The following is a 49,912-nucleotide window of genomic DNA, read 5'->3' on the forward strand; positions in this document are numbered from 1 at the left end:
AGTTGCCCAATTTACAAGCTTTAAATGAGGGTAGTCAGCAAGGTCGTCTTTTGAAAATGAAATTTTGAGATAGTTATATCTTCTTCCTTGAGGGAAAGCGATTGTGAGCTTTCTCCCGGGGTTTTCGTAAAGTGATTTCAATGTTTGATATTGACTTTTGATTTTTTCAGCAATTGTTCTTTCATCTCCCTCAAGGACGAGGTCGGGTTTGGGTTCTCTTTCACTTGTGGATGAGATTGTGTTTGCGCATGAATTTAAAATTGAAGAAAGGAATGGGGAAAGGGGTAAAAGGGCAGCGATTTTGATGAATTTTCTTCTGTTGATTTGACCCATTTTAAAAAATAAATTTTGTTTTCCCTCACCAAGGGAAAAAACTTGAATAGTATGGAAAAAGTTCCAGAGGTGATGAATTGGATTTCCCCATAAAATCAACTTTAAAGCAATTTTATATCTTGAACGACTGTCACAACTTTTTCAAAAAAACGGGAAAGTTAAGATGTGGATGGTTTAATTGATTTTTAAGCGCTTTTGGTTTAAATTTACAAAAAATTCAAAACCAAATTTGAGGTGAAAGACGCACCATGCCTATAATGGCTAAAATGAGAGACAATCTACCGGCAATTTTGTTATCTCTTGTCATACTTTTTCTTTTGACGATTGTCCTTGACTGGGGAATGGACATAACGGGAAGACACCACCGCGAAAGTTTCAGGGAACCAATAGGGATTGTCAATGGCGAGGAGATAACCTATCAAGAGTTTAACCAAGCCCTTGAAATGGAAATTGAAAACTTTAAACAAAGAACGGGAAATGACCCGGACGAATTCATGATTGAACAAATAAGAAATCAGGTCTGGGAACAACTCATAAACAGAAAACTCATTGAACAAGAAATAAAGAAACTTGGTATAACTGTCACAGATGATGAAATAACGGATTGGGTTCTCAATTCCCCAGAGACACTGCCTGAACCTGTGAAAAGAAACTTTGTTGATTCAACAGGAAACATTGATAGAGTGCTTCTTGAAAGGGCTCTTAAAGCGACATCGCCTCAGGCGAGGCAATTTTGGATAGAGGTTGAAAAATTCCTCAAAGCGCAAAGGTTAACTGAAAAACTTCAAAGCCGTCTCCTCGCAAGTGTTCGTGTAAGTGAGGGGGAAATAAAGGAGAGATTTGAAAAGCAAAATATACGATACGAAATAAAATACATCTCCCTTGACCCAAATAGGTTCGCAAAGGAAATAACTGAACCAACGGAAGAGGAAATAAGGGAATACTACAGGAATTACCAAAGCGATTTTAGAATACAGGAAACAAGACGATTAAAATATGTGCTCTTCTCGGACGCGCCTTCCTCTGAGGACTCCGCTTCAGTTATCAGAGAGCTTGAAAATTTTAAACAACAAGCACTTCAAGGGGCTGATTTCATTGAACTGGTCAAAAATTACTCCGAACTTCCATATACCGATGCATTTTTCAAACACGGTGAACTGCCAGCGGAAATTGAAAACGAGATATGGGATAAAAAGGTCGGTGAAATAGTTGGACCTTTAAAACTTAGCGATGGATTCCATCTTGTAAAGATAATTGACGAGCGGAAGGGAAGCGATGTTTTTGTCCGTGCAAGCCATATACTTGTCCCAATAGGTCGCGATTCCGCACAGGCATATAAACTCGCCAGGGAAATACTCGACCTTGCTAAAAAAGGCGAGGACTTCGCTAAACTTGCGGGAACATTTTCAACCGACCAGGCATCAGCTAGAAGAGGAGGAGACCTTGGATGGTTTGGGAAAGGCAAGATGGTTAAAGAATTTGAAGACGCTTGCTTTAAATCAAAGCCCGGGGAAATCGTCGGACCAGTTAGAACACAATATGGTCTTCACATAATCAAAGTCATCGCAAAAGATAACAGAGAGTTAAAAGTTGCCAATCTAAAATTAAGCGTAAGGGCGAGTTCAGAAACGATAGAATCCCAGAGAAAACGAGCCCAGGATTTCAGTCACACCGTAAGCGGTAAAAATTTCGTCCAGGAAGCAACATCTCTGGGTCTTGATGTAAAAACAACACCTCCATTTACAAAGGATTCACCGATCCCGGGAATCGGGATGAATAAATCAATTTCTGACTGGGCTTTCTCAAACAAAGTTGGAAGCGTAAGCCCCGTTTTCAAAATTAGAGGTGGATTTGCTGTGTTCACCGTCGCAGAGATAAAAGAAGGTGGAATCAGACCTCTTGAAGAGGTAAAAGAGGCGATAAAAGTGAGAATACGAAGGGAAAAACTTCAAAATAAATCATATGATTACCTCGCAAATCTCAGAAAGAAACTAAATGAAGCTGAAGGTCTTGATGGAATAACACGCCTTGATTCAACGCTTGAGGTCAAGACCGCCTCCGGCTTTACACTCTCGGGCGGTATCCCTGGCATAGGAACCGATGAAAATGTCTTCGGTAAGTTAATTGACTTAAAGATAAATCAAATTTCAGAGCCGATAAAAGGGAATTCAAATGTTTATATAATTCAACTCGTAAACAAAACTCCTTTTGATACAACGCTTTACAAGTCGCAATATGAATCATTGAAAGAGCAAATTTACAACGAGAAGAGGAATTTGCTATTTTTCACTTGGCTTGACAACCTAAAAAAGAATGCGAAAATCGTTGATAACAGGGCACTTTACTTTGAGCAGTGAACAAAACCATTTTTGAATATGACTTATAAAAATTTAATTTTTGCCCTTTTTCTCTCTTTAAACGCCCTGTTCGCTCAGTCGGAGAGAGAAATTGGCGCAAGTTTCAATTATATCCTATCAGCCAATGTCTTCCCGAACATAATATCAAGTGATGCTGGTGTTCGTAATTTATCTAACGAGATTAACAGTTGGTTTGGAATTTCAGCAGATTTAAGACATCGGATAAAAAATGGTTACTTTCTCGGTGCCTCTTTTGAAATCGTGAACAAAAAGGTTGACGGCTTCCTTACACAGACGATTTCAAATCGCCTCGTTAAAATCCCAGTTGAAGACAGATATAAAATTTACATCGCTGAGTTAAGCGCATTTTTCGTGGCACCTTTCAGCTCAGAGAAATGGGAAGTTTATATCGGTGGTGGTGTTGGAGCATACAAAGGGAATTTCACAAAAAGAATTCACGACATTGAAAGTGAAATGTTCAAATCACCCATCAGCATTGGCATTCAAGTGATGTCAGGCATAAAAAGGAACTTTTCAAAAAATCTCGGCTTAAGAGCTGAAATCAAATTCCGTGACCCAATCGTTGATGTAGAAAGTCAATTTAAAAGCAACATTATAAATTACAACGGCTACATCATCTCCGTTGATCCAACGCCTTTCAAAACAAGAGTGAACTTTGATACTATAACTTTCGTCTTGGGTATCGTCTACTCTTTTTAAAATACAAAAAATTAACGCTATGACGACCTACGCCGAACAGAAAAAAATGATTGAAGAATTACAAAGAATTTCATACCGACTCAAAGGGAAAGACAAATATGATTTTGAAATGTTTCTGAAAAGACATAAAGATGATGAAGACCTTGACTCTCTTTCAATGAAGCGACTTCGTGAAATTTACGAGAAGTATGTAATTAAAAAAGAAGGGTAAAATATGGTCGGTCTGATCGGTATCGCGGTCATCGTTTTGATAGTTATCTTTTCAATTTTCTACGGATATGGCTTGTTCTTGAAAAGAGAAAACATAGGAAACCTCTCGGGATCAAGGGCGAAATGTACGATTTGCGGAAAAACATTTGAAAAGGAAGAAATGGTTGAAAGGGCAATTGGCATTGAAAAGCTTTATTACTTTTGTGGGGAATGTATCAATGCCTTACACATAGATTACCTAAATAAGAAAACAAACAAAGGTTAATCTATGCTTTTGTGTGAATTCAGCATGACCCCGATAGGTCAAGGTGAAAGCGTGAGCAAATATGTGGCAAGATGCGTTGATATCGTTGACAAAAGCGGACTTGAATACAAATTGACACCGATGGGGACTATAATTGAGGGGGAATGGGACGATGTCTTCAACACGATAAAAAAATGTTTTGAAGCCTTAAAAGAGGACTGCAACAGGGTCTCAATAACAATCAAAGTTGACTACAGAAAGGGAAGAGTCGGAGCTCTTGAAAGCAAAATTAAAAGCGTTGAAGAAAAACTCGGAAGAAGCGTCAAAAAGGGTTAATTTTCCCCATTCTTAAACTTTTTCAAAATGGCATATGGTATGATTATAACATAAGCGATGAAAAGAAGTATTGGAGCAAGGGTGACCGCTATGAAACTATCAACTTCACCAACAGCCATTAAATAAAAGCCGATAAAAATTGTGATTACGCCAATGATAAGGACAATGAAATTTTTCTTTGAAAATGGGATTTCATGTTTTTGAAAAGTAGCTCTTCTTTTCTCTTTTTCCTTTGGTTTAGCCATCTGTTCTCCTATAATTTTGTTAGCCGGTTTACAGCAAAGATAAAAAAACAAAACAAGTTTTGCAAAAATGAAGCGATTTGCGCTGATAATTTTAATTTTGCTCTTTCAAAGTTGCGATCACGGATTAAAGCCAACCGAGGTTGAATTACCCCCAACGGCAGAAAAACCGGGTTTTGGCGGAACTGTTTTTTTCAAAGGGACATGGCCTGATACAATTTACGATTTAAGGGTTGTATCTTTCAGAAATTACCCACCACAAGGTATTTTAAATGAAGTTCTGCAAGGAAAAGCAAAATATAGCGAGTCATTGCCGCGAAAGGTTGATTCAACAAAATATGAAGTTCAAGCTGACACTGGAAGATGGGAATATATCGTCGTAGCTCTTCAATACGGGACGAACATACTTTCGGATTGGAAAGCCATCGGCGTTTATGACACGACAAAGCAGGATACAATACCAACGCCAATTTACATCCCGCCAGGGAAATTCATAAGGGGTATAGACATAACTTGCGACTTTGACAATCCACCACCCCAACCATTCAAGCTGAGCGAGATAATAGGTTTTTTGATTGCAAAACAAAAATAAATTTTCCCTATGAAAATTTTTATACTTTCGCTTTTAATTTTCGTTCAATCATTTTCTCAGCAGGTGAGGAAGGAAACCGGGACATTAACTGGTTTAGTTGTTGATGCTGAGACAGGTCAACCTATTTTCGGTGTAAATGTAATAATTATGAATACTTTTCTTGGTTCCGCTACCAATCATGAGGGCAAATTCACGATTAAAAATATTCCACCTGGAAAATATAAGCTCCGTTTCTCAGCTATCGGATATGAGACAAAACTAATTGATTTGACGATGAACCCGGGCGAGGAGATTGATTTAAAAATTTCCATTAAGCCGACAGCTTATGCTGTTGAGCCAGTTTTGGTAACGGCGACGAGAAGAGAACAAAGGTTAAGCGAGGTCCCGGTCAGTTCAACCGTCGTTGAATCCGATATAATCTCAACAAGGAACAACTTGCAAATTGACGATGTGTTAAGGTATGTTTCAGGTGTCAATATGATTCAATATCAAGTTAACATCCGCGGTTCAAGTGGCTATAGTCGTGGGACGGGGACAAGAGTTTTACTGCTCTTTGATGGTGCGCCATTTTTGACAGGTGATGCTGGAGAAATAATTTGGGAGGCGATACCAGTTTGGCAAATTGAAAGAATTGAGGTTATAAAAGGCGCTGGCTCGGCTTTATATGGCTCAAACGCCATCGGTGGAGTGATAAATGTGATAACAAAAGAAACAAGTCAAGAGAAATCCATCAGATTTAGAACATATCTCGGCGTCTATGATAAACCTTACTATCAACAATGGAGATGGAGCCCAAGATATAGGTTTTATTACGGCGGTTTCACATCTTTTAATGGGACAATTGGAAAAATTGGAACCTTAATCCACCTTCAAAGAAGCATTGATGAGGGATATAAACAAAATCAAAACTATCACCGCTGGAATCTTTTCTCAAAGTTCAAGTATAACATTTCCCCATATTCAAACGTAAACTTGATTTTCAACTACATCAGACAAAAAAACGAGACATTCTTCTATTGGAAAAATTTGAGCAACGCTTTAATCCCGCGAGATGAAGACATAGGAGCAATGGTAAGCTCCGAGAGGTTTAACATCTCCGCTCAATATAAGGAAATTTTAACTTCAAAATTCTTTTACATTGTAAGGGCAAGTTTTTTCAGGAACAAATGGTCGGATAACGGCACACCGCAAAACAAAAGCACCGCTGGCTTGACAAACTTTGAAACACAATTTAATTATCAACCTAATGAAAGACATCTTCTAATTTTTGGAGCCGATGGTTCAATAAACATTGTAAAATCAACGCTTTTCCGCAGTAGAAACTCCCATTCAATCGCGCTTTACATCCAAGATGAATTCAAATCATCGGAAAAGTTAAATCTCACATTTGGTTTAAGAGGTGACCTATATAAACTTGACACACTAAAATACACGGGTCAAATCAATCCGAAATTTAGCGCCGTTTATAAGTTGACCCAAACTTCAAACTTAAGATTATCGTTTGGAACTGGCTTTAGAGCGCCCGCGATAAGTGAAGCATTTACAAGCACAACAGCAGCAGGTGTGACCGTTAAACCAAATCCATCGCTCAAACCAGAAAGAGCAATCTCATTTGAAACCGGCTTAAGGTTTATTCATCTTTTTGCTATGATTGACCTTGCCGTCTTCTGGAATCATTACTGGAATTTGATTGAGCCCGTCTTTGATGTTGATGGGAAAATTTTCTTCAAAAATGTAACAGAGGCGAGAATACAAGGGCTTGAAATCAGCGCAAATTTATTCCCTCTAAGCCCCGTTAATTTGTCGCTCGGTTATACTTACCTCTTCCCCTGGGATTTAAGCGAAAAAGCTATACTTAGATACAGACCAAAACATATTTTCTACGCAAACGCAAATGCCGGATATAAACTTTTCACCATCGGTGCAGATTTCAGATTTATAAGCAAGTACGAAAGGATTGATGAACTTTTGAAAATAATTGTGCCAGATGCGGAAGAAAGAGTTCCAATTTATGTCGTTGATGCAAGGGTCGGCTTCAATTTCAGCAAGTTAAAAATCTTGTTCAATATCAACAATCTGCTTCAATACAACTATGTTGAAATAGTTGGGAATCTTGCGCCGATTAGAAATCTCAATTTATCAATTGAGTATGAACTTTGACTTAAATGCTTTATAAATTGAAACCGCTGCGAAAAGTTTGACTGCGTCCCAAAATGTGAAGATCAAGAAGCCAGATTTTATCGCTTCTTTAAAGTTATGTATCAAGACGAAATTTAAATGTAAAGTTCCGATCGCAAAAATTACCAACAATCCAACTGTCATTGAAAAAGCAACCCACAGGGATGAATCTCTAAACTTCAAAAGATGCCCAACAACAAATGCTGATATCGGGAAGGCAAGAAGATAACCTCCTGTTGGTCCAATAAGTTTAGAAATTCCAGCCACTGGTCCAGCAAAAACAGGTAAACCAGCTGAACCAAGCGCAAGATATAAAATCTGACTCAAAGCCCCAAGATAAGGTCCAAGAAAAGCACCGCTTAACAAAACGAACAATGTTTGCAGAGTATATGGAACTGGTTGAGTTGGTATTTCAATTTTAGCCCCAATGAAAGTTAATCCCACAAATGCAACCACCCAAAGTGTCCTCGTTAAAGAGTTAATCTTTGACTGATCAAGTGAAATCGCTCTTATCTGCCTCATCTCAAAATAATTTTTTTGTTTTCAATCAAAATTTTTCAAAATACCCTTAAAAAATTCAACTGACTCTTTAATAGCCATTTCAAGTTGAACGCTCGTGTTAGTGAATGGATGCTTAGTATTGAAAAAGTGATTTGCCTTTGGGATCAAGACAAACTTTGAAAACTTTGGATTCGCATCTCTAAGTCGCTGGGCTTCAATTAAAGGGACGATTACATCAGCCGTCCCGTGTATAATTAAAGCTGGGATTTTCAACTTTGAAAAAGCATCCACTATCTCATATCTTTCCTTATTTTTTTCAAAGTCATCAAAGATGATCTTATCTATTCTAACTTTAATCGGGGAGTCAGGAACTTTGACAAAAATATAGCCATTTTTCTCCATTTCTTCAACTTGATGTTTGCTGTATCTTCTAAAAGTTGATATTGAAGCCCAAAGACAAAGAGCACCGACTCTATCGTCTTCAACTGATTTAATAATTGAAATACCACCACCCCCAGAATGACCCATCAAAAATAAATGACCATTGCTTAAAACTTTGAAACCTTCCCCACTGGCATAGTCAATCACAGCGGTTAAGTCCTCAAGTTGTTTTGATACCGTATTTTTGGCAAGTTTTTCAAAGTCAGTTATCTTCTTCGGATTTTCACTTATCCCGTTATGAGAAAAATTAAACCTTACGAAAACGAAACCGGCTTCGGCGAATTTGTCCGCCACATATGGGATAAAACCCCAGTCCTTGAAACCAAGGAAACCATGTGAATAAATGACAACAGGTGCCGGGAGAAATTCCTTAACAAAATGAACATCAGCAGTTATCCTGTCTCCCGATGAGTTGTAAATTGTCAAACTTTGCATTTCCACTTTCATTTTCTATACTTACATTTTTCTTGAAATTATGCTCTCAATGAGAAAAGTTAAAAGAGATAGCGCAAGGAAAAATTTCCATAATTCAACCCCATACCTTGCCCTTAAAATTTCGTTTGCAATTTCTCTCTCATCCCCGGGCGTTAAAAATCTATATTGCCCAACGCCTAATCTTTTCATAAGCTTCTCAATTTCTGCTTCTGTGATTTTCTCATAAACAGATTCATCCTTCGGTGGATTAAAAGCAATCTTGATCAATTTACCATTTATCTTGCTTGGAACATTTTCGGAGACCGAATAAACGCCGGGTATTGTCGCATAAGATAAACTCAATCGCGCATCGCTCAACTTAAAAGCAAAATCACTCCCGTCGGGACGATTAAGTTTAAGTTCCCGTGGATTTCCCCCGAAAAATTTAACTACTTGATATTGCGGTACTTCAACTGTGTCACCAATTGAATATTCCGGCTTCAAATTTATTGAATTTGATAGATACAAAACGGATTGTAAAACGAGGGGAATGAAAATACTTTTATAGGGCAGATTTGAAAATTTATCATTCGGCTCGGTTGTGTAAATTAAAATTCTCCCATTGCCCTCGGCTCTTTCAGCAAGGAATGGAGTTCCATCACCAAGCTCTATTATACTCGTCAATCCATAGGTCGTCTTAAACTTAACATATTCAATTATCTCTGGAGAATCAATTTCCCTCGGTTTTTCCACGAAGACGCCCTCAAAAATTGGATTGTTATACTCAACCCTTGAGAAAAACATCTTCTGTTTTACAATTCCCTCAATTTCAGGTAAACCGAAAATTGAATTGAAATTTTGATTCATCAATTTAACATCAAGTTTTGATCCGAGAAATATAACCAATCCCCCACCGTTTAAGACGAAACTTTTCAATTTCACCGCACTTTGACGATCAATATAATTTGGGTTCACAACGAAAACGACATCAAAATTTGAAAAGTTGACCCCGGATTGAAGCGTTGCCTCGGTGATTTTGAAAAATGCACCTTTAAACATCTCTTTAATCGTTGAAAAAGCAATCCGAAGAAACTTCAAGTCATCGGAACTTCCAACAAGTAAAATCCTTATTCCATTTGGGATATAAAGAGTGAAATACCTTCTATTGTCAAAGTTAAAATTGTCATCTTCAATTTCAACAAATCCATCAACAAAGCCATTTATCTCTTCTGTTATGATGTTGAAATCAACTGTCTTTGATGATTTCCCCTTCAAATTTACGCTCTTTTGAGCGACCCTTCTTCCATTTAAAAAAACGCTGACAACACAATTTTCAACATCGGAATCACCGTGATTCGTGACATTTGCTTCAAGAGTGAGCGTTCGCCCCGTGAAAATTATCCTATTTTTAATTTCAACTTTATCAATAGAGAGATTTCCTTTGGTGAAATTACCGACATTGACAAGAAAAACCTTTACATCTGGCGATAACTTGAACTCCTTTTTTATTTCCGAGGCGAATTCACTTTTTTGAAAGTCCGAAATAATGTAAATCTCACGGTTCAAATTCCTTGAATTTTCAATTACGCTACCAGCGAGGGCGATTGCATCGGTAATTTTTTTGTGAGAATAAACAAAGCTCGTTTCCTCAATCAATTTCTTCAAGTAACCAACATCGTGAATGAAACCATCACTTGAAACATCCGGCATATCAGAAAGTCGTATTAAAGCAAACTCATCGGATTCATTTAACAAACTCGCAATTCCATTTGCTATTGACTTTGCTTGATTGATGAACTTGCCGTTTTCATCAACCGAAGCCATGCTCAAGGTGTTATCAAGAATTATAACGACGCTACTTCTTGCCTGTCCCGAAGGTATCGGCTTGAAGAGATAACCCTTGATCACAGGTCTTGCAAAAGCAAGGACAAGGAAAACAATCCCCAACATACGAAGCATCAGGAGGATCAACTGCTTTATCTTTAACGATCTTATCCTTGAAAGTTGAAGCTCTTTTAAAAACTTAACTGAGCTGAACTCCACTGTCTTTAATCTTCTCAGGTTCAACAGGTGAATTAAAATTGGTATCGCAGAAAATAAAAGTGCGAACAAGAAAGTCGGATTTAAAAAGGTCATTACTTCCCTATGTCAATTTGATATAGAAACCTTCTTTGTATTTCCCTTGCGGTTTTGGTGTTAGCGAGACCTCCTTGTGCGGTTTCTTTAAGCTTTGGTGACATAAGTTCTGCGACCTCATTCATAGCAAGTATGACTTCATCAAGCGGTATAACTGATTCAACACCAGACAGAGCGATTTGAGCGGATGTGAAAGCATTCGCTACGCCGACTGCGTTTCGGAAAATACAAGGTATCTCAACAAGCCCCGCTATTGGGTCACATACAAGACCCATCGCACTTTGAATTGCGAAACAAGCTGCGCTTTCAATCTGTTTGTTGTTCCCACCAAGAAGATAAACTATGGCTGAAGCTCCCATCGCAGCTGCGCTTCCAGTTTCACCCATACATCCAGCTTCTGAACCAGCAACAGAAGCATTTTTAACTATCAAAAGCCCTATAGCGGATGCGACCAGTAAACCTTCAATTGCTTTATCTTCATTTATACCGTGTTCTTCCATCATTGTGCTTATAACGGCAGGCATAATCCCAGATGAACCAGCCGTTGGAGCAGCTGCGATTCTTCCCATACAAGCGTTCACTTCACTGACAGCCATAGCCTTAGCTATCGCTTTTTTAAAGTTAACGGTTAAAACATCTATTCCAGCATTGAAAACCTTTTTAGCATAGTTATTCAGCATCCCGCTCGGTGATTTAACATCGCGCGTTAAACCATTCTCCACTGATTCAAGCATGACATGTAAAATTTTCCTCACCCCATCAATAATCTGTTCCCTCGTTTTACCCGTCTTTCTAATCTCATACTCAATCATAACCCCTGGAATTGTTGTGTTCAACTGACGACAGTACCTTAAAATATCTTCAAATGTATTTATCTCCATGACAAACCCAAAGTTTTGTTTTAAACTATCGGCTCAACGAGCCGTACATAATGAACCCAGCTAAAAGAAGAAATTTTTTGAAGGACTTCATTTGGGACTTCCTGATCAACTTCAATGACCATGTTTGCGAGTTTTTCTTCCCTTGAAACGAACATGTTCGCGATGTTTATATTTTTCTCGGCAATGGCTCCGCTTATATGTGCAATGCTACCGGGAATGTCATCAGCAATTATCACGATTGTGTGGGTCATAACTGAAAAACTAACTTTGAATCCTTCAATTTCAACCACCTCAATTCTTCCGCCCCCGAGTGAAGAACCGACCATTTCAATTTTATTTCCATCTTTATCAAAAAGTTTTATCCTTGCTGAGTTTGGATGTAATTTTGGTGCCTTCATTATGAGTTTAAACTCATATTTTAACCCTTTTTCCTTTGCCATCTCAAGCGAATTTCTCAATCTTTCATCGTCGGGTCTCATCCCAAGGATTCCACCAACTATAGCTCTATCTGTCCCGTGCCCTTTGTATGTCCTCGCGAATGAATTGTAAAGCGTTATCTCCGCCTTGACAGGTTCCGTCCCAAGCAATTGCCTTGCTATAAGACCAAGCTTTGCTGCCCCTGCAGTGTGCGAACTTGACGGTCCTATCATCACAGGTCCAAGTATGTCAAAAATGCTCGGCATATTAAAATAAGGGTCTAAATCTAAATTTCACTCCAATTTCCTCCTCAACAAATTTCCTATGCCTTTCAACATCAATGCCATCAACTCCAACAATTGTCATCGTTGTTTCAATTCCATATTTTTTGCACTCTTTCGCAAAATCAATCATCGCCTTGTAATATCTTTCACCGTCTATATTCATCAAGCGACCATATTCAACTGGGTCCATTGAGTTTAAACTTATTGATACCGAATCAATCAAACCAACAAGTTCGGGGACGATATTTCTCTTGTTGATTACATTGCCGTGACCATCTGTATCAAGGCGTGTCCTTCCACCGCGTTCTTTCACATATTTTGCTACTTCCTTTATAACATCAAGTCGTATTGTGGGCTCACCATAACCGACAAAAACAACCTCATCATATTTGCTCGGATCACCTATCTCCTTAATCAATTCCTCTGCGCTCGGTTCACGATCTATTTTAAGCGAATAACCCTTAACTATCGCCTCCCCCTTCCTGTCACAGAAGATACAGTCAGCGTTACATCTCAAAGTCAAATTAAGATAAAGTGAGTTCTTGATTTTATATACTATCTTCGGCTCGGGTTTCTCCCCGATTCTGAAAAGACGATACACATTGAAACTTGTCGTTCTTTCAATATCTTCAAGCGTAAAACCTTGAATCTGCGCTATCTTCTCGGCTACAAACTTAACATACATTGGCTCATTTCTCTTACCGCGAAATGGTTGAGGAGCCAAAAAAGGAGAATCGGTCTCAACAAGTAAATGTTCAGGTTGAATCTCCTTGACGACTTTAACGACATCCCCAGCATTTTTAAAAGTTACAACACCAGATATTGAAATGTAAAATCCAAGATTTATAGCCCTCCACGCATCCCGCACACTACCACTGTAAGTATGGAAGACGCCCCGAGGCGGTGGAAGCTTCCCATCAGCCAACTTTCCAAAACCCGTCCATTTATCATCAATCTCGGATTCAAGAACTTCAAAAATCTCTTTATGCGATTCCCTATTATGAATTATCACTGGCAAATTTCGCCTTTTTGCTATCTTTATTTGCTTCCTGAAAATATCAATTTGAACTTCCTTTGGTGAAAAATTATAATGAAAATCAAGCCCTATCTCTCCAATTGCTACAACCTTTGGGTGATAGCTTAACTCCTCTATCTTTTCAAGCGACTTCTCATCCGCTTTTGATGCATCGTGAGGATGAAAACCAACACCAGCGTAAACGAAGTCATATTTTTCGGCAAGCTCAATCGCCTTAACACTTGTTTCAAGATCTGTGCCAGGGCAAATTATATATTTAACCCCTGCATCAAGCGCTCTTTTCAAAACCTCATCGCGGTCAGAATCGTAACTGTCCCAATAAATATGTGCGTGTGTGTCAATCAGCATTTAAAGCTCCCAAATTTATTTTTCAAGCCACTCAAGGAAAACTTTATCAAAAAGTTCGGGATTTAATTTAACCTTATCGTAATGTCCCGAAATTAATCTCTGTCTCAATGCCTCATATAAAGTCACAGCACAGGCAACTGAAACATTTAAACTTTGAACCATTCCAAACATTGGAATCATGAAAATTCCATCCGCTTTCTGGCTTGCTTCATCAGAGACGCCACGATGTTCATTCCCAAAAACAAAAGCGACTTTTTGAGTGAGGTCAAGTTCATAAAGCGATTTTGAACCTTCAACGAGCTTCGTCGCATAAATTTTAAATCCTTCATCTCTCAAAGTATTATAACAATCATCAATGCTTTTAAAATTTCTTCTGTAAACCCATTTCATCGTTCCAGCACTTGACTTTTTACCTATGTCGGGAAATTGTTCAATCGTATAAACGAGATTTATCATAAAGACGCCGACAGCATCACATGTCCTTATAATTGCGCTTACATTGTGAGGGTCGTGAATGTTCTCAACCACAACCGTCAAATCATCTTGCCTATGCGATAGGACATATTTTATCCTTTCAATTCTTCGCTCAGTTCTCAAGTTTCATCCCTTTTAATTTGTAACAAAGCAACTGCTGAAATGACAAAAATCGCGCCGATCAATTGAATCAAGGATAATTTTTCCTCAACTATGACCCAAGCGGAAATTATCGCTACAACAGGTTCAAGCGTACTTGTGATTATGGCGGATGAGGGTTGAACGAACTTTAATCCTGTGAAATAGAAAAAATACGGGATTAAAACGGAAATCATAGCGAAAATAAAGAAAACAAGCCAATCCGAAAGTGAAAAATCCGAATTTAAAATTTTCCAGGGCGGATTAAACATAAGCCAGAAAATCCCAGCGAACATCAAAGAAAATGTCAAACTCCCCCAGACATTATGTCCTTGCCCGACTTTTTTACCATACACATTGAAAAACGCCCAACATAGAGCCGATCCAACACCACTTATCAAACCGATTTTGCTCAAGTTCAAAAATTGGACATCAAAGATGCGGACGACAAATGCACATCCCAAAAGCGATAAAAACATCGCCAACAACTTTATCGGAGTAATTCCTTCGCTCTTGCTCAAAACGCCATACAGCACAACAAGCACAGGCGCTGTGTATTGCATGATTATCGCAGTTGCGACATTTATCTCGTTCAATGTGAAATAATAAGTGAAATTTGAACCGGCAATTCCAATAACCCCAAGCAATGCAAACCGTAAAATATCTCTTTTCGGGACTTTGAGATTTTCCCTTTTAAAAATGGAAAGGAAAATAAACAAAACGACGAATGAAAGCGTTGATCTCATCTGAACAAGGGTCAAAAGATCAACATTGTGCTTAAACAAAAACTTTGCAAATGTCGCTGAAAATCCCCAAAATAAAGTAGCCATAATTATGCTCATATAACCAAGTAGATTCCCAGACCTCAACTTTCTCTGGACTTTTGTTCATAATATCTCGCCATTTCCTCATTCCCGATGGCTCTATGAAGCAAACACAAGCGTTGAAAAATCGGTTTAGGAACCCTTACATATTTCAATCCCTCAGTTAAAAATTCAATCAATGTCTCGGCGGGTGGAATATTAAGATCCGGGTCATAGCAATCAGCAGCATCAAGATAGGGGTCTAATTCATCTGGTTTTACTTGTGATGCCCTTTTGTAATACCGCAGAGCTCCTTCGTAATTATCAAACTTTGAATGAACGACTTCAAACACGCTTGCAAGCCACATATAAACATCATATGCAATTGAAGGGAATTCATTTGCTATTTTTTCCCCGAACATCGCAATTGCCTCAGCTGATAAAGAATTGTTCCAGAAAAGCAACCTGTAAAGTTCAATATCTTCAATCCTTTGCCTTATCGCCTCCTCAACCGCATCAAAAATCTCATTGAAATCCTCAGAGTTGATAAAGCGATTTCGTATTTCTTCGTAAGATAAATTTTTTTCCATCAAAAGGGTCTATTTTATCAAGACCATTTTTTTCGCCTGGACAAAATTTCCATCTCGGCTGAAAAATTCAAGCCGATAGAAATAAACTCCAGAACTTAAATTAACGCTATCAAATTTTAATTTCAACTGATATCTGCCTTTTCTTTGAAAATCATTAGCAGCGATTAAAACCTCTCGCCCAAGAAGGTCAAATACCCTTAACCTTACAAAACCATCAGAGGGAATTGCATAACTTATATTTGTTTCCATATTGAAAGGGTTGGGATAATTCTGAGATAGCTCAAAATCTAAATCCTGCTCGTCTCTCAATAAGGCGAAGGTTATCAAACTTGACCCCCCGTTTTGTTTATACCTTGCAACAAACTCCTGAAGGTAAAGATTTACAACAAGTGTATCCCAAATTATTATGATGTTTTCATCATTTGAACTTTCAGCGCTATTGCTCCAGTTATATGAGCCAGTTATCAAAATCGGTTCAGAATAAATATGCGTCGGATCAATAAGACAATACTTGTGATGAAATTGAGCTGACCTATCGGTATCAATTAAAACTTCTGAAAAAGAGCTCAAAAAACTATATTGACTCCCCTGATCTGTGTTATTATCCAGTATCCCTTTAACTATAACGCCGTTATCGGATCTACTCTTCAAAGTTGAGGCAAGGTCATTTCTGGTAAATGTAAGAAGCGCATAAAAAATTGATTTATCTGCCGTTAAAAGCACTCTATTAATTTTTGAGGCGATTTTATCGCTTGGGCTGAAATAAACCTCAACCCTCTTACCTTTTATATTGAAGACATGTGGTGTATTATCGGTTTTATTTATCCCAAATTTTGCATTCGCTACATTTGGAGTGTCACCGTAGCCACCCCACATCTCTTCAAATTCCCTTGTAAAGGCGCCAGCAAGCGCTCTGTCTTGAATTTCAATCACATTTTGAAAATCATTATAAGTCCCTTGAACTGTTGCGTTCCACGAACCAGTCCAAACCCAATCATCAGCCCAACTTGAACTGTCCCGATAATCAAAAACTGCAAATTTATTATGCATTATTCCACCGCTATAACGGCTTGCAAGAACTGGGATGCCAGCATTTATGAGGTCTCTAACAGGAGCGTTATTAATTTTTGAGCTGTCAATTATAAATCTTATCTTCACCCCCCTTGATTTCGCACTTATCAACGCATTTGCAATTTCCCTGCCAACCCTGCCCTGTGTGTCTGTGCTTAAATTGTAAAAACAGATGTCAATTGAATACCTCGCCTGGTTTATCCGTTGAATTAACTTGTCTTTTAAATTAACATCACCTTGCGCCTTCATCCAAATGCCAACCGTCGTATCAACGCTTTTATTGAAATAAACATTGATTTGTCCCGTTGATCTTGAGTCAGAAGAGGTTGAAGATATAAAAGCCACGGAGTCGCTAATGACGCCATAAGAAGCTAACTGAACATAATAAATCGTTGCTGGCTCAAGCCCAGTTATTCTAACCTCGTGAAATTTTGTTTTCACCGTGTCAACAAATTCTCCGATCTCATACATCGGCGTTTTCCCTATTTTAACCCTTGAATCGGAAAGGGAAAATGTCTGCCAGGCGAAAACAATTTGAACTGAATCAACATATTTCTCATAAGGTGGGTCTTTTAATATCTGTGCCTGAAGATTATAAACCAGAAGGGTTAGAAAAATTAATCTACACATTCACGCTCAAATTTTATTTTGCTCAATAAGTCCCCTTTATCCATCCACCATCAACTGGGATTGTCGCTCCGGTTATATAACTTGCTTTCTCAGAGGCGAGGAAAACAACAAGGTTTGCAAGTTCCTCCGGATCAGCTAATCTACCAAGCGGGATATCCTTCGCAAGCTCATTTTTTACTTCCTCAAAACTTCTGCCTGTGCTTTTAGCGTTTTGTTCAATCACAAACTTAACTCTGTCCGTCAATGTATATCCGGGGGCAACATTGTTAATCAAAATGTTATACTTTGCAAGTTGAAGAGCGAGCGTCTTAGCAAGACCAACGACTGACATACGAATTGAATTTGACAAAATCAATTCATCTATCGGCTGTTTAACTGTAACCGATGTTATATTTATTATCCTTCCCCATTTCTGATTTTTCATAAAAGGTAAAACTTCCCTTATCAATCTAACCGTGCTCATGAAGTTCAATTTGAACGCGTTTTCCCAGTCGTCATCTGTGAAGTTCTCAAAATACCCAGCCGGGGGTCCTCCAGCGTTCGTCACAAGTATATGAACTGTGCCGAAATTTTTGATCGTCTCCTCAACAAGATTTTTTATATCATTTGGATTGGTCACATCTGCCTTAACAGCAAGGACATCGTTATTTGAATTATTTTTAATCTCATCTTTTGCTTTTTCAAGTTCAACTTCGTTTCTTGCACAAATCACGACTTTGGCACCTTCACGAGAAAGACCAAGGGCACATGCCTTCCCAAGCCCTTTACTTGAAGCGGTTACTATGGCGACTTTTCCCTCAAGCCCAAGTTCCATTTGCCAGTTTAAAATTTTATTTTTATTGACTTGAAAAATTGTATCTTCTCCTTGTCTGTCATCCTTTTCAATTTATCCGAGCTTTTTGCTACTTCATTATTCCAAGTGCTTATTATCTTACGCAGAACTTTTTTGTACTCATTTTCCGAATCAAATTTGTCTTTGCCTTTTTGCTTGAGATACTCATCAATTTTAATATCGCTGAAACGTATAAAATCAAAAATGGGGATTGGGCTTTTAACTTTCTTTACTTTCCCAGAATCAATTTTTTTGAGATAGTATTTCGCCCTTCTGTTTTTGGGATAAATTTTAAGCGCTTTTTTCCACGACTTTATCGCATCCTCATACATGCCAAGCTTATAAAAGGTCTCGCCAAGTGCTGTATAAGCATCGGATGTCCAATTTTTCTCCTTCGGGAGATAGTTTTCTATCGCCTTGTAAAATTCCTCAATCGCCTTGATATAATCTCCCCTTTCATAATGAAGCAAACCAATATGGTAATGCGTATCGGGATAGTCAGGGTCTAACTTTAAAGATTTCTTCAAAACGGACATCGCTTTGTCAAAATCCCCTTTAAGACGATAAGCAATTGCTAAAAGATTATAAGCCTCTATATCGTTAGGGTTGTCTTGAATTAATGACTCTATAAATCTTATCGCCCCGGGGATATCCCCACTGTCAAGTTTTTTCTCTATAACGCTGAGGATATAATCTCTGTTAAGCATTGAGATTTCTTCCTGAAAAGTTTATTTTAATTGTTGCTTAAAATTTCAACCAAGCCAACTCTTATCATCATAACTGCGATCGCAGCTAAAAAAAGCGACGCAACTTTTGCAAAAGCTCTTGAACCTGCATTTCCAAGAATTTTTATGACATAACCAGAATTTGCAAACACAATCAAAACCAGTATTAAATTAATAAAAATTGAAAACATAGTCAAAAATATCCCGTATGTATCAACTAGAAGAAGTATTGTCGTCAAAGCAGCAGGACCGATTATCAAGGGAGTGCCAATTGGAACAACACCGATAGATGTCTCTTTTCTCTTTCTTTCCTCAGTTGAAAACAGAAGGTCTGAAACAGCAAGGACAAGAAGTATAATTCCACCACCTATTCTAAAATCAGTTATAGTTATACCGAGAAATGTAAAGATGGGTCTGCCAGCTAAGGCGAAAATAACCGCAACAACGAGAGCGGTAAGCGTTGACTCAACCGCCAATTTTTTCCTTTGCCTGTCGCTCATCCCTTCGGTCAAAGATATGAAAATTGGGAGAATACCGAGGACATCAATAGCAACAAAAAGTGGCACAAAGGAAAGCAAAAATTTTGTCCATAGGGGGGTGACTGCGAACATCAAAATTGAGATTTTGTTTTTAAGATTACCCCTTAAAAATACAATGCGATGACCTAAATTTGCAAATTGATTTTTTTTAAATTAAATTCGGAAAAACAAAAGTAACTGGGAAGGATGGCTGGAGTTTTAGAAACAACGGTTGAACTTGAGGAGGAAATTTTGAGGTTAAAAAAGGAACTAAACGCCGTTATCCTTGCCCACTATTACCAAGAATCTGAAATACAAGACCTCGCCGATTACGTTGGGGATAGCCTTGAACTTTCAAGACGAGCTAAGGAAACAAATGCCGATGTGATTGTCTTCGCTGGGGTATATTTCATGGCTGAAACGGCTAAAATTTTAAATCCCGATAGAAAAGTCCTCATCCCAGATGTTGAAGCCGGGTGTTCCCTGGCGGACAATTGTCCAGCCGATCTTTTCAAAGCCTGGAGAGAAGCACACCCGGACCATATAGCGGTCACTTATATAAATTCCTCCGCCGAGGTCAAAGCCCTAAGCGATATAATTGTCACATCAAGCAACGCAGAAAAAATCATAAGGCAAATCCCAGAAGACAAGCCGATACTATTTGCCCCAGACAGAAACCTCGGTAAATACTTAATGAAGAAAACAGGCAGAAAAATGGTCCTTTGGCAGGGAACTTGTATAGTTCACGAGACATTCAGCGAAAGAAAAATTCTTGAACTTAAACTTCAATATCCTGAGGCAAAGGTAATAGCACATCCTGAATGTGAAGACCCAGTCCTTGAAAAAGCTGACTTCATTGGTTCAACAAGCGCACTTTTAAGATATGTCCAATCAAGTCAAGATAAGGTCTTTATAGTTGCAACCGAGCCGGGGATAATCCATCAAATGAAAAAATCTTGTCCAGATAAAATTTTTATCTCAGCCCCCTCCGATTCTGGATGCGCTTGTAATGAATGCCCGTATATGAAGAAAAATACGCTTGAAAAACTCTACCTTTGCATGAAAAATCAACAACCCGAGGTAACTCTCCCACAAGAGATAATTGAAAAAGCACTTATCCCACTAGAAAGAATGTTTGAAATGAGCAAATAAATTTTTTAAGCAGAAGGGGGAAATGAAACCATATCCTCAAAGAACATTGCGAAATCTCGTAAATCTCTTGAAATATCATCTAAATGTAAATTTTGAAGTCCCAATCCCAAAAATAATCCTCGCAAAATCAGCCCTTGAATACGCAAGTTTATATCAATTCGGTCACCCCGATAAAAAACATTGGCTCAAAACAGCGACATATGTAAAAGAGATTAACTCAGAGGCAAGCTCATTTTACAACAATGCGGATAAATCAATCGTCATAAGAGATTACACTTTGATTGACGGAGAGGAACATCTGATACCTGAATACGTCCCAATCCCAATTGACATAATTTTGCACGAACTGATACATCACATCCAATATCTTACAGGTGGAACTGGAAGCTGGGCAATTTTTTATGAGGGATGGACAGAGATAATGATAAACCTATTAACAGGGGATTACCTTGACAGATCGTATAGGAAAGAGACGGCAATTTCATTTTCACTTGCGGTTGCATTTTCTGGAAGCGAGATAAACGCAATAAACACGATAAGACGCTACCACACGCACACAAAGAAAAATTTTTATGTTCTCAGTCTAATAAGAAAAAGTAAAATTTTATCTGGCTTAGGACTTAAACCGAAAAAATTCCTTGACATGCTTGATGAAACGCTTGACATAAATCAATTTGACTTCCTCGCCGAAAAAATTAAGATTTACAGCTTTTCCGCCTATAGAAATGCAATTGAGAAATTAAGAAAAACATTGCTCGTAAATCATATTGAGGTCTTCCCAAAAAGAAACGAGATTTACAATTTTTGAAACCTCATTACTACAATCTCTGTTTTTAAAATTGACATCTTTCAAAAATAAAATTTGGAGAAACGCTATGAAGATAATGACTTTCTTTCTCACCATACTTTTCGCCCTATCAATTTCGGCATCTGCTCAGGAAGGGGTTAAAACAGCAAAAATCACTGTCAAGGGAATATCATGTGATAATTGCTTAGACGAAGTGAAGGAGGCGCTTGTCAATGTTAAAGGCGTCAGCTCTGTTGAATTTGAGAAAACGGATTTCAAGAATCATCTTGGTATTGTCAAGGTAAGCTATAACCCCAAGCAAGTAAACCAAGACAAACTTGCCGAAGCAATAAATGAAGCAGGATTTGAAACAAATTTACAGACCGAGAAGAAAACAGAAAAAGTTGAGGGAACTGTAACGAAGATAAACGTAAAAGGAATTGAATGCGGTGGATGTGCTAAAAGCGTTGAGAACTCCTTGAAAAAGGTTGACGGTGTGAAAAGCGTTGAATTTGAGAAGAAAGATTATAAGAAAAAGGTTGGCGTTGTTAAAGTAGTTTATGATCCAGAAAGAGTAAAAGTTAAAGACCTTGAAGATGCTATCCTAAAGGTTGGATTTGAGGCAAATAACAGGAAGCCAGAGAAAAAACATGAGATGAAACATTAAAAAAACAGGGGCACCGAAAGGTGCCCCTTTTAATTTTAATTTGGCGCTATCTGCAAGCGCCAATTATCATCCCTTATCTCGTTGCGCTTGGTTGAATGAACAAGGATATAATCAGAAAATCCCGACTTATCAACGAAGACAAATTCAACCCCACCCTCAATGTTGTGGTAATACCATATCTCATACGGCTTACTGTCAATTTCATTTGGATGCCTTTCGTATTCATCAGGCGGACCATACATTATATAAACCCTGCCCCTATCAGTTCTCCATCCCTCTTTATTCCCGACGCTGAAATGCCGATTGGCATACTCAACCCGCTTAAAGTATTCAACTTTTAGCTCGTTTATAGGTGTTGTCTTATCTGGGTCACGCTTTCCCCAAAATTCAGCCAAAAACTTTCGCTTTGCCTCTTCACCTTTAAGCTGTTTATATCTGTTAACCTCCTCCTGTGTTGCTATATATCTTGCTATAGCAAATTCCTTGTCCAGCTCCTGTTCAGACATCCCAGCATACTCAGAGGCGATGTCATAGCCACCATAAATTTGAAATGAGTCAGCAACAACGACATTCGGGTTGTAAATGTAAAACCTTTTTGAAGAACTTACACCTTTATTTTCAACCGTGTCAATGGCGATAAGGACAAAGCGATATGTCCCGGTTGGTAAATTCGCTAAGTTAACAGTTCCAACTTCAACCACAGCATTTGCTTGTGTCTTTACACGAATTTTTCTCCCACTTTTAACTATGCTTCCAAGCGAATTATAAATCCTCCACTCAACAACATATTTGTCATGAGCTATAACATTGACATTGTAAATTTCAGAATAATAATAAAGCACAGGCAAACCGAGACCATAGATCAAACTCGGGTTGGGTATAACTTCAAATGTGTTTTTGTAAAATATGCTCTCACGATTATCGGATGGATAAATACTTGAACAAAATTGAACATCGCTTAACCATAGTTTATCCGAAGGGATTTCATTTATTACCGCTCGGACCACAACACTATCAGATCTTGAAAGATTGTTCAAATCCCGAGCTATAACTATAAATTGATATTTCCCCGGCTCCACAAGAAAGGCAGTAGCACCGATTAAATTTTTGTTCGGGTCAATCTTTGCGGTGTCTTCAATCTCAATTGGTATCTTCCACGCCTTTCCTTGAATTATCGTGTCCCTTTGAACATCCTTAACGAGAACTTGGATAACTATACCACCTTTGAAACCACTCTCATACTTGACAAACTCAAGTTGTTTATGCTGAAAGGAATAATAAACCTCAACATAGCTGTGACTTTGGTCATACTTAAAAGATGCATAATCCACATTTAACCTTAGATGGTCTTGCCCCAAAAGTTGTGAGGCAAAAAATAGGAAAAATAAAATTCTCCACATGGCTTTGAAATGATATTTTTTCTTTCCGATTTATTTTAATCAAAAAATGCGAAAATATCAAACCCACTCAAAAACAAAAAAGCCCCGCATTCGCGGGGCAATCGGATTCTCAATTCTCAGCATACTTAACAGAACATCCATACGGTTTTGAAACCTGAACGCTCACAGGTTTTCCATTTAAAATTTCATTCAAAGCATTCCTGACATAATTTACTTTCTCTTTCTTCTCACCTCTGGGGTCATCGTCAATCGCTCCATTATAAATGAGCTTTCCATCTTTACTAATTATAAACATATGTGGCGTCGTCTTGGCATCAAACAATTTCCCAACTTTTCCGTCCGGGTCAAGCAAATATGCAGTATAAACTGCTCCCCATTCTTTGTAAATTTTCTCAAGCTCCTTCGCATCGCGATAATCCCTGTGCTTCGGATTAGTTGAATTGATTATAATCCAAACAACGCCTTTCTCTGTGAATTCCTTTTGAACGCTTTGCATAATCTTCTCTCTATAAACACGCTGAACAAACGGACAATTTGGATTAGTCCATTCAAGTACAACAATTTTGCCTTTGAAATCAGAAAGTTTAACGACCTTGCCATTTAAATCATTCAAGCTGAAATCTGGGACAACACTCCCAATTTCAACTTTATCTCCGAAAGAGACCGTAAGAAAAGGAAAAATTAACGAAAATCCAAATATTTTTAGTATCGTCATTTTATCCTCTCAATTTGTTTTTGTTAAATCAAGTTTTACTTCATAACCTTTACCATTTAAGACGAGCACCCCACTTAAAAAGTTCACTCTATCACCTTGACTTGTAGGCGTAACCGAAACCTCAAGAATCCCATCTTTAACTTTGATGCTTTTAAAATCAATCAAAAACTTGTCCATCTGCTCAGGATAAAAATCAACGATTTTTGTCGCAAGGGAACCGCCAAACTTGACCCTGACAATATCACTTTTTCCTTTTCGCTCAACCTTCAAGCTTTCAATTTTCAAGCCAGATTTTTCAAATGGTTGTGGGAGCATTTTAGCATACTTTTCAATTTTAGAACGCCACTGATTATTTGCTTTTATAACTTTCAATTGAACACTTGCTCTCCCGGGTACGCAACTTTCACTGCACACAACCCAACTTACCTTCGCTTTGACAAGGTTTTCAATTTTAAATTTATCTCTTGATGTAACCTCAACAGGTATTATCAAAACAACTTCATTAAAATAGCCATATGATATAACATTTTCATGGTCAATCTTCTGGGGCAACGGGAACAAAATATTTCCAGCTTTAAGCGACGATGGCAAATTTAACTCAACACTTGGTGCTAACCCTGCGTCCCCGGGATTTTTCCAGTATATATACCAACCTGGCTTTATAGAAAAACGAACACCAAGATTAAACCTATCTGAAACGCCATCATAATCAGATATAAGCTCAACATTGACGATTTTTTCGCCCAATGATTGTGCCAAAGTGAAAAAAGGAAAAGCGAAAAGGTTAGAGAACAAAATGATGAGAATTTTAAACTCCAAGCTCTTCATACATCTGCTCAATTAAGTTTTTATATTTCTGTTCAACAACCTTTCTTTTAACCTTCAATGTAGGCGTCAACTCACCATCTTCAATCGTGAAAGGTTTATCAAGCAATCGGAAATTTCTTATATGTTCGTGTTGGGCAAGCTCTTTATTTATTCGCTTAATCTCCCTCTCAAATAACCTGTAAATCTCATCCCGATGCAGAAGTTCTTTATCATCTTGAAATGAGATTCCATTTTGCTTGGCATAATCCTTAATTGCTTCAAAATCCGGGACTATCAATGCGGTTAAAAATGGTTTCCCTTCACCTATCACGACAACCTGATCAATGTAATTTGATTGAGCAAGCAAACTTTCAATTGGTTGCGGAGCGATATTCTTCCCGCCAGAGCTCACAAAGATATGCTTCTTTCTATCCGTTATCACAAGAAATCCATCCTCATCAAAATAACCGATATCACCAGTGTGAAACCATCCATCTTTATCTATAACTTCAGCGGTTGCTTTTGGATTGTTATAATAACCGAGCATGACATTTGGACCGCGAGCGAGGATTTCGCCATCTTCAGCAATTTTTATCTCAACCCCAGGTATTGGTTTCCCAACAGTTCCAAATTTATAATCATCAAGGCGATTTACAGTTAAAACTGGTGATGTCTCGGTTAAACCATATCCTTCAATTATCTTTATCCCAAGCGCTTCAAAAAATTCGCCAAGTTCTTTAGCAAGAGCTGCTCCACCGGAGACAAAAAATTTAATCCTTCCACCCGTTCTCGCTTTCAGTTTTGAAAAGACAAGTTTATCCGCAAGCGCATATTGAGATTTTAACCACGCGGGAACCTTTCCCCTTTTTGATGCTTGAACATATTTTTTTCCAACATCAAGAGCCCAATAAAAAATTTTCTTTCTCAAGGCAGGACCCGACTCAACTCCTTTTATTATCCTGTTGTAAAGTCGCTCAAATAATCTCGGAACTGATGTCATAACTGTTGGCTTTACTTCAAGCAAGTTTTGAGCGATTGTATCAATGCTTTCAGCCAGAGCAACCACTCCACCACAAGCAAAAGCTGCATAAAAACCAGCCATTCTCTCAAATGAATGCGAAAAAGGCAAATATGAAAGAAAAGTATCCTCTGGAGTCATCGGAACAACTTGCGTCGCGCTCAATATATTTGAAACAAGATTTTTATGTGTCAAGACAACCCCCTTCGGCTCACCTGTAGTCCCAGATGTATAAATTATCGTTAAAATGTCCTCCGGTCTTACCTCCCTTATCATATTTATCCAATAATCGGGATTTTTCGCCTTGAAATCCCTGCCAAGCTCCATCAACTCCCTTAAACTTAAAAGATACCCCGGAGCTGAAATCCCTTTTTCAGTGAAAATTATAACCTTGTCAAGTGTTTCAACATTGTCATAAATTTTTTCAATTTTTGACAATTGCACCTGATTTGAGACAAAAGTCGCCTTAACCCCAGCATCGTTAAATATATATTCAATTTGCTTATATGTCAAAGTCGGATAAACTGGAACATCAATTATTCCAGTTGTTGTCATCGCGAAATCAACAATTATCCATTCAATTCTATTTTCTGAGACAATTCCAACTTTATCTCCTTTTTTCAATCCAAGTGCAGCAAGTCCGCATGCGGTCAACTCAACCATCTCTCTCAACTCTTTATAAGATAACGGTTTATAAACCCCAGCAACTTTGTAAAGATAAGCCGGTTTTTCAGAATCAATGAAATGTCTTGTTATGACATCAAACATTTCTGCAATTGTTGAAAATGGCTTGACAACAGGCATAGCTTCCTCCTTGTTAGTTTTTTGATTAAATTCTTTCAATAGCTGCTATAGCGACAGCATAATTATGGGAATGAGATATTGAAATATGAACCAAACAGGAGCTTAACTCATTTTTGAGCTTGTTGTGGAAAAGAGCTATAGGTTTTCCTGTTTTATCGCTCAAGACCTCAACATCTCGCCACCTAAAAATTCCACCCCAACCTGTAGATATTGCCTTGCTTATTGCTTCTTTCACAGCAAATCTGCCCGCAAGGTGCTGGTAGGAATTTTTCTTTGAAAGGCAGTAATCTATCTCTCGGTCGGTAAATATTTTCCTAAGAAAATGCTCCCCCCATCTGTCCATCACCCTTTTAAACCTATCAATCTCAACTATGTCAATACCTACACCAATTATCATTCCCATCCATTTTCCTTTTTGATTATATCAATGAGTTCAATTATGTCATTTAGTTCATAATCTGCCTCTGGATTTTGCGTGTTAAATGTATCTCCGTATCTTGCGAATGCGGTTTTCATACCGACTTTTTTTGCCCCAACGACATCTCTTTCTGCCCAATCACCAACCATAATTGCCTCCTGCGGTTCAACCCCTAAAAGTTCAAGCGCCCTTAAAAAAGGAGCAGGACTTGGCTTTCTTTCACCAGTGTCATCAAAAGTTATCACATGGTCAAAAATATGATGAAAATTCAAATAACACAACCTTAACCAGGCCTCCCTTGCTGGAGCATCTGAAATAACAGCAAGTTTCAAGCCCATCTTCAAAAGCGTCGTCAAAGTCATATAAACGTGCGGATACGGAACAAGAGCTGCCTCACGAGCTCTCCTATACGCAACAACACCAGCAGAAAGAATTTTATAATCAACCCTACCGTAAATCTCCATTAAAAAATCATCAAATACCTGCTGATACTCTATCCCCTTTTGTGCGTAAATCCTGTCAATCCTTTCCTTTGCCTCTTCAGGGGAAATTTTTAAACCAGCATCAATCATCGCACTTATAGCTGCATCAATCGCCTGCCTTTTCATAGTCATAAAATCAACAAGCGTATTATCAAGGTCAAAAATCACTGCCTTTATCATCTCGTTCGGGTTCTTTTAATTTCACAATTGACTCTACACCCAAAATATAACTCAAATGCCCAAAACCTGCAATATGACCCTTACAAACAGGAGCTATAACGCTATGTCTTCTAAACTCTTCCCTTGCGTATATGTTAGAAAGGTGAACTTCTACAACAGGAATTTTAAGCGCTAAAACAGCGTCTCTTATCGCATACGAGTAATGTGTGAAGGCACCCGGATTTATCACAACACCATTAAAGTCAGAGTCAACGATTGAATTCAACTTGTCAACTATTTCCCCTTCGTGATTTGACTGAAAGAACTCAAACTCAACATTTGGAAATTCCTTAATCAAAGTTTGATTTATTTGCTCAAGCGTCATATTTCCATAAATTTCTGGCTCCCTTTTCCCAAGTAGATTTAAATTTGCCCCGTGAATTACAAGTATTTTCATTACTGAGTAATTTTTAATTTTGCGATTTCATCCTCTATTATGCTTTTAATGTTCTCATCCATCAATTTCTCATCAACGCCGATCTCCAAAATGCTCTGCGCTAAAAGAGAAATTCTCTTCTGCACATTGGCAAGCTTGTTTATAACTATCATCCTTTTCTCTTTCAAAACGCAATATCCACCTTCAAAATCTCCCTTCTCATATTTCAAAGTTATCCCAAGACCCTGAATGAATTTCTCAAGCTCCTCAAGTATCGCCTCGGGTTTTCGCTTCCTCATAACGCTGTGAATATTTAGTTATATAAGAGATACTTCTGTCTGATGCCTAAAAATTTTTTTAACTCGCTCTCCCAAGTTTTTATAATCTCCTCAGGCTTTTTACCCTCATCTATCATCAATCTAATTTTATCTGTGCCCCACAACCTATCTTGACCAGCGGTTCTCCATTTAAATTTATCCGGGTAAAGTTTTTTCAACGCATAAAGTATATAAACACCAACTTTAACTGGCTCAAACTTTTCCCTGTCATAAACATTTAGATAAATCCCGCCACATCTTTCACCTTCATATTTTGGGTCAACCGTCACCTTTTCTATATCAGTTGGGATAAAACTAATCGGCTCAAACCTCACACCCGGAAGGTTATAAGAGTTAAGTTCATTCGCAAGTTTACTACCATCAATCCAAGGTGCACCAATCCATTCAAATGGATGCTGAGTTCCTCTGCCCTCAGAGACATTTGTCCCTTCAATAAAACAAGTTGCTGTATAGACAATAGCGGTTTTCAAAGTCATCATATTCGGCGATGGCTTTATCCACGGAAGCCCAGTTTGATCAAACCACAATTTCCTTGAATAATTCTCCATTTTTATAACTGTCAAATCTGCTTTCATACCATTTTCAAGCCATGCCTCTTCGTTAAACATCTTTGCAAGTTCGCCAACCGTCATCCCATGCGCAACGGGTATCGGGTGGAGCCCAACGAAAGATTTAAACCTCGGTTCAAGTATAGGACCATCAACATAAACACCACGAACTGGATTTGGTCTATCAAGGACGATAAACTTCTTTCCCATCTCTGCACACGCCTCCATACAATAGCTCATGGTTGAGATATAGGTATAAAACCTCGCCCCAACATCTTGAATGTCAAAGATCAAAACATCAATATCTTTAAGCATTTCTGTCGTTGGCTTCTTTACTTCACCGTAAAGCGAAAATACAGGGATGCCCGTCTTCGTATCAACACCATGAGAAATACTTTTACCATCTGGGACTTCACCCCTTATGCCATGTTCAGGTCCAAAAAGCGCAACAACTTTAACATCTTCAATCTCATTTAAAACATCAACTATATGCCGACCGTCAGGCAAAATTCCAGTGTGATTTGTGACAATGCCTATCTTTTTACCTTTGATTAAATCAAGATGCTTTTCAATTAAAATTTCTGCACCGATTTTAACTCGGCTTTGCTGAGAAAATGCCAAAGTAATGGCTATAAGGTTCAACACGATAAATTTTCTCATGTTTCATTTGCAATTAATTCATTTTGAGAAAAGAAAAAGGATATTTCTATTTTTGCATTTTCAACAGAATCAGAACCGTGGACTATATTCTCTTGTTTGTTATCTGCATACAATCTACGGATAGTTCCTTCTTCAGCTTCTTTCGGGTCGGTTGCGCCTATCAACTTTCTGAAATCATCAACAGCGTTTTCCTTCTCAAGGACAAGCGCAACAATTTTGCCCGAACTCATAAAATTCACGAGATCGTTATAGAAATGCCTTTCGCGATGCACATAATAAAAAGCCCTGGCTTGTTCCGGTGTTAACTTTAACATCTTCATAGCTACTATTTTAAAGCCCGCAGATTCAATGTGCGATATTACCTTCCCGACCAAATTTTTTCTGACACAATCAGGTTTCAGAATCGCAAGTGTCCTTTCCAAGTTCAACCTCCAAATTTTGTTTTTCTATTACTTTTTCCTTTTACTTGCCTTCTTTGACTTTTTTGATTTTACGGTTTTCTTTCTTGACGACTTCACTTTAGCAGTATCCATAACAAAAACTTTTCGCTTTGGTCTTTCACCGAGAACTTTTTTAACCGTTTCCCCTATAACAGCTGGATTTTCTATTACATGAATTCCTGCCTCAGACAATGCTTTCATCTTCTCTTGAGCCGTTCCTTTGCCACCTGAAATTATAGCTCCGGCGTGTCCCATCCTTCTTCCAGGCGGTGCTGTTCTCCCTGCGATAAATCCGAAGACAGGTTTGTCAACATAATTTTTAACAAATTCAGCTGCCTCTTCCTCCGCCGTTCCACCTATTTCACCTATCATAACGATCGCCTCGGTCTCCGGGTCCTCATTGAAAAGCTTTATTATATCCGTAAATTTTGAGCCTATCACTGGGTCACCACCTATCCCAACCGAAGTTGATTGACCAAAACCCAGCTCCGTCAATTGTTTCACTGCCTCATAAGTCAAAGTTCCACTTCTTGAAACAATACCGATCGTTCCTTCTTTATGAATAAACCCCGGCATTATCCCCACTTTCGCTTTTCCAGGGGAGATCACACCCGGGCAATTTGGTCCAATTAACCTTGAACTTGTGTGTTTTAGATATTCATAAACTTGGATCATATCTTTCGCTGGGATTCCTTCGGTTATACAGACGATCAATTCAATTCCAGCATCTGCTGCTTCAATTATCGCATCTGGTGCAAACGGTGCTGGGACGAAAATTATTGATGTGTTCGCGCCTTCTTTTTCAACGGCTTCTCTAACAGTGTTAAATATCGGAATTTTCCCGTCAAACAAAGTTCCACCTTTGCCTGGGACAACGCCAGCAACGACATTTGTTCCGTATTCAATCATTTGCCTTGTGTGAAATGAGCCCTCACCACCTGTTATACCTTGAACGACAAGGCGGGTGCTTTTGTCAACAAGTATTGCCATTTTATTCTACGAGTTTGTTTTTAAAACAAATAACCTTGACCTTCATAAATTTTTATTCTTTTCTGAGCGAGTTCCACATATTCTGGGACTATCTCGTAACCAACATAAAACCTTCTTGATTTTAAAGCTGCAATCGCAGTTTGACCACTTCCCATAAATGGGTCCAACACTACCTCTCCTTCAAAGGTATAGAGCTGAATTAATCTATAAGGTAGTTCAACAGGAAAAGGAGCCGGATGACCTATTTCTTTTGCAGATACGGCTGGGAATGTCCATACGCTTTTTGTGAATTCAAGAAACTCCTCACGGGAAATAGTGCTTTTCCTATTGAATGGATTCTGCCTTGCGAATGTATCTTTTGAAAAGACAAGAATATACTCGTGTTGATCTCTTAAAGTAGGATTTTTTGCTGAAAGCCAAGAACCCCAAGCGGTTGATGGACTCCCTCCACCGGCTTTGTTCCATATAATTTCTCCCCTCATCAAAAAACCAAGATCAAGCATATCTTGTATTATATAAATATGTAAAGGCAAATAAGGTTTTCTTCCCAAATTTGCAACATTGATGCATAACCTTCCGCCAGGTACAAGAACTCTCTTTACCTCACTGAAAACTCTTTTTAAAAATTCTCTGTATTCGTTCAGATTAAGGTCTTCATCGTATTCTTTGCCTACATTATAAGGGGGAGATGTCACAACTAAATGGATACTGTTTGAAGGAAGTTCGCTCATATCTTCGCTTGATTTGCAGAAAATCCTATTTAGAAATTCAGCCGGTATTTTGTTCTCAACATACTCAACTGATTTCTCTTTTGGGAGGTCTTGAAATAGCTTACGCGAATAAAAAACTGACGAATCATGATTTACTCTACCCGGTGAGCCAAACGAGCTCGTTTTTGTTCCTATTCTTCTGCCCATATTTCAACCCACCTCTGATATGGCTTATAAATTATCTCTGCACCGATTTCAGGTCTTTCCCAAAAAATATCTATTTTTCTCGTTTGCCGGTGTTCAATTAATCTCTTGATTCCTTCATTACTTATCTCAACACCTCTTGGATTTGTTCCTCTTCTATGGCGGTATATATATCTATTCCTCCCTATTTCTCCAAAAACTTCTCTTTGAACTTCAGATGGAATATAGTAAAATCCACCATCTTTACCCCAAGATACTTCCACAAGCAGCATCTCACTTTTTGGTTCGTAGTTTCTATAAAAATTCTCCACTTTTTCCCAATCAACTGTCCATATAAGTTTTATCCCACTCCCAGAAAACTTTCCAATTCTTTTTGGCAAATTCTTCTTTATTGTTTTTATGGAAACAGGCTTTCCATATAATTCAATGTCAAAATCTTCGGTAGTAATTGGGTTAGGTTTCACATTTTCATATCCGAATTTATAAATCAGGAGTGCTATTATGATTTGTTCTCGCAGAGTCCCGACTTCCATTCCGACTTTGCCAGATTTTGACATTTCAACTTCTGCTATGAAAAGCATATAAGGCAACTTGCGCTTTATCTTCTCAACGATCTTCTCATCTCCGAACATTTGATTTAACTGTTCAATCACTTATTGCCTTCAAAATTTCTTTCAATGAAATCCGAAACCCTTAAAATTGTCCCCTCGTCAAATTGTCTCCCTATTATCTGCATGCCAATTGGCAATCCCTTGCTGTCAAACCCAACAGGAACATTTATCGCTGGAACACCAGCTAGATTGACTGAAACAGTGTAAATATCGGAAAGATACATTTGAAGCGGATCGTCAATCTTTTCACCAAGCTTGAAAGCCGTCGTCGGCGATGTCGGCGTTATTATGACATCCACCTTTTCAAATGCCCTATCAAAGTCCTCTTTTATCAATCGTCTCACCTTTTGTGCTTTACGATAATATGCCTCATAATATCCAGCCGATAAAACATAGGTTCCAAGCATTATCCTCCTTTTAACCTCAGCCCCAAAACCTTCGCTCCTTGACTTAACATACATCTCATATAAACTCTTAACACCCGAAGCTCTATATCCATATCTTGCCCCATCATAGCGAGCAAGATTTGAAGATGCCTCAGCGGTTACAAGTATATAATAAGTTGGGATATTGTATTCGGTATGTGGAAGAGAGATTTTTTCAATTATAGCTCCATTCTCACTTAAAAAATCAATCCTTTTTTGAATCGCCTCCCTTACCTCATCATCAAGCCCCAAGGAAAAATACTCTTCTGGAACACCAACTCTCAAACCCTTCACATCCAAGCCGATGAAGCTTAAATAATCAGGAACTGGAACATCTGCACAAGTTGAATCATTTTCATCACGCCCAGCTATAACCTGTAGGACAAGCGCTATATCTCTCGTTGAATTTGCCAGTGGTCCTATCGTATCAAAAGACGAAGCAAAAGCTACAAGTCCGAACCTTGAAACTCTCCCATAAGTCGGTTTAAGCCCGTAGACCCCACAAAACGAAGCCGGTTGCCTTATTGAACCACCCGTATCAGAGCCAAGAGCAGTCGTACAAAGCCCAACGGCAACCGCAACAGCACTACCACCGCTTGAACCCCCGGGAACTCGCGTCTCATCAAATGGATTCAATGTAGGACCAAAATAAGAATTTTCAGTAGAAGAACCCATCGCAAACTCATCAAGATTCGTCTTCCCAATTATTATCGCATCTTCCTCTAAAAGACGCTCAATCACAGTGGCGTTGTAAAGCGAAATGAAATTCTCAAGTATCCTTGATGCACAAGTGCACCTTTCATCTTTGATGCAAATGTTGTCTTTAACCGCAATGACCATTCCAGCAAGTTTCCCAAATCTACCTTCTTTTATTTTCTTATCAATTTCAATCCCCCTTTCAATCGCTTTATCCTCAAAAACGCTTATAAAAGCGTTTAACCGCTCATAACTCCTTATTCTCTCTATATAACCTTTCACAATGGATTCGCAAGTGAATTTCCCCGATAGAAGACCTTCCCTTATATCATCGTAAGTTAAAACATCAAACCTTTTATGTGTCATTTCCTCTTTGATTTTGTTTTCACCCTTCCTGAGGATTTCTTCACCTCTTTCATCATCCTGGATTTCTTTCGGGATTTGTCCAACCGAACATCCTTTTCCTCAAAACCCAAATTAACACTTTCAACTTTTCTTTCATTTAAATTCTCATCCTTTGAAAACTTTAAATCGTCAAGATCTTTTGGCGCTTCAATCTTGGGTTGCTCACTCACCGAGGATATCTCACCATCAATGTCAATCCCCGTCACACTTTGAATTTCACTTTGAACATCCTGCATTGCCTTCCTAAACTCACGGATTGCCCTTCCTAAGCTTCTCGCTATATCAGGTATTTTCTTCGGTCCAAAGAAAATCAATATGAAAAGAGCTATTACAAGAAGTTCCCCAAATCCAATGTTATCAAACATACAAACACCTCCAAACTAAGCTTGATCTTTCTTTTCCGTCTTCTGCTCAATTTCCTTCGGTTTCTCGTCCTGAGGTTGTTCTTCTTCACGAAGCGCTTTTTTGAACTCCTTTATCCCCGAACCAAGCCCACGAGCAAGCTCCGGGAGACGCCTTCCACCGAAAAGTATCAACAACACAATCAAAATTAACAATAACTCTTGCCACCCAAGCCCAAACATTTCAATCACCTTTGATTTATTTTTGTTCAATAAGAAATTTTCTGACGAAATTTAAAGAATAAATCAAAGAATTAAAAATTTTCGCGCCATCAGTGCAACCAAGCGCGGGATCTGAACACCTCTCGGGATGAGGCATCATCCCAAGAATATTTCCCCCCTCATTTATCACCCCCGCTATGTTGAAAACAGAACCGTTTGGATTTGACGCTTCATCAACATTGCCATTTTTATCACAATATCTGAAAACGATGCGATCCCCCTTTATTAACTCATCAAGCGTTTCATCATCAACATAATAATTCCCGTCACCGTGAGCAATTGGAATTTTTAAGACATCCCCCTTTTTACAAAGTGAGGTAAAAATCGTTTCATTGTTCTCAACCTTGATATAAACATTTTTACAAATAAAACGCAGTGATTTATTCCTCAAAAAAGCCCCTGGCAAAAGTCCCGCCTCAACCAAAATTTGAAACCCATTGCATATCCCGATAACAACCCCGCCTTCATTTGCAAACCTAACGACATCCTTCATCACAGGAGAAAACCTCGCGATAGCCCCAGGTCTTAAGTAATCCCCATATGAAAATCCACCCGGCAAAACCACAACATCAACATCACCAACGGAATCATCCTTGTGCCAAATGAATTTAACATCCTGCTTAAAAATTTCGCTTAAAACATAATAAACATCATGGTCGCAATTTGAACCCGGAAAGACCACAACACCGAATTTAAATTTTCCTTCCAACATTAGACCCAAAAGTTAAATTTTAAATCTTTATATCCTGAATTATTGTATCTTTAAGCCAATTCTTGTCGTCGCGCTCGGGATAATCGGTCGTAAAATGAAGACCGCGACTTTCCTTTCTCATTAAAGCAGAACGAATGATTAAAAGCGCCACAATGGCAAGATTTCTTAATTCAAGTATTTCAGCGGTCACCTTTGTCTTCTTGTAAAATTCCTCAATTTCATCAGCTATAAGTTCAATTCTTCTTTTTGCTCGTTCAAGTCGCAAAGTTGATCTGACAATTCCGACATAATCCCACATCAATTGCTGTATCTCTCTTTTATCGTGCGAAATCAAAACCCATTCCTCAGTGTTAAAAATCCCAGTGTCAATCCAATCTGGTATGTTCGGAAATTTAAAGAAATTTTCCCTGACGAATTTTACGGAGTCAATTGCAGCTCTTTCAGAGAAAACAAGTGCTTCAAGCAAAGAATTGCTCGCAAGACGATTCGCACCATGAACCCCGGTCATAGCAACCTCCCCAGCTGCATACAGACCAACTATTGAAGTCCTGCCCCAAAGGTCAGTGACAACACCACCGCAAGAGTAATGTGCAGCTGGAACAACAGGAATTGGCTCCCTTGTGATGTCAATTTTAAATTCAAGACACTTTTCATAAATGTGTGGAAACCTATCCTTCACACTATCCGGATTTAAATGTGTCAAATCAAGATAAACATATTCATCGCCTGATTTTTTAAGTTCCGCATCAATTGCCCTTGCAACTATATCCCTTGGTGCAAGCGAACCACGCGGGTCATATTTTTTCATAAAGTCCTCACCTTGCTTTGTCCTCAATATTCCACCAAACCCGCGGACCGCCTCCGAGATCAAAAATACCGGCGAACCCGAATTGTAAAGCGTTGTCGGGTGAAATTGTATAAACTCCATATTCCCAATTTTTGCCCCCGCCCGATAAGCCATAGCAACACCATCACCAGTTGCGATCAACGGATTTGTCGTATGAAGATATACCTGCCCAAGTCCGCCGGTTGCAAGCAAAGTCACCTTTGAGAGAAACTTCTTGACCTCTCCCGTTTTTGAATCAAGCGCATAAACACCCCAACAATGTATATTGTCAATCTTCTTGCTCTTATCAATTCCAACCAAATGATGCTCCGTTATCAAATCAATCGCAACATGATGCTCAAAAATTTTAACATTTGGATGACTTGCGACTTTTTCAAGAAGAGCTCTTTCAATTTCACGCCCGGTTAAATCCTTTGCGTGAACAATTCTTCGCCTTGAATGCCCCCCTTCCATCCCGAGATCAAGCCGACCATTTTGCGTCCTCGTGAATTCAACCCCTATTTTCATCAATTCCTCAACCTTTCTCGGACCCTCACGAACCATCAACTCAACCGCCTCCCTTTTACAAAGCCCAGCCCCAGCATTTAAAGTATCCTGAATGTGAAGCTCGTAAGAATCATCCGGTGAAAAAACCGACGCAATCCCCCCCTGTGCATAATTCGTGTTTGATTCGGCTTTCTCCTTCTTCGTGATTATAGCAACCTGACCATAATCAGCAACTTTCAACGCATAAAACAAACCCGCAATTCCACTTCCTATAACAAGGAAATCAGAAACTATCTCCATAATGATTAAACTTTTATTTCAAGTGAAATATCAAGCGCCCTAACAGAATGAGTCAACATCCCAACCGATATGTAATCAACCCCCGTCTCAGCAACTTCACGGACATTTTCAAGCGTGATCCCACCGGATGCTTCAACTTCAAACCTTTCACCTATCAAATCAACAGCCCTTTTCAAATCATCAATGTTGAAATTATCAAGCAAAATTCTATCAACACCCCCAACCTTTAAAATTTTTTCAACATCTTCAACGCTTTGTGCCTCAACCTCTATCTTTAAATCAAGGTTTTTCTCCTTTATGAACCTCAAACATCTTTCAATTGCCTTCTCAACACCGCCAGCGATCGCTATATGATTATCCTTTATCAAAATCATATCATACAATCCAAATCTATGATTTACCCCACCACCTATTTCCACCGCAAGTTTATCAATTAAACGAAGCCCCGGGGCTGTTTTCCTTGTATCAGTGATCTTAGCCTTCGTTCCTTCAACTGCCTTTACAAACTTTCTCGTCAAAGTCGCAATTCCACTCATCCTCTGCAAAAAATTCAAAGCGGTCCTTTCAACAGTTAAAATACTTCTGACATCCCCTTTTACAATTCCAATTATATCTCCTTTTTTAACTTCATCCCCATCGGAAAGAAAAGGAATAAAATTTAAACTCGGATCAAGCGCCCTAAAAACAAACCACACAACATCAATTCCAGCAACAACCCCTTCATCCTTTGAAACGAACTCAGCCTCTGCTTCAATCCCCTCATCACCTATAACAGCCATCGTCGTCACATCACCAGAACCAATGTCTTCAACAAGAGCTCTCTCAACAATTTCAATTATTTTCTCCTCAAGATGAAAATTTCCCATCGTGATACCATCTCTCACTTTCATCCTGCGGTTTTAAAATTAACAACCCATCCCTTATTTCATAAACCCTTCCACATTTCTCACATAGAACCGATTCTGTCTCTTCACTATACTTTAAATCACCCTTACATTTCGGGCAAGCAAGTATTTCAAGAAGTTTCTTGTCAAACATGGCTTAACACCTCTTATTTTTACACGATTTGAAATTTTCAATGACGAAATTCATAAAGACCTCTGGCGGTTTCACCGGCTTATATGTCTTCGCATCAAGAAAAACATGCTCGGTATAACCCTCCGCTACCAACTCGTCATCAACATCGCGATAAACTTCATATTCAAGACGAAATTTCAAATTTGGGATTTCCTTCATAAATGTCTCAATCCTTAAAAGGTCATCGTAATAAGCTGGTTTTTTAAACCTTGCAAACGCTTCAAGGACTGGGATCAAATAACCCATCCTCTCAATTTCACTATAAGGCAAACCATAATCCCTTAAAAGCTCGGTCCTCGCCCATTCAAAATACTCAAAAAACTTGGCGTGATAAACAAACCTCATTTGATCCGTATCTGAATATCTAACCCTGATTTTATAAATGTGCTTTATCATTCTTCCCAGAACCCCATTTTTCTATATTTTTGAATCCTCATCTCAACAAGTTTTTTCGGTTTTATCTTTGAAAGTTCTTCAATTTCCTCAATCAAAATCTCTTTTAAAATCCTTGCAGCTTCTTTATGGTCACGATGTGCCCCACCGACTGGCTCAGGAACGATCCTATCAATTACACCAAGATTTATTAAATCCTGCGCTGTTAATTTCAACTGCTCAGCCGCTTGCTCTTTATAGTCCCAACTCCTCCAAAGGATACTTGAACACGACTCCGGTGCTATAACCGAATACCAAGCATGCTCAAGCATAAGAACCCTGTCACCAACACCAATGCCAAGTGCCCCTCCACTTGCGCCCTCTCCTATTATAACGACAATTATCGGAACCTCCAACCTAGACATCTCAAACAAATTCCTCGCTATTGCTTCCGCCTGACCTCTTTCCTCTGCTCCGATGCCAGGATATGCCCCCGGCGTATCAATCAAAGTTATCACTGGCTTACCGAACTTTTCAGCAAGCTTCATCAAACGCATCGCCTTCCTGTATCCCTCGGGATGGGGCATCCCAAAATTTCTATAAAGATTTGACTTCGTGTCCCTACCCTTTTGTGTCCCTATCACCATAACAGTCCTGCTCTCAAGCCTTGCAAAACCACCTATCATCGCTTTATCATCACCAAAACATCTATCACCATGCAACTCAATAAAATCACTCATCATAAGATAAATGTAATCCAAAGGATAAGGTCTATCAGGATGCCTTGCTATTTGAACCTTCTGCCAACGAGTTAAATTTGAATAGATGTTCCTTTTCAACTCTTCAACTTTACTCTCAAGCTTTTTTATCTCCTCACTCAAATCAACACCACCACTGTTTGCAAATTTACGCATCTCCTCAATCTTTTGCTCAAGCTCAATTATCGGCTTCTCAAAATCAAGAACAAACTTTGACATATCACTTCTTCGCTTTGTTTGAAATTAATTTTAAAAAAGCCCTGATTAAAATCTCAATGTCAAGCGCAAGCGACTGATTCCGAGCGTAAAAGATATTAAGTCGCTCAATCTCATCGTGGGATAAATTTTCGGAATCTTGGATTTGCACAATCCCAGTCAAACCTTTCTTCCCAAGGAAAACCTCACCATCGGGAGAATCAAGCGGACGACCAACCAAGCTCAAATTTCCTTTCAAAACCTTCGGCAAAAGCAAAATTTTCTCGCCGAAATCGCCAACACCTGCACCAAAAATTTTTTTAAAATATACCAAAGGATACACAAAAATCAAAAGCGGAAGTGAAAAAATAATATCAAAGACCCTCTTTGAAAAACGATTCAAAAACTTGTTTATGTTATAATCAATGTCAAGAACTGGAATGTCATCAAGCGAATCAACACTCCCTTTGCTTAAAATTAAATCCGACCCCAAAAGAGCCAACTTGAAATTAACGCTTCTATCTTTCACCCGTCCTATTATTGAAAGGATGTCAAAATAAGAAATCTCACCGCTGACAAATATGACATCATCAATTTTCTTCTCACGGATTATCCTCTCAACCATTGAAATCCCACCTATAACTTCAACACCATCAACCCTTTGCCCAACATTTTTCATATCAAGTTCAACTATCCCTACAATCTTGACATTTTCACCCGTTTTCCCCTTCAACTTCCTTATCAGCATCCTCGCATTTTCTCCCGAACCAACAACTATCACCCTCCTTGCATCAATCCTTACATTTATAAAAGGAATCCTACCGAAAACCCTCACGATAAACCTCCACCCGGGGAGAAAAATAGAATTAAATAAAGTCATCGCAAGAAAAATCATCCTGCTGAAAGCATAATCCTTGAATAGAAAAGTCATCGTTGAAAGTATAAGCGAAGAAAACCAAACTGAAACCAATGTGTATCCAATTGAAAACTTTCTGTTAGTATAAACCCCAAACGAATAAAGCGTAAACAAAACTACAACTGGTGGGACAATCAAAACTTCTGGATAGGCATATTTCGGAAGGGCAAATATCGCACCAAACCTCAAAAATTCGCCGATCAAAAACGAGAATATTACGAAAACGAAATCAACGAACATCTCCCAATAATTTTTAAAGACCTTGCCTAAAAAAGCAGCAAATCCCCTGACAAAAATTCCAACTCTCAATATAACATTTAAAAGAGCGAACTCTTTGAAATGTTTCTTAACAAAAATTCTCATCGCATCGTAAAAAACCTTGACCTCGTCAATATTACTTCTTTTTGTGCTCTCCCCTTTGAAGTGAATTATTTGAGTCGTCGGAACATAATAAATTTTCCAGCCGGCTTTTTTTATCCTGTAACACCAATCAATATCCTCCCCATACATAAAAAAGTCCTCATCAAGCCCGCCAACCTTTTCATAAACTTCCCTTCTTATCATCATAAACGAACCACTCACAGCATCAACCTCAACGATTTCATCAGGGTCAAGATATGTGAGGTTATACTGGGCGAAAATTTTACTCTTTGGGAAAACTCTCGCAAGCCCAACCATCTTCGTGAAAGCAACCCATGGCGTTGGAAAACTCCTACGACAAGCAAGCTGAAGCGTCCCGTCCGGATTTAAAACTTTACATCCAACCATCCCACATTCGGGATGTGACTCAAGAAAAGAGATTAAAACCCTGAAAGTGTCCTCCTGAACAATCGTATCAGGATTTATTAGCAAAATATATTTTCCCTTTGCAAGTTTCAACGCTTGGTTGTTCGCTCTTGCGAAACCCACATTTTCCTTATTAACTATCAAATTAACCTCGGGAAACTTCTGCCTTACCATCTCAACGCTTCCATCCTCACTTGCGTTATCAACGACAAATATCTCGGCATTAATCCCAACGGTTGCTTTCTTGATTGAATTTAAAGCGCTCTCAAGAAACTCCTTAACATTGTAGTTCACAATAATTATTGAAAGATCAACCCCCATCCCTCTTTCTCTTGAAGAGTTTTAAAAACCTTTCAGAAAACATAAGACGCAAAACCATAAAAGCAGCTTCAAAAACTATCTTCCTATTCATTTTTGAAACCCCAGACCTCCTCTCAACAAAAATTATCGGATGTTCTTTGATCCTCATCCCTTTGTAGTAGGACTTTACCGTAAACTCAATTTGAAAAGCGTACCCATTTGACTTGATTCTATCAAGTTTTATCTTTTCAAGCACCCTTTTAGAGATACATTTAAAACCACTTGTCAAATCCTTAACTGGAACGCCTGTAAAAGTCCTCGCATAAGCATTGGCAAAATAACTGAGCAAAACCCTACTCATTGGCCAGTTCATAACCGAAACACCATGCGAATATCTTGAACCAATGACTATATCATAACTGTCAAGCGTTCCTTTAAGCAATTCAGGTATTTCCTTCGGGTCGTGTGAAAAATCGGCGTCCATCTGAAAAACATAATCGTAATCGTTCGCCAACGCAAATTTAAAACCCTCAACATATGCAGTCCCAAGCCCAAGCTTTCCGGGTCTTTGAATCAAATGAATCCTCCCAGAAAATTTCCCCTGCAATTCCTTCACAACTTCAACCGTTCCATCAGGTGAATTATCATCAACGACAAGAACATCAACCCGAGCATCAGCAAAGGACTTTATCTTCTCCTCCTGGCTTAAAACCTGTGGTATTAACTCCCTCACATTCTCAGCTTCATTATATGTCGGAATTATAACAAGGATTTTCATCGGGTGTCAATTTTTACTTTTGAAAAAATCAACGATACTTTCAACTACATAATCAATCTCATCATCCCTTAACTCGGGAAACATCGGCAAAGATAGCACCTCCCGTGAGCATTTTTCAGCGATAGGGAAGTCACCCTCTTTATAACCAAAATAAGAAAACGCCTTTTGAAGATGAAGCGGGATCGGGTAATGAACCGCTGTTTGAATCCCTCTCCCCCTCAAAAATTCAATCAACTCATCCCTTCTGTTTGTCCTTATAGTGTATTGATGATAAATATGCTTATTATACGGCTCAGCGTAAGGAGTAACAATTGAATCAATGTCCTTTAACGCATTTGAATATCTATTTGCGATCTCAGATCTTCTCTCGTTCCACTCATCAACATATTTTAACTTCACAAGCAAGATCCCCGCCTGCAAAGTGTCAAGTCGGCTATTGACCCCAAGTAGCTCGTGGTGATATCTCATCCTTGACCCGTGGACGCGAATCATCCTTATCTTCTCCGCTAAGTCATCATTATTAGTGACCACCATACCAGCATCGCCAAAAGCACCGAGATTTTTCGTCGGGAAGAAACTAATGCAGGATATGTCGCCAAAAGTGCAAACCTTTCTGCCCTTGTACTCGGCTCCAAACGCCTGAGCCGAGTCCTCAATCACATAAAGATTGTATCTTCTGGCTATGTCAAGAATTTTCTCCATCTCTGCGGGCTGACCATAAAGGTGAACTGGAATTATCGCCTTCGTCTTTTCAGTTATCCTCTCCTCAATAAGTTTTGGCTCTATGTTATATGTTCGCTCATCAATATCAACATAGACGGGCTTTCCGCCAAGTAGAACAACCGTTTCAGCTGTTGCCACAAATGTGAAAGGCGTCGTTATAACTTCATCCCCCGGCTTTAAACCAATAGCCATTAACGCAATTTGAAGAGCGTCCGTCCCGGAGGCAACACCTATAGCATGTTTAACACCAAGATACTGCGCAACTTTCTGCTCAAATTCCTTAACCTCCTCACCAAGTATAAAATCACCCCTGCTCAAAACTTTTTGAATTACAGCATCAATTTCTTCTTTCAAATTCAGATACTGCCTCACCGGTGTGAAAATCGGTATCTCCATTTACTCTACAAGTTTATGTTTTAAGTTTGACCTTTGCCAGAAAGAATATGCAAAATTGTGTAAGCAATGATCTTCAAATCCATACGAAGCGACATATTCTCAATGTAAAAAAGATCATATTGCAGTTTTTTCTTTACATCCTCAATTGATTCATCGTATTTATACTTGACCTGAGCCCAACCAGTGATGCCAGGCTTAACTTTCAACCTTCTCCTGTAAAGGGGGATCTCCTTTGAAAGCTTCTCTACAAAAACAGGTCTTTCAGGTCTCGGTCCAATTAAGCTCATATCTCCCTTTAAAACATTTATAAATTGTGGGATTTCATCAAGATGAAGTTTCCTCAAAATTTTTCCAACGCGCGTAACCCTTGGATCATTTTTTGTTGCCCAAGTTGGACCAGTAAGCGCTTCCGCATTCTCATACATAGAACGGAACTTATACAATGTAAATATCTTCCCGTCCTTCCCAACCCTTTCCTGCTTGTATATCACAGGTCCACGAGAATCAATTTTGATCAAAATCGCAATCAAAACCCACAAAGGCAAACCAAGACCGAGAACGATCAAAGAAACAACTATATCAATCAACCTTTTTACAACCCTCTCCCATGGTTGCATTATCTCAGGCATTATCTCAATCAACGGGAAACCATAGATCTGATTCGTTCGTGCCTGTCCGCTTATTGCGTCGTAAAGGTCGGGAACTATTTTAAAATTAACATCCTCCTTACACTTCCCAATTAATTCAAGCAATTTGTCATGTTCGCTTGATTCAAGCGCGAAAATCACCTCTTTAACCTCGTTCTCCCTTATTATCTCGTTTATCTTATCAGCAGTGCCAAGAACCTTAACACCCTTATATTCACCCCCCTTCCTTTTATCTGTCCTCACGAAACCGACAACCTTATAGCCAAGTGCCGGATATTTCAAAATTAGATCAAAAATCTCCCTACCCTTCTCATTGAACCCCACGATAATTGTATTCCTTGCACCTATTCCTGCTTCAAGAAGTTTCCTTTGAAATGTTCTAACGCTTAACCTCCCGACAGAAACAAATGAAAGCACAATGAACCAATAGATCAATATCAACAATCTTGAATTCGCTGGTGAATTCGTTGATATATCATCAATAAAGATGGCGAAAAACAACGCTAAAACACCAAATGTGACGGTTTTAAAAATGGTTATAAGCTCATCAAGCCGTGATTTAGCATACCAAGATTGGTAAAGCCCGAAAAACCAAAACAAAATGAGCCAGTAAACGGTTATGACAAACATTGGTAGAAGAAATTCCGGTTTAGTGTAATATTGAAACAGACCACTTTCAACCCTGATGAAATAATAGATCACCCAGCTCAACACAAGCATCAAAACATCAATGCACAAAACAATTATTTTTTCAAGCGTTTTTAACATATTGAGGAATTTTCTTTCTTTTAATCAGAACATCCTCATATACTTGGGCAATCTTTGATAACATTTTATCAAGTGTAAATTTTTCAATTGCTTTTTCCCGCCCAGCTTTCCCCATGCGTTCACGCAACTCAACATCGGAAACAAGTTTCCTTATCGCCTTGGCAAGTGCATTCACATCCCTTGATGGGACAAGATAACCATTAACTCCATCGTCAACAAGTTCAGGTATCCCACCTACACGAGTTGCAACAACTGGCAAACCCGACATCATCGCTTCAATAATTGTCAAAGGTAAACCCTCCCACCTGGAAGGCAAAACAAAGATATCACTTTCAGCAAGTATTTTGGGGATGTCAAACCTTTCACCAAGTAAAATAACTCTATCTCTCAATCCGTTCTTAAAGATATATCCTTCAACTTGTTGACGCAATTCACCATCACCAACAATTTGAAGCTTTATCTCTGGAACTAACTTAATTGCATCAATAAGCAAAAGTAAATCCTTGGGTGGAGCAAGTCGACCCACAAATGTAACAATCACCTCATTGGAAGATTTGCGATAATCCCTTGAAATTTTAAAAAATTCATTAGGATCAACTCCGTTATGTATTACAACAAGTTTGTCCTCCCTAGCAACCTTAAACTTTAATGCAAGTTTCCTATCAAATTCAGAAACACAGATAATTTTATCGGTGACATATCCAGCTAACTTCTCAATTTGCGCCAACAGAAATCTCTTCCAGTATTCCCTGCCCTCTGTAAATGCCCATCCGTGAGCTGTGAAAATTATCGGCTTAACATTTAAAACAGCCGACCAGAACCGTGCAATTAAACCCGCCTTGGTGCTGTGCGCGTGAATTATATCGGGCGAAAATTCTTTTATCGCTTTTTTAACGGGCACAAAAGCTCTAATATCATTAAAAATATGAAGCCGTCGCACAAAATATGGGTTCACAAATAACCTTACACCAAGTTTCTCAGCCTCCCTTAATAACCTCGGCTCTGGAGCCGAGACCAAACCAATTTCAAAACCTTGCGTAGTGAAATATCTCATCAACTGCAAAACATGCATTGAAGCTCCACCGAATCCAGCAGATGTCACAACATAAAGTATCCGCACAAAATTAACTCGTTTTATTTTTCAGTTTCACAAGACCAAACATGAAACCCAAAATTATCCAAAAATGTCGCCAATGAAGCGTATCTATTACAAAACTTTGAACCAAAATCCCAACCAAAGAGCTCAAAAGCCAAGCTATATCCTGAAATTTTGCTTCATTTGATTTTAAACTTCTAAAAAGTTCAAAGATTCCAAAAACAATCGCCACGCTCAACCCAACCAAAAAAATTCCAAATCCAAGCAATCCGTTCTCAGTTAAAACCCTCAAATATAAACTATGCGCTGACGGAGTTAACCTCAACATCGGTCCGCCAACCGACTTTTGATAATCAATTGAATAAATCTCAAATTGTCCTGGACCAACACCAAGTGGGTAGTTTTTTAGCATTTCAATGCCCGCTCTCCATGCCATCGCCCTCCCGTAAATGTCATACCATTGTAATCCTCTAAACCTAAAACTTTGTCTAAATGTTTCAAGCAAAAATGGAACGGAAATTAAGCCGATAACAACCGCAATTGAAAGCACAATAAAAAATCTCTTGCTTCGTCTCACAAAAATTGAAATCAAACCAATGACACCAATACCGCTTAAAAGATTTAAAAATGAACCGCGTGAAAATGTCAAGACAACTGAAATTAAAAGAAACAAAAACATTAAAAGATATTTACCGATTTCTTCTCTCTTGCCAAATAAAATTCTCGTCATTGCGAATAAAGCGCCCGTTGATATAAACGCACCCGCAACATTTGGGTCCTTAAAAAAACCAGCTGGTCTTCCAAGTCGCCCCTGAAGGTATAATAGTAAAATCATAACCGCCAAAACCATAGCCGAAATTATAACCGCAATAAGATAAAATCTTTTAACCTCATTCCAAGTATCATAATCCTTGATATACCCCGAAAAATAAAAAGCAAACGATATCGTATAAACTGTAACAAGGGCAAAAAACCCAGCACGCTGTAAAGAAATGCTTAACGGAATTTGCACCAAGTTAAGCAAAATATAAACAAACAAAAGATAAAATAATGGATTATTACTCCACTTGACATCACCTTTTATTATCCTTTTCAACCACGAGCCAAAAAAAACGAAATCAACAGGTGCTGGTTCAAATTCAAGTCCCCAAAGGAACATTAATCCAGCGTTCGCCTCACGCCTGGTCAGGACAAGCCACAAAAAACCAGCAATAAACATTAAAATCCACATACCATAATAGTTCACAAAAATTCCAAAAAATGGTAATACAAGGGAAAGCACAAACAAAACGTTCTGGACCTCAATCTTGGAAACATATCGGATATTTTGCCTTGCTATTTCCATAAAGATTTAATAACGCGCTTTATGTATTTTAAAAATGAAAAAGGTAAAACAACACAAATGGTGAAAAACGAAATTTTACTTTCCCGAAAAAGCTTTAAATAAGAGTTTATCTCCTTCCTTTCCATGTCCCATAACTTTGCGCTCAACCCACTAAAACCATAATACGGTTTATACCGATACCCAAGATTAAGTTTAATAAAAGCACCAGAATAGCCAGATAAAAGTATGTTAAGCCACAATAAGTAATCCTCCCCGTATTTCTTTGATGGCTCAAAGCGAAATGGCAAACCATTTTTAAGCATAACTGATGAAGTCGGAAAAACATTCTGAAAGAGCAATCTTTTAGCTGAAATTTTTCTAAATCTCACTTTTTCCGAATGTTCAGGAAAAGGCGTATAATCATTTTTCAAAACTTCAACTTTGTGTCCTGTAATTACAAATTCAGGATTTGATCGCATAAAGTTATACTGAATTTCAATTTTTCTCGGATGCCATGAATCGTCCGAATCCAGAAAAGCAACATATAGTTGAGTTGCATTATCCCATCCTGTATTTCGTGCGGATCCCGGTCCTCTGTTTACATCATGTTCAATTAGTTTTATCCAACCAGTTTCATAATTTTTAACAAGGTCTCTCAAATACAACTTCGTTTCTTCATCACTTCCATCATCAACTATTATAACTTCTTCGGGTCGCCATGTCTGAGCCCAAACCGAATCAACAGCCCTCTTTATCGTTCCCTTGCAATTATAACAAGGTATAACAACGCTAACCGGAGCTTTCATTTGAAAGTTGCTTTTATTTTCGCAAATGAGCGAATAGAAACCCTTTCATTTTCATCTATCACAAAAAACCATACATATAATGCAAAAATTAAGAGCAAAGTCAGAGAGAAAACAAACTTTAGTTCAAAGGTAGTGAAGAAAAATTTGATCAAAAAAATCCCAAGCACCATCACAATTGAAATAAGCACGAGTTGTCTTACTGTATTGTTGAAAAAATTTCCAAAGGAAACAATCTTATAGTTAAAAACGAAATAAAAAAGAAACACCCCTTCAACAAAACTTCTCAATAGCCAACCCAAAGCTGCACCCTTAAGACCAAGCTCAAGGATCAAGAAAGAAACAAAAGGTATATACAAAAACAGTTCAGCAAGCGAAACCTTCGCGACAAGGTCCGGTCGCCCATAACTTTGTAAAAGTATTAAAGGAAAACCACAGATAGAACTAATAAAAAATCCAAAGGCAAGGAGTTGAAAAATCACACTGCTTTGTGTTTGGAATTCAGGACCAAGCCACACCTTTAAAATATCCGCAGAAAAGATAGCTATAATAAAAACGACAGGGAAAAGTATTAAAAAGGTATACTTTATAGATTTCGTGAAAGCATTTTCAAGTTTACTTTGATCCTCCAGCGCTTTAAACGCTGAAAACGCCGGGAACAAAGTCATTGTTAAACTTATCGGAACAATCCACATCCTTTGAACAATTTCAAATGGTGCAGTATAATACGCTAAAACAGCTGCTGAAAGAAAATAAGAGATCAAAAACCTATCAACATATGTCAAAATTGGTATGACTATATTACTTACTGTAAGCCAACCCCCGAAAGAAAGCAACTTTGAAAATGTTTTCAAATCAACCGAAAAGTTTTTCAACTCGGGGCACACTTTAAAATCAATAAACCCCAAAATTAAAATGACAAACAACCGAAACATGACTATCAAGAAAACTATCCCTGACAAACCAAAATTTAAAATGGCGCCAAAGATTGACAAAATTAGCACACCCAGTTTCGTTAAAGTGAGCACAAGATTTACAAGGTCAAACCTCTGATATGCTTCAAGGAGACCTTGAAAAGATGTTGATATAAGTATCAATGGCACGGCAAGTGAGATGAAATACAGAGATAATTTTGTCTCATTAATATAATGGGTGGAAACCTTGAGAAGTTTCACAACGATGAACGGAGAAACACTGTATAAAAACATCCCAATTAATAAGCCCATAACTACTTGGATTGAAGCTGAGGTCCAAAAAATTTTCGGTATTTCACGAAATTTTGACTGCGCAAGCAACTCGGATACAAACTTCGTCGTCGTCCTACCAAGCCCAAGGTCAAGCATTGAAGAATACCACATCAGCATCCAAAGAATTGAAAGTAAACCAAACCTCTCAACCCCAAGATAACTAATTAAAACGGGCAGAGCAATGATTACAGCTATTATCGGAATTATTTGACCAGCCAAATTGAAAAGTGAATTTTTAACTATTGTATGGGAGGAAATTGAAATGGTTTGATTTACACTTTTATCACTCATAAAGGACAATCAAACTTCCTCTATTTTGTATATCTTGGCAATCCTTCTGACGAACACATGCGTCTTTAATTCAAGTGAATTAAAAACCTTGTCACGCTTTAAAAATGATTCACTCAAGAACGAAAGAACGACAAACAAAGTTAA

At 38.5% G+C, this 49,912-nt stretch carries 55 protein-coding genes; 10 read left to right on the top strand and 45 right to left on the bottom strand.

Annotation, left to right across the window (positions count from 1 at the left end):
* Positions 1-333 (bottom strand): hypothetical protein (locus tag FKZ43_RS09075; protein WP_140945571.1); only part of this gene is annotated, 333 nt, incomplete at its 3' end.
* 257 nt (positions 334-590) lie between these two features.
* Here FKZ43_RS09075 and FKZ43_RS09080 point away from each other — a divergent pair.
* Genes FKZ43_RS09080 through FKZ43_RS09100 form a run of 5 tightly spaced genes read left to right on the top strand, consistent with a single transcriptional unit; the run spans position 591 to position 4,200 of the window.
* Positions 591-2,690 carry a peptidylprolyl isomerase gene (locus FKZ43_RS09080; RefSeq protein ID WP_181180322.1) on the top strand — a complete coding sequence of 700 codons (2,100 nt, stop codon included), beginning with the start codon at positions 591-593 and terminating at the stop codon, positions 2,688-2,690.
* Between the two features lie 18 nt (positions 2,691-2,708).
* The gene (locus FKZ43_RS09085) at positions 2,709-3,410 is read left to right on the top strand and encodes a hypothetical protein (RefSeq protein ID WP_140945573.1); all 702 of its coding nucleotides are present in this window, start codon (positions 2,709-2,711) and stop codon (positions 3,408-3,410) included.
* Between the two features lie 46 nt (positions 3,411-3,456).
* Positions 3,457-3,621 (top strand): hypothetical protein, encoded by a 165-nt coding sequence (locus FKZ43_RS09090; protein ID WP_235894733.1) that lies wholly within the window; start codon positions 3,457-3,459, stop codon positions 3,619-3,621.
* A 3-nt stretch (positions 3,622-3,624) separates the two neighbouring features.
* Positions 3,625-3,885 (top strand): hypothetical protein, encoded by a 261-nt coding sequence (locus FKZ43_RS09095; protein ID WP_140945575.1) that lies wholly within the window; start codon positions 3,625-3,627, stop codon positions 3,883-3,885.
* A gap of 3 nt (positions 3,886-3,888) precedes the next feature.
* The gene (locus FKZ43_RS09100) at positions 3,889-4,200 is read left to right on the top strand and encodes an MTH1187 family thiamine-binding protein (protein ID WP_140945576.1); all 312 of its coding nucleotides are present in this window, start codon (positions 3,889-3,891) and stop codon (positions 4,198-4,200) included.
* Here FKZ43_RS09100 and FKZ43_RS09105 read toward each other — a convergent pair.
* A complete protein-coding gene (locus FKZ43_RS09105; protein WP_140945577.1) occupies positions 4,197-4,445 on the bottom strand; it encodes a DUF3098 domain-containing protein in 249 nt (82 codons plus the stop codon). The two genes, FKZ43_RS09100 and FKZ43_RS09105, sit on opposite strands and share 4 nt — an antisense overlap.
* 67 nt (positions 4,446-4,512) lie before the next feature.
* On the opposite strand from FKZ43_RS09105, the gene FKZ43_RS09110 reads away from it, so the two are divergent.
* Complete coding sequence (locus FKZ43_RS09110; protein WP_140945578.1) at positions 4,513-5,034, top strand: hypothetical protein; 522 nt, start codon at positions 4,513-4,515, stop codon at positions 5,032-5,034.
* 9 nt (positions 5,035-5,043) lie between these two features.
* Positions 5,044-7,194 (top strand): TonB-dependent receptor, encoded by a 2,151-nt coding sequence (locus FKZ43_RS09115; RefSeq protein ID WP_140945579.1) that lies wholly within the window; start codon positions 5,044-5,046, stop codon positions 7,192-7,194.
* Here FKZ43_RS09115 and FKZ43_RS09120 read toward each other — a convergent pair.
* Genes FKZ43_RS09120 through FKZ43_RS09180 form a run of 13 tightly spaced genes read right to left on the bottom strand, consistent with a single transcriptional unit; the run spans position 7,174 to position 19,544 of the window.
* Complete coding sequence (locus FKZ43_RS09120; protein WP_140945580.1) at positions 7,174-7,734, bottom strand: biotin transporter BioY; 561 nt, start codon at positions 7,732-7,734, stop codon at positions 7,174-7,176. The two genes, FKZ43_RS09115 and FKZ43_RS09120, sit on opposite strands and share 21 nt — an antisense overlap.
* A gap of 21 nt (positions 7,735-7,755) precedes the next feature.
* Positions 7,756-8,601: an alpha/beta hydrolase family protein gene (locus tag FKZ43_RS09125; protein ID WP_140945581.1), complete on the bottom strand. Its 846-nt coding sequence runs from the start codon at positions 8,599-8,601 to the stop codon at positions 7,756-7,758.
* A gap of 9 nt (positions 8,602-8,610) precedes the next feature.
* On the bottom strand, positions 8,611-10,704 hold the full coding sequence (locus FKZ43_RS09130) for a BatA domain-containing protein (protein WP_140945582.1): 2,094 nt from the start codon (positions 10,702-10,704) through the stop codon (positions 8,611-8,613).
* Positions 10,704-11,585, bottom strand: a complete 882-nt coding sequence (sdaAA, locus tag FKZ43_RS09135; protein ID WP_140945583.1) for an L-serine ammonia-lyase, iron-sulfur-dependent, subunit alpha — start codon at positions 11,583-11,585, stop codon at positions 10,704-10,706. The genes FKZ43_RS09130 and sdaAA overlap by 1 nt, the downstream gene beginning before the upstream one ends.
* 20 nt (positions 11,586-11,605) lie before the next feature.
* Complete coding sequence (gene sdaAB, locus FKZ43_RS09140) at positions 11,606-12,268, bottom strand: L-serine ammonia-lyase, iron-sulfur-dependent subunit beta (protein ID WP_140945584.1); 663 nt, start codon at positions 12,266-12,268, stop codon at positions 11,606-11,608.
* Between the two features lies 1 nt (position 12,269).
* Positions 12,270-13,670, bottom strand: coding sequence for a TatD family hydrolase (locus tag FKZ43_RS09145; RefSeq protein WP_140945585.1), 1,401 nt, complete (start codon positions 13,668-13,670; stop codon positions 12,270-12,272).
* A 15-nt stretch (positions 13,671-13,685) separates the two neighbouring features.
* Entirely contained in the window at positions 13,686-14,267 is a 582-nt protein-coding gene (locus tag FKZ43_RS09150; protein WP_235894734.1) for a TrmH family RNA methyltransferase, read from the bottom strand.
* Complete coding sequence (locus FKZ43_RS09155; protein ID WP_140945586.1) at positions 14,264-15,151, bottom strand: EamA family transporter; 888 nt, start codon at positions 15,149-15,151, stop codon at positions 14,264-14,266. Before FKZ43_RS09155 ends, FKZ43_RS09150 begins: the two co-directional genes overlap by 4 nt.
* Entirely contained in the window at positions 15,148-15,675 is a 528-nt protein-coding gene (locus tag FKZ43_RS09160) for a hypothetical protein (RefSeq protein ID WP_140945587.1), read from the bottom strand. The genes FKZ43_RS09155 and FKZ43_RS09160 overlap by 4 nt, the downstream gene beginning before the upstream one ends.
* 9 nt (positions 15,676-15,684) lie before the next feature.
* Entirely contained in the window at positions 15,685-17,376 is a 1,692-nt protein-coding gene (locus FKZ43_RS09165) for a phospholipase D-like domain-containing protein (RefSeq protein WP_140945588.1), read from the bottom strand.
* Between the two features lie 22 nt (positions 17,377-17,398).
* Positions 17,399-18,190 (bottom strand): SDR family oxidoreductase, encoded by a 792-nt coding sequence (locus tag FKZ43_RS09170; RefSeq protein ID WP_140945589.1) that lies wholly within the window; start codon positions 18,188-18,190, stop codon positions 17,399-17,401.
* Positions 18,191-18,198: 8 nt separating this feature from the next.
* A complete protein-coding gene (locus FKZ43_RS09175; protein ID WP_140945590.1) occupies positions 18,199-18,915 on the bottom strand; it encodes a tetratricopeptide repeat protein in 717 nt (238 codons plus the stop codon).
* Between the two features lie 26 nt (positions 18,916-18,941).
* Positions 18,942-19,544 carry a MarC family protein gene (locus FKZ43_RS09180; protein ID WP_140945591.1) on the bottom strand — a complete coding sequence of 201 codons (603 nt, stop codon included), beginning with the start codon at positions 19,542-19,544 and terminating at the stop codon, positions 18,942-18,944.
* 114 nt (positions 19,545-19,658) lie between these two features.
* On the opposite strand from FKZ43_RS09180, the gene nadA reads away from it, so the two are divergent.
* The 3 genes from nadA to FKZ43_RS09195 all read left to right on the top strand — a co-directional run bounded on the left by nadA (position 19,659) and on the right by FKZ43_RS09195 (position 22,057).
* A complete protein-coding gene (gene nadA / locus FKZ43_RS09185; protein ID WP_140945592.1) occupies positions 19,659-20,603 on the top strand; it encodes a quinolinate synthase NadA in 945 nt (314 codons plus the stop codon).
* 22 nt (positions 20,604-20,625) lie between these two features.
* Positions 20,626-21,411 carry a hypothetical protein gene (locus tag FKZ43_RS09190; protein WP_140945593.1) on the top strand — a complete coding sequence of 262 codons (786 nt, stop codon included), beginning with the start codon at positions 20,626-20,628 and terminating at the stop codon, positions 21,409-21,411.
* Positions 21,412-21,478: 67 nt separating this feature from the next.
* Positions 21,479-22,057, top strand: coding sequence for a heavy-metal-associated domain-containing protein (locus FKZ43_RS09195; RefSeq protein WP_140945594.1), 579 nt, complete (start codon positions 21,479-21,481; stop codon positions 22,055-22,057).
* A gap of 35 nt (positions 22,058-22,092) precedes the next feature.
* On the opposite strand, the gene FKZ43_RS09200 is transcribed toward FKZ43_RS09195, so the two are convergent.
* The 30 genes from FKZ43_RS09200 to FKZ43_RS09345 form a co-directional block, all read right to left on the bottom strand.
* On the bottom strand, positions 22,093-23,457 hold the full coding sequence (locus FKZ43_RS09200; protein ID WP_140945595.1) for a GWxTD domain-containing protein: 1,365 nt from the start codon (positions 23,455-23,457) through the stop codon (positions 22,093-22,095).
* Between the two features lie 109 nt (positions 23,458-23,566).
* Positions 23,567-24,172 carry a thioredoxin family protein gene (locus FKZ43_RS09205; protein ID WP_140945596.1) on the bottom strand — a complete coding sequence of 202 codons (606 nt, stop codon included), beginning with the start codon at positions 24,170-24,172 and terminating at the stop codon, positions 23,567-23,569.
* 9 nt (positions 24,173-24,181) lie between these two features.
* Positions 24,182-24,919, bottom strand: a complete 738-nt coding sequence (locus tag FKZ43_RS09210) for a protein-disulfide reductase DsbD domain-containing protein (protein ID WP_181180323.1) — start codon at positions 24,917-24,919, stop codon at positions 24,182-24,184.
* 61 nt (positions 24,920-24,980) lie between these two features.
* Positions 24,981-26,801: an AMP-dependent synthetase/ligase gene (locus tag FKZ43_RS09215; protein WP_140945598.1), complete on the bottom strand. Its 1,821-nt coding sequence runs from the start codon at positions 26,799-26,801 to the stop codon at positions 24,981-24,983.
* 25 nt (positions 26,802-26,826) lie between these two features.
* Positions 26,827-27,204: a holo-ACP synthase gene (acpS, locus tag FKZ43_RS09220; protein ID WP_235894736.1), complete on the bottom strand. Its 378-nt coding sequence runs from the start codon at positions 27,202-27,204 to the stop codon at positions 26,827-26,829.
* Complete coding sequence (locus FKZ43_RS09225) at positions 27,195-27,881, bottom strand: TIGR02253 family HAD-type hydrolase (protein ID WP_140945599.1); 687 nt, start codon at positions 27,879-27,881, stop codon at positions 27,195-27,197. The genes acpS and FKZ43_RS09225 overlap by 10 nt, the downstream gene beginning before the upstream one ends.
* Positions 27,859-28,317: a type II 3-dehydroquinate dehydratase gene (gene aroQ, locus FKZ43_RS09230; RefSeq protein WP_140945600.1), complete on the bottom strand. Its 459-nt coding sequence runs from the start codon at positions 28,315-28,317 to the stop codon at positions 27,859-27,861. Before aroQ ends, FKZ43_RS09225 begins: the two co-directional genes overlap by 23 nt.
* Complete coding sequence (locus tag FKZ43_RS09235) at positions 28,317-28,595, bottom strand: hypothetical protein (RefSeq protein ID WP_140945601.1); 279 nt, start codon at positions 28,593-28,595, stop codon at positions 28,317-28,319. The genes aroQ and FKZ43_RS09235 overlap by 1 nt, the downstream gene beginning before the upstream one ends.
* Before the next feature lie 14 nt (positions 28,596-28,609).
* Positions 28,610-29,842, bottom strand: a complete 1,233-nt coding sequence (locus FKZ43_RS09240; RefSeq protein ID WP_140945602.1) for an exo-beta-N-acetylmuramidase NamZ family protein — start codon at positions 29,840-29,842, stop codon at positions 28,610-28,612.
* Positions 29,839-30,264, bottom strand: a complete 426-nt coding sequence (gene ndk, locus FKZ43_RS09245) for a nucleoside-diphosphate kinase (RefSeq protein WP_140945603.1) — start codon at positions 30,262-30,264, stop codon at positions 29,839-29,841. The genes FKZ43_RS09240 and ndk overlap by 4 nt, the downstream gene beginning before the upstream one ends.
* 27 nt (positions 30,265-30,291) lie before the next feature.
* Complete coding sequence (sucD, locus tag FKZ43_RS09250) at positions 30,292-31,272, bottom strand: succinate--CoA ligase subunit alpha (RefSeq protein WP_140945604.1); 981 nt, start codon at positions 31,270-31,272, stop codon at positions 30,292-30,294.
* A gap of 20 nt (positions 31,273-31,292) precedes the next feature.
* A complete protein-coding gene (locus FKZ43_RS09255) occupies positions 31,293-32,189 on the bottom strand; it encodes a DNA-methyltransferase (protein ID WP_140945605.1) in 897 nt (298 codons plus the stop codon).
* Positions 32,174-32,839 carry a ThaI family type II restriction endonuclease gene (locus tag FKZ43_RS09260; protein ID WP_140945606.1) on the bottom strand — a complete coding sequence of 222 codons (666 nt, stop codon included), beginning with the start codon at positions 32,837-32,839 and terminating at the stop codon, positions 32,174-32,176. The genes FKZ43_RS09255 and FKZ43_RS09260 overlap by 16 nt, the downstream gene beginning before the upstream one ends.
* The gene (gene gatA, locus FKZ43_RS09265) at positions 32,836-34,284 is read right to left on the bottom strand and encodes an Asp-tRNA(Asn)/Glu-tRNA(Gln) amidotransferase subunit GatA (protein WP_140945607.1); all 1,449 of its coding nucleotides are present in this window, start codon (positions 34,282-34,284) and stop codon (positions 32,836-32,838) included. Before gatA ends, FKZ43_RS09260 begins: the two co-directional genes overlap by 4 nt.
* Positions 34,281-34,688: a Sec-independent protein translocase subunit TatA/TatB gene (locus FKZ43_RS09270; RefSeq protein WP_140945608.1), complete on the bottom strand. Its 408-nt coding sequence runs from the start codon at positions 34,686-34,688 to the stop codon at positions 34,281-34,283. Before FKZ43_RS09270 ends, gatA begins: the two co-directional genes overlap by 4 nt.
* A gap of 15 nt (positions 34,689-34,703) precedes the next feature.
* On the bottom strand, positions 34,704-34,907 hold the full coding sequence (gene tatA / locus FKZ43_RS09275; protein ID WP_140945609.1) for a twin-arginine translocase TatA/TatE family subunit: 204 nt from the start codon (positions 34,905-34,907) through the stop codon (positions 34,704-34,706).
* 16 nt (positions 34,908-34,923) lie between these two features.
* Positions 34,924-35,658, bottom strand: a complete 735-nt coding sequence (purQ, locus tag FKZ43_RS09280) for a phosphoribosylformylglycinamidine synthase subunit PurQ (protein WP_140945610.1) — start codon at positions 35,656-35,658, stop codon at positions 34,924-34,926.
* A gap of 19 nt (positions 35,659-35,677) precedes the next feature.
* Positions 35,678-37,297, bottom strand: a complete 1,620-nt coding sequence (nadB, locus tag FKZ43_RS09285; RefSeq protein ID WP_140945611.1) for an L-aspartate oxidase — start codon at positions 37,295-37,297, stop codon at positions 35,678-35,680.
* Positions 37,297-38,157 carry a carboxylating nicotinate-nucleotide diphosphorylase gene (gene nadC / locus FKZ43_RS09290; protein WP_140945625.1) on the bottom strand — a complete coding sequence of 287 codons (861 nt, stop codon included), beginning with the start codon at positions 38,155-38,157 and terminating at the stop codon, positions 37,297-37,299. The genes nadB and nadC overlap by 1 nt, the downstream gene beginning before the upstream one ends.
* Entirely contained in the window at positions 38,138-38,329 is a 192-nt protein-coding gene (locus FKZ43_RS09295; RefSeq protein WP_140945612.1) for a Trm112 family protein, read from the bottom strand. The genes nadC and FKZ43_RS09295 overlap by 20 nt, the downstream gene beginning before the upstream one ends.
* 3 nt (positions 38,330-38,332) lie before the next feature.
* Positions 38,333-38,764 (bottom strand): acyl-CoA thioesterase, encoded by a 432-nt coding sequence (locus FKZ43_RS09300; RefSeq protein ID WP_140945613.1) that lies wholly within the window; start codon positions 38,762-38,764, stop codon positions 38,333-38,335.
* Complete coding sequence (locus tag FKZ43_RS09305; RefSeq protein ID WP_140945614.1) at positions 38,761-39,717, bottom strand: acetyl-CoA carboxylase carboxyltransferase subunit alpha; 957 nt, start codon at positions 39,715-39,717, stop codon at positions 38,761-38,763. The genes FKZ43_RS09300 and FKZ43_RS09305 overlap by 4 nt, the downstream gene beginning before the upstream one ends.
* A 1-nt stretch (position 39,718) precedes the next feature.
* Complete coding sequence (locus FKZ43_RS09310; protein ID WP_140945615.1) at positions 39,719-41,716, bottom strand: glycosyltransferase; 1,998 nt, start codon at positions 41,714-41,716, stop codon at positions 39,719-39,721.
* A complete protein-coding gene (locus FKZ43_RS09315; protein WP_140945616.1) occupies positions 41,706-42,473 on the bottom strand; it encodes a polyprenol monophosphomannose synthase in 768 nt (255 codons plus the stop codon). The genes FKZ43_RS09310 and FKZ43_RS09315 overlap by 11 nt, the downstream gene beginning before the upstream one ends.
* A gap of 6 nt (positions 42,474-42,479) precedes the next feature.
* A complete protein-coding gene (locus FKZ43_RS09320) occupies positions 42,480-43,592 on the bottom strand; it encodes a DegT/DnrJ/EryC1/StrS family aminotransferase (RefSeq protein ID WP_140945617.1) in 1,113 nt (370 codons plus the stop codon).
* 20 nt (positions 43,593-43,612) lie between these two features.
* Entirely contained in the window at positions 43,613-45,007 is a 1,395-nt protein-coding gene (locus FKZ43_RS09325; protein WP_140945618.1) for an undecaprenyl-phosphate glucose phosphotransferase, read from the bottom strand.
* A complete protein-coding gene (locus FKZ43_RS09330; RefSeq protein ID WP_140945619.1) occupies positions 44,991-46,127 on the bottom strand; it encodes a glycosyltransferase family 4 protein in 1,137 nt (378 codons plus the stop codon). The genes FKZ43_RS09325 and FKZ43_RS09330 overlap by 17 nt, the downstream gene beginning before the upstream one ends.
* Positions 46,128-46,131: 4 nt before the next feature.
* A complete protein-coding gene (locus FKZ43_RS09335) occupies positions 46,132-47,349 on the bottom strand; it encodes an O-antigen ligase family protein (protein ID WP_181180324.1) in 1,218 nt (405 codons plus the stop codon).
* 89 nt (positions 47,350-47,438) lie between these two features.
* Positions 47,439-48,233 carry a glycosyltransferase family 2 protein gene (locus FKZ43_RS09340; RefSeq protein WP_140945621.1) on the bottom strand — a complete coding sequence of 265 codons (795 nt, stop codon included), beginning with the start codon at positions 48,231-48,233 and terminating at the stop codon, positions 47,439-47,441.
* Entirely contained in the window at positions 48,230-49,768 is a 1,539-nt protein-coding gene (locus FKZ43_RS09345) for a flippase (RefSeq protein WP_140945622.1), read from the bottom strand. Before FKZ43_RS09345 ends, FKZ43_RS09340 begins: the two co-directional genes overlap by 4 nt.
* Positions 49,769-49,912: the final 144 nt, after the last annotated feature.

This window comes from Candidatus Thermokryptus mobilis (genome assembly GCF_900070205.1).
Lineage (GTDB): Bacteria > Bacteroidota > Ignavibacteria > Kryptoniales > Kryptoniaceae > Kryptonium > Kryptonium mobile.

What these genes read in the sequence shown, in the direction of transcription:
- FKZ43_RS09080 (WP_181180322.1), top strand. Translation starts at nt 591, where the DNA reads ATGGCTAAAATGAGAGACAATCTACCGGCAATTTTGTTATCTCTTGTC.
- FKZ43_RS09085 (WP_140945573.1), top strand. Translation starts at nt 2,709, where the DNA reads ATGACTTATAAAAATTTAATTTTTGCCCTTTTTCTCTCTTTAAACGCC.
- FKZ43_RS09090 (WP_235894733.1), top strand. Translation starts at nt 3,457, where the DNA reads ATGATTGAAGAATTACAAAGAATTTCATACCGACTCAAAGGGAAAGAC.
- FKZ43_RS09095 (WP_140945575.1), top strand. Translation starts at nt 3,625, where the DNA reads ATGGTCGGTCTGATCGGTATCGCGGTCATCGTTTTGATAGTTATCTTT.
- FKZ43_RS09100 (WP_140945576.1), top strand. Translation starts at nt 3,889, where the DNA reads ATGCTTTTGTGTGAATTCAGCATGACCCCGATAGGTCAAGGTGAAAGC.
- FKZ43_RS09105 (WP_140945577.1), bottom strand. Translation starts at nt 4,445, where the DNA reads ATGGCTAAACCAAAGGAAAAAGAGAAAAGAAGAGCTACTTTTCAAAAA.
- FKZ43_RS09110 (WP_140945578.1), top strand. Translation starts at nt 4,513, where the DNA reads ATGAAGCGATTTGCGCTGATAATTTTAATTTTGCTCTTTCAAAGTTGC.
- FKZ43_RS09115 (WP_140945579.1), top strand. Translation starts at nt 5,044, where the DNA reads ATGAAAATTTTTATACTTTCGCTTTTAATTTTCGTTCAATCATTTTCT.
- FKZ43_RS09120 (WP_140945580.1), bottom strand. Translation starts at nt 7,734, where the DNA reads ATGAGGCAGATAAGAGCGATTTCACTTGATCAGTCAAAGATTAACTCT.
- FKZ43_RS09125 (WP_140945581.1), bottom strand. Translation starts at nt 8,601, where the DNA reads ATGAAAGTGGAAATGCAAAGTTTGACAATTTACAACTCATCGGGAGAC.
- FKZ43_RS09130 (WP_140945582.1), bottom strand. Translation starts at nt 10,704, where the DNA reads ATGACCTTTTTAAATCCGACTTTCTTGTTCGCACTTTTATTTTCTGCG.
- sdaAA (WP_140945583.1), bottom strand. Translation starts at nt 11,585, where the DNA reads ATGGAGATAAATACATTTGAAGATATTTTAAGGTACTGTCGTCAGTTG.
- sdaAB (WP_140945584.1), bottom strand. Translation starts at nt 12,268, where the DNA reads ATGCCGAGCATTTTTGACATACTTGGACCTGTGATGATAGGACCGTCA.
- FKZ43_RS09145 (WP_140945585.1), bottom strand. Translation starts at nt 13,670, where the DNA reads ATGCTGATTGACACACACGCACATATTTATTGGGACAGTTACGATTCT.
- FKZ43_RS09160 (WP_140945587.1), bottom strand. Translation starts at nt 15,675, where the DNA reads ATGGAAAAAAATTTATCTTACGAAGAAATACGAAATCGCTTTATCAAC.
- FKZ43_RS09165 (WP_140945588.1), bottom strand. Translation starts at nt 17,376, where the DNA reads ATGTGTAGATTAATTTTTCTAACCCTTCTGGTTTATAATCTTCAGGCA.
- FKZ43_RS09170 (WP_140945589.1), bottom strand. Translation starts at nt 18,190, where the DNA reads ATGGAACTTGGGCTTGAGGGAAAAGTCGCCATAGTAACCGCTTCAAGT.
- FKZ43_RS09175 (WP_140945590.1), bottom strand. Translation starts at nt 18,915, where the DNA reads ATGCTTAACAGAGATTATATCCTCAGCGTTATAGAGAAAAAACTTGAC.
- FKZ43_RS09180 (WP_140945591.1), bottom strand. Translation starts at nt 19,544, where the DNA reads ATGTTCGCAGTCACCCCCCTATGGACAAAATTTTTGCTTTCCTTTGTG.
- nadA (WP_140945592.1), top strand. Translation starts at nt 19,659, where the DNA reads ATGGCTGGAGTTTTAGAAACAACGGTTGAACTTGAGGAGGAAATTTTG.
- FKZ43_RS09190 (WP_140945593.1), top strand. Translation starts at nt 20,626, where the DNA reads ATGAAACCATATCCTCAAAGAACATTGCGAAATCTCGTAAATCTCTTG.
- FKZ43_RS09195 (WP_140945594.1), top strand. Translation starts at nt 21,479, where the DNA reads ATGAAGATAATGACTTTCTTTCTCACCATACTTTTCGCCCTATCAATT.
- FKZ43_RS09200 (WP_140945595.1), bottom strand. Translation starts at nt 23,457, where the DNA reads ATGTGGAGAATTTTATTTTTCCTATTTTTTGCCTCACAACTTTTGGGG.
- FKZ43_RS09205 (WP_140945596.1), bottom strand. Translation starts at nt 24,172, where the DNA reads ATGACGATACTAAAAATATTTGGATTTTCGTTAATTTTTCCTTTTCTT.
- FKZ43_RS09215 (WP_140945598.1), bottom strand. Translation starts at nt 26,801, where the DNA reads ATGCCTGTTGTCAAGCCATTTTCAACAATTGCAGAAATGTTTGATGTC.
- acpS (WP_235894736.1), bottom strand. Translation starts at nt 27,204, where the DNA reads ATGGGAATGATAATTGGTGTAGGTATTGACATAGTTGAGATTGATAGG.
- FKZ43_RS09225 (WP_140945599.1), bottom strand. Translation starts at nt 27,881, where the DNA reads ATGATAAAGGCAGTGATTTTTGACCTTGATAATACGCTTGTTGATTTT.
- aroQ (WP_140945600.1), bottom strand. Translation starts at nt 28,317, where the DNA reads ATGAAAATACTTGTAATTCACGGGGCAAATTTAAATCTACTTGGGAAA.
- FKZ43_RS09235 (WP_140945601.1), bottom strand. Translation starts at nt 28,595, where the DNA reads ATGAGGAAGCGAAAACCCGAGGCGATACTTGAGGAGCTTGAGAAATTC.
- FKZ43_RS09240 (WP_140945602.1), bottom strand. Translation starts at nt 29,842, where the DNA reads ATGAGAAAATTTATCGTGTTGAACCTTATAGCCATTACTTTGGCATTT.
- sucD (WP_140945604.1), bottom strand. Translation starts at nt 31,272, where the DNA reads ATGGCAATACTTGTTGACAAAAGCACCCGCCTTGTCGTTCAAGGTATA.
- FKZ43_RS09255 (WP_140945605.1), bottom strand. Translation starts at nt 32,189, where the DNA reads ATGGGCAGAAGAATAGGAACAAAAACGAGCTCGTTTGGCTCACCGGGT.
- gatA (WP_140945607.1), bottom strand. Translation starts at nt 34,284, where the DNA reads ATGACACATAAAAGGTTTGATGTTTTAACTTACGATGATATAAGGGAA.
- FKZ43_RS09270 (WP_140945608.1), bottom strand. Translation starts at nt 34,688, where the DNA reads ATGTTTGATAACATTGGATTTGGGGAACTTCTTGTAATAGCTCTTTTC.
- tatA (WP_140945609.1), bottom strand. Translation starts at nt 34,907, where the DNA reads ATGTTTGGGCTTGGGTGGCAAGAGTTATTGTTAATTTTGATTGTGTTG.
- purQ (WP_140945610.1), bottom strand. Translation starts at nt 35,658, where the DNA reads ATGTTGGAAGGAAAATTTAAATTCGGTGTTGTGGTCTTTCCGGGTTCA.
- nadC (WP_140945625.1), bottom strand. Translation starts at nt 38,157, where the DNA reads ATGGGAAATTTTCATCTTGAGGAGAAAATAATTGAAATTGTTGAGAGA.
- FKZ43_RS09295 (WP_140945612.1), bottom strand. Translation starts at nt 38,329, where the DNA reads ATGTTTGACAAGAAACTTCTTGAAATACTTGCTTGCCCGAAATGTAAG.
- FKZ43_RS09300 (WP_140945613.1), bottom strand. Translation starts at nt 38,764, where the DNA reads ATGATAAAGCACATTTATAAAATCAGGGTTAGATATTCAGATACGGAT.
- FKZ43_RS09305 (WP_140945614.1), bottom strand. Translation starts at nt 39,717, where the DNA reads ATGTCAAAGTTTGTTCTTGATTTTGAGAAGCCGATAATTGAGCTTGAG.
- FKZ43_RS09310 (WP_140945615.1), bottom strand. Translation starts at nt 41,716, where the DNA reads ATGGGGGTTGATCTTTCAATAATTATTGTGAACTACAATGTTAAGGAG.
- FKZ43_RS09315 (WP_140945616.1), bottom strand. Translation starts at nt 42,473, where the DNA reads ATGAAAATCCTTGTTATAATTCCGACATATAATGAAGCTGAGAATGTG.
- FKZ43_RS09320 (WP_140945617.1), bottom strand. Translation starts at nt 43,592, where the DNA reads ATGGAGATACCGATTTTCACACCGGTGAGGCAGTATCTGAATTTGAAA.
- FKZ43_RS09325 (WP_140945618.1), bottom strand. Translation starts at nt 45,007, where the DNA reads ATGTTAAAAACGCTTGAAAAAATAATTGTTTTGTGCATTGATGTTTTG.
- FKZ43_RS09340 (WP_140945621.1), bottom strand. Translation starts at nt 48,233, where the DNA reads ATGAAAGCTCCGGTTAGCGTTGTTATACCTTGTTATAATTGCAAGGGA.
- FKZ43_RS09345 (WP_140945622.1), bottom strand. Translation starts at nt 49,768, where the DNA reads ATGAGTGATAAAAGTGTAAATCAAACCATTTCAATTTCCTCCCATACA.